The following is a 57,671-nucleotide window of genomic DNA, read 5'->3' as shown; positions in this document are numbered from 1 at the left end:
TGCTCAAGACAGCGGGTCCAGGGTTCGCCTGTGGCAAAGGGAGCGAACGCCAAAATTTGCATCAGGTACAAGCGATTAGTTTCTACGCCGTATAACCGGGTCTCCGCCAGCGCCTGCGTCAGCGTGGCGATAGCCTCATTGCGGATGGGACGCCAGGCGATGGTTTTTGCCAGCATAGGATCAAAAAACGGGGGGACTTCGCATCCCGCTTCGACCCAGCGGTCAATACGTAGCGTTTCACCATCGGCAGGCGGGAAGACGACTTCGGTTAACAGGCCGGGCGAAGGCTGGAACTGTCGGCCAGGATCTTCCGCATAAATTCTTGCCTGAATAGCATGCCCCTGTGGTTTTAGCCCGGCAAATAAGTCATCCAGTGGGGGCAAATCGCCCGCCGCCAGTTCAATCATCCATCGCACCAGATCAACGCCCCAGACCTGCTCCGTTACACCATGCTCCACCTGAAGGCGCGTATTTACTTCAAGAAAATAAAACTGCTGCGCCACGCTGTCATAGACAAACTCAACCGTTCCAGCGCTGCGATAGTTTACGGCTTTGCCCAGTGAAATGGCCGCCGCGCAGAGCGCCTGCGCCATGCCTTCAGGGAGATTGGGTGCCGGCGTCTCTTCAATCACTTTCTGATTACGCCGCTGTACCGAACAGTCACGTACGCCTAAGGCGATAACCTCCCCCTGCCCATCGCCGAAAATCTGAACCTCAAGATGACGGGCGCGCTCGATGTATTTTTCAAGAAACACGCCGGCATCGCTGAAGTTGTTTTGCCCCAGCCGCTGGACCGTTTCAAACGCCTCCGCCAGTTCCTGCACATCCCGGCAGACGCGCATACCAATTCCGCCGCCTCCGGCGGTACTTTTGAGCATCACTGGATAGCCTACCGCCTCTGCTGCGCGGCTGGCGTCGTCGATATCAGCCAGCAGTTCACTCCCTTCCAGCAGCGGTACACCTTCTGCTTTGGCCAGGGCTCGGGCGGTGTGTTTCAGGCCAAAGGTACGCAGCTGCTGTGGCGTTGGCCCGACAAAAATCAGCCCTGCTTTTTCACAGGCTTCGGCGAATGCGGCGTTTTCTGAGAGAAAACCGTAGCCAGGGTGAATCGCGTTGGCCCCGCTTTGCTGCGCCGCGGCGATGATTTTTTCAGCCACCAGATAGGTTTGCATCGCCGGGCCGTCACCGAGGCTTAAAGCTTCATCCGCATCGCGGATATGCAGACTGCTCAGGTCTGCTTCAGAGTACACGGCGACGCCCTTCACCTGCATGGCGCGCAGGGTACGCAAGATGCGGCAGGCGATCGCGCCGCGATTGGCAATCAGTAAGCTATCAAACATAAGCGGAACTCTCAGGGAAGCGGGCCGTCCCGCAACATTCGATGTCCCCCTGGGGCCGTCCCCGGGGCCAACCGGCACGTAAGATGGGTGCGTCGGTGTACGTGTTCAGGTGGTCGGTGCTAACAGCGAAAAGCCGGAAGGCCAGACATCGCTGTTACTGCCGTTGACTCAGTTCCATACCAGCACCTCTGCAGGCGTAGGGTTCCAGCCATTGCAGGGGTTGTTCAACTGCGGACAGTTGGAGATCAGCACCACGGTGTTACACTCGGCAAACAACTCAACGTATTTTCCTGCGGCCGATATACCGTCCTCAAAGGTCAGGCTGCCTTCCGGCGTCACGGGGACATTCATAAAAAAGTTGATATTGGCACCGATATCGCGCTTATGCAGGCGGCCATCGTGTAGGCAGGCGCAGAGAAAATTATCCCGGCAACTGTGCATATAGCGTTTGTCGTGGGCATAGCGCACGGTATTACTCTCCTGCGCGCAGGCACCACCAAGGGTATCGTGGCGTCCACAGGTATCGGCAACGATGGTCAGCAGCGGATTGCCGAGATTTGAATAGAGGACGCTGCCCGCCGTCAGGTAAGCGTTACCTTGACGACGTAGCGTGCGCTGCGGATCGTAGCGTTCGCGTGGGTTATCAGCATTGTAAAACAGCGTATCAATCGCCTGATTGCCTTCGAGGTCGAGCAGGCGCAGCGTTTGCCCTTTCTTTACCTCAAATAGCCAGGGCTCTCCCGCCGGGATCACATGGCGATAAACGGCATCTTCAGGACGACGGTTACTGTTGATAAGAGTCATCACAGCCTCCTTACAGGGAAAAGAGTTGGGTATTGAGGAACGCGCGCTGATTTTCATCGCGTGTGAATAGCGCTTCCGTCACTGCCTGCACATCGTCAGCCTGATACCAGCTCAGTTGGATCGGGCGCGGATCGTATTCAGCGGCAGGGTCCTGAGGATGTGGCAGCGCAGTCAGTACTATCAGCGCATCCATAGGTGAAAACAGCTCGACGTAATCCCCCGCGCGACTATTGTCCCGGTGAAACGTGAAACGGCCGTCTTTATCAACGCTCACTTTGCTGAAGAAGTTGACAACCATCAGCAAATCTTCAAGGCCCAGATCCCATTTGCCCATCTCCACCAGGAGATTATCGACACCGTTGTGGTAGAAGCCGTTACGCAGTTCCTGGTAGCGGCCCGTACCGTACTTATTGCGCGTTTCCTCCGCATTGAGTACCCCGCCGAACGGGTCGTGCCAGCCGCAACTATCCGCGACAATACCGGCCAACACACGGCCCATATCGGAATAGAAGCAATGCCCGGCTGTCAGGCGAGCGGTATGTTGGCCCTTAAGCGTATCCGGCAGATTCAGGCGTTCACTTTTTTCGTGCGGATTAAGCATCATCATGCTGACGTTAGCCCCGCCGTCGATATCGGTCAGGCGCAGAATTTGCCCCTTGCGCAAAATGAACGAGGTATGCGCCCCGCCGGGAAGCCGCTCTTCGCGCAGGCTGGGTGAGGAGTGAAAAAGTGCGGTCATCAAACTATCTCCTTAATGCATAAAGATTATTGTTGCTACCGGTTACCAGTTGCGCCATGCGCGCCTCATTGAGCGGGATGTCGTAAGTCACGCGCGCGCCCCATGCGTTGGGTGCCTGGGGGTCAAGGCGCACTTTGTCGAAAACCAGCAGCCGGGTGCCCAGGTTGAAGCCTTCCGCAAGATCGTGGGTGACCATAAACACCGTCATTCGGGTTTCGCTCCACAGCTGGAGCAGCAGCGCATGCATATCTTTGCGAATGCCGGGGTCCAGCGCGCCGAAAGGCTCATCAAGCAGCAGCACCCGCGGCTGCATGACGAAAGCCTGGGCAATCGCCAACCGCTGCTGCATCCCGCCGGAAAGCTGCGCCGGGTATTTATCGAGCGCGTGCCCTAGCCCTACTTTCTCCAGCATCAGTTGCGCCCGCTGACGGGCATCGCGTTTTCTTGCGCCAAACAAACGACCAAACAGCGGTGAAGCCGCCAGTTCGAGACCAATGGCGACGTTATCCAGTACGTTAAGATGTGGAAATACTGAATAGCGCTGGAATACCACGCCACGGCTGCGATCGGGTTCCGCCGCCAGCGTCTTGCCATCGAGCATGATTTCTCCCCTGGTTGGCTTTTCCTGGCCAAGCAACAGACGTAAAAACGTCGATTTACCGCAGCCGGACGCGCCAACCATTGAGCAGAACTCGCCCTCTTTCACCTGCAAATTGATGCGCTCCAGCACCACGTGGTCACCGTATTCCTGCCAGATATTTTTGATATCGATAAAACTCATCCCTGGCCTCCTTCCGCCCACTTGAAGCAGGTTTTATGCAATTGCCTTAAGGCCAAATCCATCAGCCACGCGATGAGCGTTATCCAGATGACATAAGGAATAATCACGTCCATCGCCATGTAGCGGCGAACCAGGAAAATGCGGTAACCCAGACCGGCAGTAGCGGAAATCGCCTCACCGGAGATCAAAAACAGCCAGGCCGATCCCAGCAGCAGTCGCAACGAGGTAATAAGGCGCGATAAAAGCTGGGGTAGCACTACCCGCAGGACGACCGTCCAGCTATTAGCACCAAGGGTTTGCGCTTTGATAAACAGCTCTGCGGGGATTTCCCGCGCGCGCTGTTCAAGGTCACGCGCCAGCATTGGTGTAATGCCGATAACGATGAGCATGACTTTCGATAGCTCATCTAACCCGAAAACGATAAACAGCACCGGCAGGATAGCCAGCGGTGGGATCATCGAAATCACGGTCATGAGCGGCGAGAGCGCCGCGCGATACAACGGGAAGACGCCAGCGGCGATACCAATACACAAGCCAATCAGCGAAGAGAGCGTCAGGCCAATCAGCAAACGGCTGAGGCTAATCAGCGTGTCAGCCCACAGCAGATAATCACCACTGCGCTTATCGGGGGTCAATGCCATCCGGTCAACGGCTGCGATCATTTGTGACAGACCAGGCAGCAGCTTGTCCTGCGGATTAGCCTCCAGCCGCACCGCCGAACCGATAAACCAGGTGGCGATCAATAACACAAACGGCAATAGCATTAGCGTCAGGCGCATCCCCTGTCGGGGATGGCGATTGATGTGGCGCATGACATGAACTCCCGAGATCAGTTATTACAGCTTGCCCGCAGCAGCCATCTTCAGATAGCTGTCGTCGAAACGCAGTTTGATGTTTGCTGTATCGCCGACGGTGGTGTTGCCGGGAAACATCATGCCGATAAAGTCAGCACTTTGTGCGCCCTCTCCCAGCAATCCTTTATCGAAGGAGAATGTTGCAACCCGCTGCATGGTTTTCGCCAGATCCGGCGAGGAGATAAAGGTCAGCGTGTCGGCAGGCGTCCAGAACAGATGGGTCGTTTTCAGCTGTGCTTTGTAACCGGCGAGGTCAATGCCGGAATCGGCAGCCATAGCACTCAGCGCCTGCGTATCGCCAGCCTGCATTTTGCTCATCATTTCAAACCAGGCACCGGTCAGCGCTTTGCCCAAGGCGGGATTATCTTTTAAGGTTTGGGTATTCACGACCATCATATCAATCAGTTCGCCGGGCACTTCCGAAGAGCTGAACACTTCTGTGGTTTGTGGGGTCTTTTTGATAACCGAAAGCTGTGGATTCCAGGCCACTGCCGCCCGTACGTTGCTGGTGCCGAAAGCCGAGACAATATCCGCATCTGAGGTATTGACGACTTTAACGTCTTTTTCCTGCAGTCCGGCTTTTTCCAGACCACGGACCAGCAAATAGTGCGACACCGAAAGCTCTGGCAGATAAACCGACATCCCTTTCAGATCGCTGAGTTTTTTATTCACCCCTTTTAGCACGACACCGTCATTACCCTCGGAATAGCTGCCGGTAATCAGTGCTGTCGTATCGACGCCGCCTGCTGCTGGGATGGTCAATGCATCCATATTGGTCATGGTGCAGCCGTCAAACTGACCCGCCGTGTACTGATTGATGGATTCGATATAGTCATTGAGTTGCACGATATTGATTTTGATGCCGTATTTACTGGCCCATTTATCGATGATTTTTTCGTTGCTGATGGTGCCCCAGGGCATCCAGCCCGCATAGATAGTCCAGCAGATGTTGAACTCTTTTTTTACTGCGGCGAGAGAGGGAAAGCTGGCCAGCAGCGCCAGCGACAGAAAAAGTGAGCGGAGGAGCGGCGATGTCTTCATTGTTAACCTCTGGTTGGCACAAAAAAAAACGGGAGCAGCGCGACACCCAAAGGTGCTGCTGTCTCCCGGGCTTTTGTCCCGCCGTGTAACCTCGCAGAGGTCGCCTGCTCTCGGACCAGACATTCACCTGTGTGAACCGGAACCCTAGCTGGCTATTCGATAACAAATTGTGTGATGCGCTGCTTTCTTTTAAAACTTTAGCAATTGGCGTGCCAGGAATTAAAGGGTGATAAATCAGTAGAATGCATAATTTAAGGACATCATGAGCACCAGAATGATGAGCGTTGAATGTGCGTTGCACATAATCAGTGCTGAGAGTGGCTTGTTTTGATAAAGGATGTGGGCGCTGCCAGGCGAGATATTGATCTCTTTGCCGTTAACAGAGCCGTTATCCATTAATCTCATTGACGAGTATCGTCAGGACAGATGACTCGGCCCTGGGTTTTAGACACAGTAAGAGCGTATACACATACGAGAATTTACGGCTGGGTTTCATGAAAGGCCGGTCGCTAAACTACGGGACGCAGTTGATTGTGTGAATAAAATTGAGCACTACCTCGTATTTTTCCACGCGGCCTCTACAAGTGAATCCTGGCCATGCAAGCCGATAACTGCACTCTGCATGCCAAAGGCTTAGTGAAACATAAACCCTGGTGATTGTATTTAATGAATACAATAATCCCTGTGTTTTCTCAGAACATTTCGCTATGAGATAAAAATAGCACTACAGGGTTTTAGGCATAGTGCGCTAGGGGACACGATGAAAATTACGGCAATAATAAACCAGCGCATCTTTCCCCGCAAAGGCTTTAGAAGAAAGAACCTGACAAAAGAAGACTGAGTGGGTTCCTGATTCCACAATGTTATCTACACGACAATCTAAACAGCAAACGGAATCAACTACAGCAGGAGAGCCCGTGACCAGAACGTCTGCGTCGAATAACGCTAAGCGCTCCTCAACTGAAGTCTGATGATTAGCACATTGCATTGCAATGTTGCTTTGCTCTCCTGAAAGAATGCTGACACACAAAGAGCCATTATTTCTTATAACAGTGTTGTTATTTGAGGCACGATTTATACATACAAGTAAAGTTGGTGGGTCGTCGGTGACAGAACACACGGATGAAACTGTACATGCTGCAGCACCGCAGGAGCCGTTTGATGTTACAATAGTGACAGCAGTAGGAAGGTGCGACATTGCGTGGCGAAAAGCATTTTTATCCAGCATAATAGAGCTCCAATGAGTGATGAGGTGTTATCGCATGATGTTAAATGGGCAATGACATGTAACTTTAAAAAATTTAAAACTGGTTCTTATATACAACCTTAAATCCGCTAACCATGTCGCTTTTTCAAGATGATAGATTATTTACAGTTTATATTTTATTATTCTCACTTTGAAAAAAGATCATGTTCCTGAATAGCCATAGTAAGACTGTATGGGATGTTATTTTTAATAAGCTGTTCTGCTATATCGCTTGATGGTTTATAAGGTTCAATATACTCTTGAACGGCAGGCATGACCAGATTAGTGGGTAACGTAAACTCAACTTCAGATTGATTAGGTAATGCCATTTTCCATTTTTCAATCACCTGATGCCAGTAGTTATCCATTTTTGCGCCTCCCACAAATGCTGCAGGCTGAAAAAGATTTAACAGGGCAATGTTTGTAAAATTATCAAAGATAAAGGCATCGCGCCATTCACTGGTAAAACTCAATTCTTCGCCATTCAGTCTTCTGCATTGTGCCTGGCTTAAAAATCTTTCTAAAAAATTGAAAGATATAACATCATTTTTTGCCTGATGAATAATAAACGCTATAAATGCGTCAAGTGGGAGATAAAGGGTACGGCCTTTATGTGCAAAACCGCTATTGACCTCTTGAACGGCTGTCATATAGATGAAGCTAAGAGAAATATGTTTAAACTTCATACTTGTATCAAAGTCATCACGCAAACGTCGATCTACAGAGGCAGAGTTTATTTCATTTGGTTTTAGCGAGTAAACGATATTATGTTTCTTTTTTTTATTTCGCGTGAAAAAAGTAAGTTTATCGATTTCCCCGCTGTTATTAAACCACCATGCATAAGGGCGCCAGTTGAGATCGCTAAAGTTGGTATGAGTCAAGAAAAACCTTAAATGGAACGCATTTTTGTTATTGTTTTGTAGGTCGTAGACATAACGTGAGACCCCCGCTCTTGGAAAAAAAACATTCATGCTTGCATGAGGTAAGGTAATATAAATGTCTTCTGATGTTATAAAATCATTGATTGCGCTGGGTGTGAGGCCAAGCGTTTCAAGCACATGTTCTCTTTCCCGCGTATTTAAATGAGAAAACTGATCAAGATAAAAATCAGTAATAAATCCAGAAAAATTACTTTTGAAATTTAACATCACCTAAATCCTCATAGTTAAAACTGCGACTCTGATAAACCCATAATACGTTGAAAAAAATAAGCAGTATCGCAAGTATGAGATAAGTTGTCGTTATGCTGTAAAAGGTCAAAAAAGCACCAGATGAAAGCGAAAAGACGATTTTCACACCAGAAGCGACCGAGTTTCTCATCATTGTGAATTTACCAATATGCTCTATATCAGGCATTTGATTCGTGAGTACCTTAATAGAAATCATATGCCATGAAACAAAAAAAGAAGTGAGGAATAAAAACAAGTATACGGCATAATAATTTCTTGTTGATAAGCACATCAAAATCAGACAGATGCCAGAAATACACAGAGAAAACCGTAATGAAGACTTTAGAGAAAGCATATTGAGGGTTGCTGCTATCCCCGAGATAATAACAGCACATTGTAGAGTCATATTCAGCACTGGATAGACTTGCTCGCTATTACCATATAGAGAAGATAATGAAGGAAGGGATGTATTTAAAAATTGTAAAGCTCCACTTGATGGAACAGTAAAAATCAAGGGTAGTAAAAAGTCCTTACTGCGAAAAAGATATGTAAAGGATTCATTTTTCTTAGTGGCAGAGTGAATCTGCACAATAACCTCAGCGTCTTTATTATCAGGATGCCCTTTCTCAAAAAGAGTTGAAATATAAATATTCAAAAGGTAGATGCAGCAGGTCAGCATAAGCGCTTGCATGTAGTAACCCGTACTGATAGCCCATCCTCCTATGGCCGCGCCAAAAACCTGAGCGGCCTGCATGCCAGAGGAGGCAAGCTGAAGTGCTTTTATTGCATCATTTTTACTGAATGCTGTTCTGATTATGCGATTTTGGGATGTCTTATTAAACATTTTTACAACAGATAATACGGCCTGTGCCAAATAAAAGATACTGAGCGTGATTAGTTCAAAGCCCTCATCTCTCATTAAAATAAAATAGACAATTAGCGATATGGCACTAAGCGAAACATTACTGATAAATAACTGTTTTCCAGGACTGCTCGCATCCGCTTTTTTGAGGAAAAAGAATCCTAATACGGCTGATGGGAAATATGAAGAAACTATAGTCAGACTGACAAGCATCGGACTATGAGTTTCATGATATATAAGCCACAAAAATACAACTGTCTGAATCCCTTCAGCCGCGCATGAAAGAAAATTGTATATCTGGAAGAAAGCGTTTTTTTTGGTTTCATATTTTAACATATCGACTATTACTCTTGTCTGTCAGAAATATCCTGCAAAAACTTCCTTATTTCTTCTAAGGATGATGAAGAAACATAAATCATATGATTAAAAGACGTTGAACTGGGAACTGCGGATTTAGCCGCATCCTCACGCAAATTTACATGTTTATCCACGGATACTTTTGACGTGCTTCTGATATCATCGACCGGGAAAGAAGAACAGATCCCAATAGCCGCACAATATTTATCGGATTTATGATTAAGGGGTAAAGTAAATTCTTTATCAATCTGAGAATAAATAAATGCCTCCCAGAAATCGACGCCTCTATACATAAAATACAGATCGGTCACACCCGCTCCAGGTGGACGGATACCAAATTCACCGAGTATAAATCCGTCCTGAGTGTGATACATTTCAATATGAAAAACGCCATTAGTCATTTCAAAATGACTTTGCAAATCCGTGACAAGCATTAAGGCATCTTCATGAAGAGGTGTGCCATCGGGTAAGTTGATACTGGCTCTGTTTTTACTTTTTGCCTCAAGTATAGGCCTGTCATAAATTGACAGTGTTGAAAAGAGAATATTACCGTCTTTGATTATACAATCAAGATGATACTCATCTCTCATTGAAACTTTTTCTTCAATTAACATCAATTTTTTATTTTCATTCAGATAATGATGTAAATCTTCTTTTGTGACTGTTTCGACATGTTTTGCAGAACTACCTGTAAGAGGTTTTACGATGTAATCTTTCTGGGATGACAGTAAAAGATTCTCTGAATTGATGATCTCGCCTGATAGCCAGAACGTTGGACAGGGTAAAAAATCTGAGCAAAAATTACGCATCAGGAATTTATTGGTTGCAATTGTACTTTTATAATATTTCTCACCATAAAGTGAATAACGATTACGCAATAACCCAGCCAAAGCGACAAAATCCTCAGAACTGGCTATAACATAACCGAATGATTTTTTATGCATAAAATCATCTGAAAGATTAATGATATAATCTATACTTTCGTTATCCAGTGTTCTCCTGTCAATAATAATAAACTCTATCTCATTGAGCCCTTTGATGACTCTTTCCATATTACTTTTTAACCCGAGAACCAATGCTTTTTTCTTCATGACTTTTCACCGTTTAATTTTAAAATAAATACACTATGCATATTTGTCTGGTATTTATGATAAAAGTAAAATCCTTTGCTTTCAAAATAGCGTCGGTTATAGTTTAGCGAATCTCGCAAAACGATCTTCATAAAATCCTTTCTGTTTTCATACGCTATTTTCTTCAGTTTATGAAATAATTCATTCCCTACTCCCATTTTCCTAAATGCCGGTGTGACGCAGAGAAAATGAAAGTCCAGATAAATATCATAAAGTTCATATCTCACTGCCCCCACAATGTCTGACTTGTATTTCGCGATTAGCCACTTCGAGGATTCCTGAGCAATGATATTTTCAGTAAATTGCAAAGCGGTAGGTGAGAAATTCAGCGTGTAAGGTTCGTAAACTTTCTCTAAAACCTTTCTTAACAGCTTCGCATCTTCATGCGAAGCTTGTTCAATACTGATGCCCTGAATCGTCATGCTATGAATCATCACGCTTCTTAGCCATAAATAACTCACTTATATAATCTATGCTAATTTTTCCGCCAACTGAATGTTCGTCAATCAAGATTTCAATCTCCTTCCAGAATCCATTACGATCGTTCTCAATCGCTCTTTGTACCTGGGTTGAGGAAGAAATGAATCCAAAAAAATCTTCTGAAATCATTTCCATAGTCCACCCTGTGACGACTTTCTTAAAGTTCGCAATAGGCAATTTAAAAACATTGGTGATTTCATTTTCATAATCATAGTCGCGATAATGTCTGCTGTAGCCCGGACTAAATTTCTCTAGCAAACCTTCATATTTGTTAAGCAGTTCATTATTTCTGTAATCTCGATTGTTTTGCAAAATTGCAAAAACTCCGCCTTTATTTAAAGATTTCATCGAAACTTCTAATGTTTTTGCTCTATCCATCCATTGGAAGGACTGTGCCGCCATAATGACGTCAATACGGCTTTTATCAGATAGAATATCTTCCGCTTTTCCTTTAACCCAGGTCACACCAGGCAGTTTTTCCCTTCCTTTATTTATCATATCTTCAGAAATATCTATCGCCGTGAAATCATAGTGTTTTCCAGTGACACGTGTCATACCTTCAATAGCAATACCTGTGCCTGCGCCAATATCGTAAATATTTTTGGCAGACGGCTGCATCCAGTCATGGATTTCCTTGAAAAGGATTGCAGGATAACGGGGACGATATTTATCATAGTTATCAGCCAAACCATCAAACTTTTCATTTTTCATTGCTATAACCTCTTAAAATATCACCTTTCTTTTCCATAATTTTATTTATGGTGTAGGGTATTATGCCGCCTGCACTGACAATGGCCGTCATCTGTGCGCTGGGAGGGAAAAAATTTATTTGATTATTTTCTGTATAAATTATCCCTCCAGTCAGATCTATTTTAATTTCACTTAAATCTGCAAGTTCACTCGTATCGACCTCAATCGCATGTAAACCCAGATTCCAAGAGTTCCTAAAAAAAATCCTCCCGAAAGAAGGGGAAAAAACATATTTAACACCACATGCCAACAGAGTTGTTACTGCCTGCTCCCGCGAGCTCCCTATACCGAATATTTGATCGCATACAAGCACATCATTGATACTGAGCGTTTCCCTGAATCCAGGGAAACGGTTCTCAAAAAGATGCGGTGCCAGCTTGGCCGGCTCGGTATACATATGTTTATAGCGCGCAGGTATAATATCGTCGGTCGAGATGTTCCCTTCCACGCGTCTGACGCGATAATTTTCAGCAGTTTTACTCATATGCGGACTCTCCCTCAAAATGTGGAACAGTGCCGTTCAATGCAACCATCGCTGCAGTTCGTGGAGAACATAAAAAGATGTCTGCATCAGCATTCCCCATTCTTCCCTTAAAGTTGCGGTTCATCGTACTTAAAACTTTCTCCCCATCCGCAGGAATGGTTCCTTGGGTACCCACACAAGCTCCGCAACCCGGTGGTGTGACAATAATGCCAGAGCGGATAAGCGTATCGATATATCCCGCCTGAAGAGCTTTTAGATAAACACTTTTCGATCCCGGCGTCAGAAGGCAGTGAATATCGGGATGTATTGTTTTACCAGCAACAATTTCGGCCACCTCTCTGATATCTTCAAGTCTGCTGTTAGTACAGCTTCCAATAAAAATATAATCGAATTTCAGACCCTCAAAGTCATTTGCAGGTTTGGCATACAAAGGACTGTGAGGTGGTGCGATATGGGGCATTAATTCTGATACAGAAAAATTAATGACACTGTCTGCCACTGAGGCATCCGCCTTCAATAACCCCTCTGGTCTGCCTTCCCCATCTGGCATAAATATGCATTTGGCTCCTAACTCAACAGCCATACTTGCAAAACTTGCAGCTTCGTCAAGCGTTAGCTGTTCTGCCCATTCCCCTGAAACTTCGATAGATTTATAAAGAAATGGTATTTGTCCGTATTTATTTAAAAGTGCCAACATGACATCTTTTGCCCGCACATCTTTTCCCGTTTTACCCTTGATGCACAAATGGACTGTTTGAGGGACTTTCAACCACGTTTGTCCTGTTAGCATAGCAACCAGAATATCCGAAGCCCCCATTCCCAGTGCTAAAGACTGTACGGCCCCCCCTGTACAAGTATGGGAATCTGCGCCCAGCACAATATTGCCGGGCTTAAATATTTCACTCTCCAGGGCAATGACGTGACTAATTCCCTCACCTCGTGAATAGATGTTTATTCCAAGTTTTTTTGCAAACTCCATGGCCTCGTTGACACGTTTAGCCATTGTTTTATCAGGTACCAGAACTGAATGGTCGAAGAAGAACCCGATTTTATCGGGTTCCAGTACCTCAGACAGATGATAATCCTGAAACAGTTTTGCCACGGTTGGTGAATTTCCATCCTGAACATAGACGTAGTCAACATCCACCGTGATCAGTTCACCTGCTGAAACCTGACCTCTGCCACTGTGTGACGCAATGATCTGGTTAACAATCGGCTGATTACTTTTCATATCTGTTTACCCCGCGGTATACAGATCAACTAATACATGTGGAGGGATCCCACCGGGGTGGCGCACGGCATGACTTCTGACGCGTTCTAAACAGCGATCAAGAGCCTTATCATCGGCAGCTTTCACGCCTGACTCTTCGAGAAAATGTTTGATAATGGCGCGACCAGAATGTTTACCCACGACCAGGCGTCGTTCTCCTCCCACCGTAGCTGGGTCGAAGGGTTCAAAAGTACTGCTGTCTTTGAGCATACCATTTGCGTGAATGCCCGATTCATGTGCAAAAACGTTATCGCCTACGATCGGCTGCCATGGACTGATTTTTTGATGACTGTACCTGGCGACCGTTTCACTCAACGCGATTAATTTTGTTAAATCGAGCCCTAAATCAACCCCGTGGAAAAAGTGCAATGCCATAGCGACTTGTGCCAGGTCTGGCATTCCAGCCCTTTCACCAATGCCATTGACGCAGACATGAAAGTAGCGTGCTCCTGCTTCAATGCCTGCCAACGTGTTAGCAACTGCAAAACCAAAATCATTGTGGCAATGGCACTGCAAATCGATGTTAACGTTCTTGTTTAACAAAGAGACTTTTTCTTTGTATTGTGCGGGAGAAAGAATACCAATCGTGTCAGAGAGGCGAAGACGATCGGCGCCAGCCTCAGCAACTACCTGTGCATACTCCTGTAAGAATCCAATATCTGTTCGGCCTATATCTTCTGCGCTGATAGAAACAAACATCCCTTTGTCTTTGGCAAACTTAACTAAATCTGAAGCCGTCTTTACAAGCCAGGACTTATCTTTCTTAACGCTTTTCTCTAAATGGATAGCTGAAGTCGGTAGCCCGATATGCACCGCTTTGAACCCAAGTGAGATACTGTACTCAATGTCTTCAAGCACACCTCGGTTCCACGCGATGATGTTAATTTCATTTTTTCTCTCTAACATTTCCGACAGAGCCTTTACTTCATCACCCTTCATCGCAGGTATTCCGGCTTCGATCCATTTAACGCCCATATTTGCAAGTAGATGGAAAATTTCTACTTTTTGTTCTGGTGTAAATGCAACACCTGGCGCCTGCTCACCATCACGTAAAGTGGTATCTTCAAGAATCAGATTTTTATTTAGCATTTTATATTTCCTCGCATCACATTATTGATTAAACAATTTATTAGTAGGTCTTTTAAGTCCCAGTTTTTCTCTTAATGTTCCAGTAGAATATGATTTTTTATACCACCCTTTTTCCTGAATAAGTGGAATAACATGATCGAACAAGTCAATAAGAGATTCAGGCATGAGAGGAGGCATAATGTTGAAACCATCACATGCTTCATTTTCAACCCACTTAATCATTTCATCCGCTAAATCTTGATAGGAACCTGTAAATGTATAATGTCCTCTTGAAATGATTATTTTTTCATAAAGTTGCCTGATACATAAATTTTCTTTTCGAGCTAAATCGATTATGATTTTTTGTCTACTCTGATTACCATTAGATTTTGGTAAATCTGGTAATGGTCCTTCAGGATCATTATTTTTTAAATCAACCCCACCCAGTAAATCTGACAACATACTTAAGCCAAATGGTTGAGGGATCAGCGCGTTGAGATCATTAAGCTTTTTACGGGCTTTAGATTCATCACTTGCAATATAAAAGCTTAACCCAGGAAGAATAAGAAGTTCACTTTTTGATCTTCCGTATTTTTCCATTCGCCCTTTGAGATCATCATAGAATTTTTTTGCATCTTCAATATTGTTTTGTGCAGTAAAAACAATATCTGCTGTTTTTGCAGCTAACTCTTTTCCTTCCTCAGAAGAACCCGCCTGGACGATGACGGGATAGCCCTGAGGAGGGCGAGCTATGTTTAATGGGCCTTTTACATTAAAATATTCGCCCACAAAATTTATTTCTCGGTATTTATCCTTAACGAAGAATTGTCCACTGGTTTTATTCCTGACTAAAGCATTGTCTTCCCAACTGTCCCACAAGCCACTGATAACCTGCCATGCTTCCCAAGCCATATCATAACGCTTTGAATGCTCTGGATGAGCGGCAAGACCAAAGTTTTTAGCCGCATCCGACTTTGAGGATGTCACCAGATTCCACCCTGCCCGTCCTTTGCTAATGTAATCCAGCGAAGCAAATTCCCTCGCAATGTTGTAAGGGTGTTTGTACGTCGTTGAAGCCGTCGCAACCAGCCCAATATTTTGTGTTTGAGATGCTAAATAAGATAATAATGATAATGGCTCCAGTACAGATACCCTGCTGCCATAACCGTCCATATTGTCCTGAAAGACAGAAGGCGTATCTGCAAGAAAAAGTAAATCAGCTAATCCTTTCTCACACACTCTTGCAAGATTGGCATACGCATCAATATCAAGCGCTGCCGCTGCATTTACGCCACTTTCGCGCCATGAAGCAGGATGGTGTCCTGTCCCATACGATATATAGGCACCTATTCTCATCTCTTTTCTTTTCATGGTCATTCTCTTTAAGGAATCAGTGAAATAATTTCCTTTACACTCATGCAAGAGTTTTCTACCTCTGCCGTCCTGCCATATCTCAATATTTCTTTTGAAACATTTTCCATTGCTTTATAAGCAGCCCTGAGCATATGGTTTGCATAAATGATCACATTAAAACCTGCTTCACTGAGTTCTCTGTTGCTGGTTGCAGAATAGGTAGTAGGAACACAAATTAATGGCACTGATGGATATTTTTTCCGAAATTTCGTACTGAATAAGAAAACTTCATCCGGTGTCTTCTTACAACTGTGAATCATAATTCCGTCTGCACCTGCTTCAACGTATGCGTCGGCACGTTCGAGTGCATGATCTACGTCGAACCCTGCAATAAGACTTTCAAGTCTGGCTATGATCATAAAATCATCAATATAAACTGCAGATTTTCCTCTTTTAATCTTCTCTGAAAAATCATTAATATCTGCGAGAGTCTGTTCTACTTCAGTGCCGAACAACGAATTTTTCTTTAATCCTGTTTTATCTTCGATGATGACGCCATTTACACCGTTGTTAATCATTCTTTTTACGTAATAACTAAAATGTTCTGGTTGCCCCCCTGTATCAGCGTCCATGATGATGGGCATGTCTGTGACATTTCGGATATCAGCAATATTTTCTAGCCTGCTGCTTAATGCCAGTGTTTCGTTATCGGGAATACCGCGAGATGCTGAGTCCGTTAACGAGCTTGACCATATACCGTCGAATTTGACAATACGCCCTTCTGAATTAGTTTGTTCTGCTTTAGACGCAATTAATGCGGAGAGAGGATTATGGGCCTCAATAAAAATCAGAGTACCCTTTTCTGCAATAAGTTTTTTGATCATATAAACACCTTTGATGCGTAAAGATGAGAAATTAAGGCGCTCATAGAGAGTGCCTGCCTAAACGCTTTACTTTCCGAGGTGAAAAAATGAACAATAAAAATATATGAAAAAGTCGTTAGTTTATTCAATGCGTCATTTAAAGTCTGGCAGTCTGATTTGGCGCATTTCGGCACTGAAAACGCTTATCTACATTAGCAACGCTGAACACTAACTGTTGTTTATCACTGCCGTCACGCTTATGCCTGTGAAGTATCTTATAGCTACCGGTCAACAATCTTATCAACTAAATTTATATTTCTATTTGTTAATAGAAGTGTAAATTTTTGTCAGTTTCATGAAAATCACATAATTATCAATTAATTAAATTATTTCTTTTTTATTAAGATTAAAATTAGAAGAGACATATCGCCATTAAACATTAGAAAAAAATGATCTTTTACATTTATGATAGTTACCACATAAAATATGTAACAGTTGAAATTTATTCAAGTTTTTTAAGCCTATGTATTTTCTGATATAACTAATTTTTACGAAACAATTTGTTTCTTTTATTAATAAAATTTATTTTAATTTATTTTAATTTATTTATATTTAAGCGATCTTCCAAACTCACATCCTTTAAAATAAATAAGATTTATCTTATATTTAAAATCAATTATCTTTCCGCATATATCCACGATAATGTTTTTTGGAATGTTGCTTAAGACAGTGGATAAATTAATCTCACACGCCTCGCTTTGACTGTTACTGAATCCCCTACTTCCTCTTGGGTGGTAAGACCCGCATCTTGGGACAGATAACGTTGGTGACATGATTCGTTTGTGGCATAACCGTTGAAAGCAACCGAGTGATTACGATCTTTCCATTCGGCGGCGTGACACATTTCCCGTGTTTTTTTTCGCTTAGCAGGAATTCCCTTTCTGACGTTTTTTCTTTACGGCCCACGTGGTGTCAGTAAGCGAAGCTGATAGTGACAGTGCATTGATAGCGATTAAGAATAAGTGAGAATATGGCGGGAATTATGTTTCATAATGCATACTTCAAGTGCCATGCTCCTCGTCATCAACTACAGTTAACTGATTCAATATTCAGTCAAAACAGGATTACCATGTCCTCTTCCCTGACATCACATCTCTTTGCACGCCTGCGCCTGCTGATCTCCATCGCCGCAGGCGTAATCTGTTATTTCTTCTTGCCTGAGCAGTTAGGGGAATTACAGCGTTTGTTGATCGGCTGGAACGTGCTGGCATGGCTTTATCTGTGGTTTATCTGGTTTCGTATGCTGCGCACGGAGGCAGACCAAATCAAGCACATCGCCCAGATGCAGGATCAAAGCGCCACGTTGGTTCTGGGGATGGTGATTGTTGCCTGTATGATCAGCATCGTCGCGATCATGAGCGAGCTACCAACGTTAAAAAGTCTCACGGGTACGCCGCGCGCCCTGCATATGTTACTGACTGCATTGACGCTTATTGCGTCATGGGCCTTGCTGCCCAGTTCATTTGCTATGCACTATGCTCATCAGCACTACCTGCATCGTAGCCATGGCGTTATCCCGCTGATCTTCCCGGAAAAGCCTGCCAATCCCGCCTATTGGGATTTTCTGTACTTCTCATTTACCATCGCGGTGGCATCCCAGACGGCTGATGTGGCAACGGGCACGATGGAAATGCGTAAACTCGCGCTGTTGCAGTCGGTTATCTCGTTTATTTTTAATCTGGCTATTCTGGGGCTATCCGTCAATGTGGCAGCCAGCTTACTGAGCTGAGGTACTGCGGAGAAGGAGGAAAGAGGGCAGCAATGCGTGGAGGAGCTGAACAGGGTGTGACAGGACAGAGAGGCGCGGGCAACCAAACCTGTGTAGCCCGTTCCTGCCGCCTCTCAGAGAGGGGCAGGAATAAACAGGAGGATTAACCGCCCTGCTGTTGCCCCTGCTGTTTACTGTCAGCCTCTTTCTGTTTCTTTTTGGCCATATGGTGGCCAACTGCGCAGCCTGCTGCTGCACCGGCAACGCCGTGATGTTTAACGTGACCCGCCACACCGCCCACGGCCGCGCCCTTCAGACAGCCTTTTGCCTCTGCCTGTGAACTCATCGCCATAAGCAGACCTGCGGTAACAAGAATAAGTGAAAGTTTTTTCATTGAATGACTCCCTGATAAATAGCGAAAACGCGTTACTGTCTTCTGAGCATAGCTAACCAGAACACTTCTGCTGGCCGGGGTGAGTAAATCTTCAAACCGTTTAACCGCCGTTAAGAATTTTATTTATCGTGGCGCAGATCGTTCATTTTTAAAGCGAAACGGTTAACCGGTAAGGAAAGATGTGATGGCAAACCGCGTTAAAAATGGGCAGTAGCGATGCGATGCAGACACCGTTTGAACTGCGCAGGACAATATAAAAAAACCGCCCTTCGGCGGTTGAGATCCAATCGAACCATCAGTGTTCAGATCAGGAAGTGCGGCAGGTCGAATTCAGGACATGTCATCCTGAGTGTCATCGTGCGGGCAGGGTTCACCGGTATCATCACAGGCAGGATTAATACGCAGACCGCTTGACAGCTTTTGATGTGCTGCAAGCTCAATTTTACCCGTATTATCCGTCATGTTTTTCTGGAACAAAGAAGAAACTGGCTGTTGATCATTTATTGAAAATAAGTGGTGCGCGTCGGGAGCCGCTAATGCTGCATTCTGAAAAGTAACAAACGTCGCGATCGAGAATACCGTTGTTTTCAGTGCCATTTTGACGGGAGAATTTTTCATAGCTTACCCTTAAGAGATTGCTCCTGGGATGACAGAACGCTCTGCTGTTCTGCTCTGTGCTGTATCTAACCTCAGCAGTGGCAAAATAGATCCTTTATATTTCCATTGTAAGACGGACCTGATAAATCAGATTATTCCTTGCCAGATCGTGACCTGTTCACCTCATGTTTAAATTAAAATTATTCAATAAAATCATAAAATAAGTCAGATTAATGTCGTTTAACCTGGCTGCGAAGACGCTCAGTAACGCACCGCGAATAACGTACCAAACCCAATTAGAGCAACGGAGAATAAAAGGCTGTTGATCCCGCCTGGCTCCAGTCTTAAACGTGGCTTCAAACCGTAATGCCAACATCCGCGTGCGTGTAAACCCTGTGCCCAAGGCTGTCAGAAATTTCATGCTTTTACGGCGATCTTATTTGCGCATAACTTTCATGAGGAAACGTTAAAGACGCGCTTTGTTTTTCTGCTTTTGTTTATCCTGAAGCATCAATCACTATCAGGCCGCATTCGTGGCGGCTGGCTCGGGAAGCCTAAAATGAAAGTACAAAAACTTGAACAACCTGCTTCACTCAAGACGCTTGAGCCATGGGGAACCGTGGAAGGTCTGCCTGGCTCACCCGAAATCGCACTGGCAGGACTGCAAAAGGTAATTCCGGGCCATGAAAGCATTGATATGGGCATTTTTGAATGTACGCCTGGAAGTTATCGTCGTGGCGTTAAGCAAGCAGAGATGATGCATTTCCTGTCAGGAACAGGGTCGTTTACAGCAGATGGCGAAGCGCCGCAGCATTTTAAACCCGGTGACACCTTGTTCTTCGAAGCCAATACCGAAGGCACCTGGGTGATGGACACAACCATGCGCAAGCTCTACGTTATCTTCGACACGCTTTAAACGCCTGTGCACTGATTCACTCTGTAAGGGTGAATCAGGACAGCATGAAATTCACCGCATCGCTGGCATGGATTTTGGTGGTATCGAACACCGGTAACGCACTTTGCTGTTCTGGAATCAGCAAGCCTATTTCCGTGCAGCCAAAAATAATGCCTTGTGCGCCTTGCGTAGCCAGTTGCTGTATCACGTCAAGATAATAGTGCCGGGAAGCGTCCGTAAATATCCCCATACACAGTTCATCAAAAATGATGCGGTTAATGACCTCACGTTGCTCCGCTTCGGGTACGACAGTGTTTATTGAGAACGACTTAGTCAGGCGACCCAGATAGAAATCCTGTTCCATCGTATATCGTGTGCCAAGCAAGGCAACACGGTTCATTCCTTTGCTCACTATCTCACGGCCCGTCGCGTCGGCAATATGTAAAAACGGCAAATCACAGCGGGACTCAATCGCGTCGGCAACCTTATGCATGGTATTGGTGCACAACACGATGGCATCAGCTCCGGCCATTGCCAGACCTTGTGCTGCCTCGGTCAGTAACTCACCTGCCCGATCCCAGTGACCACTGCGTTGGCAGGCTTCAATCTCATGGAAATCGACGCTGTGCAGAAGCAGTTTTGCAGAATGCAGGCCACCTAACCGGGCCCTGATCCCCTCATTAATTAAACGATAATAAGGGATTGTCGATTCCCAGCTCATGCCGCCAATAAGCCCAATCGTTTTCATCATTATCCTGTGAAGAGTTTTGCTACAAAAGCCATGAAACTGCTGATAACAGCGGCCTTAGCCCAACGGGCTATGGCCGTTTATCAGGCATTCACGTTCTGCTTTTGCCACTAAGATTTATTGCCTTTTTCACTTGCCTGCTGCAAGGCAGTAATTACCGTTCCGGGGGTTAATACCTGAGGCAACACCACCGGTTTTCCGCCATCAGCCGGATAAACCACATAAAGCGGCAACCCACCACGACCAAAGTCACTGAGCGCCTGTTCAACGTCAGGATTGTACTTTGTCGAGTCTGCAATCATATAGATGGTGTTCGTGCGTGCCATGGCTGTTTTTACCGCCTGGGTAGACAGCGAGGTGCGTTCGTTTACCTGGCAGGTAATGCACCAGGAGGCGGTAAAGTTCACCAGGACCGGTTTACCCTGCCCTTTAATGGCATCAACGTTCTGAGGTGACCACGCAACCGCCGCCGCCGCAACAACATCTGACGAATCCGCTGCCGCCGTTGAGCCCTTAAGCGTGACTAAAGGGGGAACCAGCAAAACGATCACGACAGCCGTAGCGATGTGTAAAGCCCAATGCCGCCTTCCCATCATCTGCCGCTTTTGTGCCAGTCCATACAGCCAGGCGGCAAAACTCAGTAGCAGGCAGCAGGTCAGTATCGCCGCCAGCGCGGTTGAGCCTGCCTGGCGCTCCAGCACCCAGATTAACCAGCCAGCCGCACCTAACATCGGAAATGCCAGGGCATGTTTTAAGGTGATCATCCAGGCGCCCGGCGATGGCAGTATCCTGGCGACGATGGGGAAAAAGGAAATCAAGGTGAAAGGCGCGGCAAAGCCCAGCGCCAGCGAAAGGAAAATAATAAAACTGATAAAGGGCGGCTGCGTCAGCGCATAACCTACCGCACTGGCCATGAAGGGCGCACTGCAGGGCGTGGCAACAATGATGGCCAATGCCCCTGTCAACGCGGAACCAATCAGCCCACCCTGGCTGCCCCCGACTTCGCCGACCCGCTGAAGTGATAATCCCACTTCAAACAGGCCGAACAGATTGAGCGCCGAGGCCAGCATCACCAGGACTAACACTGCAATCACCAGAGGTGATTGCAGTTGAAAGCCCCAGCCCACGGATGCCCCACCCAATCGCGCCAGCAATAACAGACTGACCAGTAAAACCATGGTGACAACAACGCCAACCAAAAACGCGAGCCCTTCTGCGCGAGCATGGGCTGGCCGGGCGTGATGCCGTATCAGGCTCAACGCTTTGAGCGAAATAACCGGAAACACGCATGGCATAAGATTAAGTATGATGCCACCCAGAAAAGCGGCGGCGATAGCAGTCAGCATGATTTATCTGTCCAGATCTGAGATTAAGCCGGGTTAGCCTGGCGGTATTTTTTCACAGCATCCAGCGTTTTCTGGATATGGGATTCCGGGTTTTTATCCGTATAACTCAGTAAAATTTTGCCATCTGGCGCAATAACATAGGAGGTACGATCGGAAAGCGTTTTACCTTTCATCTCCATGGTACTTTTATATTCCGCGGCCACTTTTGCACCCGGATCGGCGGCAACGGTGAATTTATCGCGGCATTCAAGCTTTGAGAATTTCTCAATCTGGTCGGTGTTACCTGCGGTCACGCCGATAACTGTCGCACCCTGTTTTTTAAATTCATCGGTGGCTTCAGCAAATGCGTGTGCTTCTAACGTACAACCGGCACTAAACGCCGCTGGGAAAAAATAAAGCACGACCGGGCCTTTTTGCAGCGCCTGCTGCAAGGAGAAGGTTGTTTCTTTACCTGCCAGTGCGGCTTCCAGTTTAAAATCTGGCGCATTTGCACCGACCGGTAATGCAGCAAATGCGGAGGTCATCGGCAGGCTCAGTGCCAGGAGCGTTGCGGTCGTCAATATTTTCAGGTGATTCTTGATACGCATTATTTTTTTCTCCGTCGACAAGCAGGCAAAAGTGCCCTTGTACTTTAATACTAGGTTCGTTAGCTAAAAATGGAAAAATTAACGTCATGTGATAACGCGACTGCGTTGCCAGCGTGGTGATACGAAATAGTCTGGCCTGTACTGTAAGATAGCCACACAACCGGTCATTTAGATATCCGGTTAACCGATAATTTTGTGTCAGACGGTAAATAAGGCACATTTAGGGAAAAGAGAGACGACCAACCTCGTAGTGTTGCGTGTGCAGTGCATTTTGCGCAGGCGCTTTTGTCCACAGGCAAAATGCTATGCGCCGCCAGTGAAAGGTATCCAGAGCAGAGACGCGTGCTACAGCCCCGGATTGATTTGTGCACTGAGTAAGCCCGGAAAGTTCGCTGTAAGCAGGAACGCGACTCACCGCCAGGGATGCAAAGCCAGCATGCGAGATATCTGGCCCTAAGTCAGCCGATAAGACCGGAAAGGTGTGCACCTGTGGCCAGCCGAAATCCTCGGTAAGTTTTTTAAAACCGGCCCCGGACAGAAAACGGTGCAGGCTTTCTGCGTTCTGCCACAGATAAAATGGCGCATAGCTGTTTTCTTCACTGTATGTCGGGCTGTTGGATTTGCAGGCATAAAGCCAGGCTTTAAACAGGAGACCCGGAAAGCCATCCATCTTATGCCCATGGTCATTAATCCGGCGTTTAATGATTGTCATGTCATAATCAGCAGGAAGAACAAACCGATATTGCATAGCAAGCATACTTTTCTCCTTAAGCGTGTGGAATAGCCGTCAGGCTAAACATTTTCCCATGACTGAAAGACCAGTCTTCAGATTGTGTGAAATGAATAATGACCATGACATCGCGGGGGTTTATGCCAATCGCTTGTTCAAGACGCCCGATCAGATCGCGATAAAAAGCCTGCTTTTGTTGAGTGCTGCGCGCTTTACCGGCGGTAACAGTAAACATAAGGAAGTCATCGCTACGGCCCGCTTCCCCGTCACACAGATAGTGCCGATCAAAAATGCGGCTACGTTCGTCATAACAATCAAAAAACTGAAAGCAGTCACCGCGTGGTACGGCAAACGACGCTTCAAGTGACTGCTGTAAAGCATCAGAAACAGCCTCTCGCCACTGCTGAAAACGCGGTGTTGAGATAGCGATACGAGTGACAGGCATACAGGCTCCTTACTCAGGCTGTGCATTTTTGAAGACGGTCAACGCAGAAACGGCATTTGGCCATCCGCAATAAAAGGCAAGATGCGTTATCACTTCCGTTATTTCCTCATCAGAAACCCCATTCTTCCGCGCGAACTGAAGATGCCAGTCCAGTTGCTCATGTCGAGACAGCGCAATAAGTGCACTGACCGTCACTAAGCTTCTGTCCCGCGGGGAAAGCGCTTCCCGCTGCCAGATATCGCCAAACAACACCTCTTCACTGAGCAATGCCAGCTTTGGGGCAAGTTCAGCCATGTTTTCTCGGGTCACCTTTATAGCGTTCATTTATCTTCCTCTGGTGGATGTGGTAAAAAGATAAAACGCCTTGATAATTTATAAAATCAGAAATAATGGGACACTTAATCCCAAAAAACAGGACAGATAATGGCTAAAAGACCCGTTACGTTCGATGCGGAAACCTTACGCACTTTTGTGACCGGCATTGAGCTGGGTAGCTTTGCTTCTGCCGCTGAACGCTTAGGTCGTTCAACATCGGCCGTAAGCGCCCAACTTAAAAAGCTCGAACAACAGGCAGGTGCAGCGCTGGTGCAAAAGTCAGGGCGACATCTGGTTCTTACAGCCCAGGGGGAAATTATGCTTGCTTACGCGCGCAGGCTCATGAGTTTGAACGATGAAGCTTATGCAGCCGTTAAGGCCGTTGGTATCCGTGGCGAGCTACGTCTGGGTTTACAGGAAGACTTTGGAGAGTCACTCCTTCCCACCATTCTTGGACAATTTTCACGTGCGCATCCCGATGTGCAGATATCAGCAACGGTCACCCGTAATAAACCTCTGTTAGAAGCTATTCGCCAAAATGAACTCGATATCGCACTGAGTTGGCAGGGTAAAGAGAGCAGTGCTTATAGCCAGTCGCTTGGCACGTTACCGCTATGCTGGATAGGCGCAAAGGATCTGGATATCGGCACATTTTTCTTGCAGAACCGACCGTTGCCGTTACTGGTTTTTGATGCACCCTGTATGATGCGTAGCGCAGCGACAGCCGCACTGGACAGTATGAATATCCCGTGGCGTATTGCGTTTACCAGCAGAAGCCTGAGCGGTATATGGGCGGCGGCCGCAGCGGGGCTGGGCATTACGCTACGCACTGAAACAGGCATACCGTCATCGTTAGGGATTATTACCGGGCAAAAATTGCCTGATGCAGGAAGCATTGGCGTCACGCTGCATTACGCAGAAAAAAACGTATCCGCAGCAGCAGCCTCACTCTGCCAGATGATAAAAGTACACTTTCCCGGTGCTCAGGCGCACTGACAGATTAAGGCGTTATTTTTACTCTCGGTTATAAATATTCATGCTGTCCTGGTGAGTATGAAAACAAGAGACAATATTTCAGCGCGACAACATATCTCTGTCCCACCAGCCGCTGATAGCACGATGAGCCAGGCGGAAAATACATAGCCAGGGTCTGAATGACACCACATTCATTTAATCGATCGATGAACGGTTAAGCGGGTGGCGTTAGCGCACGCTGGCTTAACAGGGTTCGCCGTCTCAGCTAAGCGCCATCTTTCTCTACATCGCCATTACGCCTTAACTTACCCGCCGCTCCGCGCCTGATTCGGGCACCTTAATGATTTCACTTACAGTATGATGTAACTAAATCATCTTTAAAAAGAGGGGAAAAGAGGTCTGATTAGGAATGGTGGTGATTAAACGCGATTTAATGTCCTTGAGCAGTGGCTTACCTCTCCCTCAAAGCCATGTAACCTGAGTGTGTTATCGTCTATTTCCACCCGCGCAAAGGGCGCATCTGACGGACCATCCAGCATTCCCTTCATAGTGAAAAACTCGGTGTGCCCGATACGTGCATAGCCGCCACGGTGATCGTGCCCGGCAAAACAGGCGCGTACCCGATAGCGAGTAAATAAATCCACCAACTCTCCGGCATTCATCAACATATGTGTATTCTCGGGTGCCAGCGGATAATGCCCCAATACCACGACGCTTTCCCCGCACTGTTGGGCGGCCTGTAACTGCTGCTCAATCCAGTCCAGTTGCTGTTTACCCACTGCGCCATTCCAGGGCTGTGCCTGGGGCTGCTGCTGGCGCTGGAGTCGGGCCAGCAACGCCGCGGCCTGTTCACGGTCTGTGCCGTTGAGTGCATTGCAGTAAACACTGATATCGTTGCCATCGTAGACAATGAAACGCCATCCGTTGAAACGGAAGGCGTAATAGCTCTTAGGTAAGGGAAGCTTTCCCTCAAGCCGTGCGGCTATGGTCTGCGCATCGTGATTACCCAACACCACGGCATGAGGATGCTGTAAGCCTTGATACACAGGCAGCACCGCCGCATAGCTTTGCCAGTCGCGATCGACCAGATCGCCCAGCGTGACAACAAAATCGAGCGGCTGCGCGTTAAGCACCCCGATGGCCCGCTGTAGCTTTTGTAGTCCGTTGCGATAATAGAGATTATTGTCGATATCCGGCTCGATATCCGCATATTGCGGATCGGCAATCAGACCAAAACAAACCCTGTTATCCCCTGTCGCCACAGTTCGCAGCGACGGCGGTTGATACAGCTGAGCGACTTCCGCCAGTAATGCGCGTTGTGGCAGACTAAGCGAGTGAGGCATTAACATGCGGGACACCTTAACGTATGCCAGCACGCATAAACGACTGGATAAACTGGCGCTGGAAAATCAGAAACAGCAGCAGTAACGGCAGCGTTGTCATGATCGTCGCCGCCCCAATAAGCGCCCACTGAACGCCCTGCTCCGGCGAAGAAAATAACTGCAGCCCGACCGTTAATGGCCGCACTTTAACAGAATCGGTAATCACCAGTGGCCAGAGAAAATCATTCCAGTGGAAGCTAACAGATACCAGTGCAAAGGCGATATAAATCGGCCTGGCCAGCGGGATATAAATTTTACGTAAAATATAAAACCGGCTGGCACCTTCCACGACAGCCGCTTCTTCCAGTACCACAGGAATGCTTTTAAACGTCTGGCGCAGCAGGAAGATGGCAAAGGCCGAGGCGAAATAGGGTAAGGCAATGCCAGTCAAGGTATCGCGCAACCCGAGCGCGCCAATCGTTTTGTAATTGTTGAGGATCAACACATCGGGGCTGATCATCAGCTGTAACAGGATAAGCGCAAATAAAACCCCCGAATACTTCAGGCGAAAACGCACCAAAGCGTAAGCCGCCATGGTGGCCAGCACCAGCTGACATACGACGATCATTAACACCAGCAAAATGGTGTTGAGAAAGTAGCGGGCAAAGGGCGCAGCGTGCCAGGCGTCAATAAAATTCTGCAGCGTCAGGGGAGCAAAGAGCGTAAAGCTCCCCTGCTCTGCCGCGGGATGTATCGCCACCCACAGCGCGACCAGGATGGGAAGTAACCATAGCACTGCCATCAGCCAGATAACGGCATTCAGGCACAGGCGACCAACAGCACATTGAGGCTTCATTGATAATGGGCTCGCTTGTCCAGTAACCTAAACTTAACCACAGCAATAGCCGCTAAAATCAGCAGTAACACCACGGTCATTGCCGCCGCTGCCGGTAAATCCCAGTAACTGAATGCGGTGCGGTAGATGTAAAACAGTAACAGGCTGCTACTGTTGTCCGGGCCGCCATTGGTCATGGCAATCACCTGATCGACAATGCGAAATGCGTTCATTGATGCGTTGATTAGCACAAATAACGTGGTCGGCATCAGTAATGGCCACTGGACACGCCGGAAGAAATATCCGTGAGATGCACCTTCAATTTGTGCCGCTTCACTCAGTCGCGGATCAATCTGCTGCAGAGCGGCCAGATAGAAGATCATAAAGAATCCGGCTTCACGCCAGACGGAGACCGCCATCAGACACCACAGCGAGGTGCCTGGCTCCCCGAGCCAGTTAATGGGGGCAAAGGAAAACAGCGCCAGCAGCTTGTTCAGCAGGCCAAGCTGCGGCGTGTAAAAAAACAGCCACAGGTTGGCAATGGCAATCATTGGCAGCAGAGAAGGAATAAAAAACGCCGCACGAACCACCGCATTCCCTGCCAGCCGCCGGTTAACGGCCAGCGCCATCAGTAAAGCCAGCGTGACCGCCAGCGGAATAGTGATCAGGGCATACAGCAGGTTATTCCACAACGAGCGGATAAACACATCGTCATCCAGCAGCGCAGCATAGTTATCCAGCCCAACAAACTGGGCCGGATGACCATTACGTGAGGCGCTGAACAGACTTTCCCACACCGTCGCCAGTGCAGGATAGTGGGTAAAGAGCAGCAAAAAAACCAGTGCCGGTAAAATCAGCAGATAGCCACACAGCTGTAATGACCCGCCACCAGAGCGAGAGGCTGACGCTGCCGGTGTAAGAATGCGCATCGCCATAGCGTTACTGGTAAGCCTTCAGCAAACGATCGGCCTGTTTCTGCGCCGCTTCCAGAGCTTCTGCTGGTGTTTTAGCCTGGGTAATGGCGGCTTCAATGGCGTGGTTCAGCGCCTCCTGAATTTGTACGCTGTTGTAGGTCGACAGTTCTGGCTGGGCATATTTGAGTTGCTCACGAGCCACCAGCGCCTGGGGTACCTGTTTCACATACGCTTCCATTGCCGGTGTTTCCCATGCGGCGGGAGAGGTCGCCACGTAGCCGGTGGCAATACTCCAGCGAGCGGCCTGTTCAGGGGCGGTGACCCAACGGATAAATTCCATTGCCGCTTTCTGCTGCGCTGCCGATGCATTTTTGAAGACGTAAAGATTCCCGCCGCCGGTTGGGCTACCGCGCTGGGTTTTTTCAGGAAGCATTGCGATGCCAAACGGGAATTTGGCATTTTTGCGCACGACACTCAGGTTCCCGGTGGTCGTCACCATCATCGCAGTTTTGCCACTGAGAAAATCCTGCGGCGTCGTGCCCCAGGCGATAGCGCCTTTCGGTGAAACGCCTTCTTTCTGGCCTAAATCGGCCAGCCATTGCAGCGTTTCACTATTTTTAGGTGTATTAAAATAGACGGCGGTGCCCTTGCCGTTATCAAGATGCGCGCCGTTTGTCGCAGCAAACCCCTGAAACACCCAGTAGCCATTGGGCGTAGTCGGGATTTCAATGCCCCACTGGCTGACGTTATCACCGTCTTTCACGACCAGTTTTTTACCAAAGTCCACCACCTGCTGCCAGTTCGCCGGCGGTGTATCCGCATCCAGACCCGCTTTTTCAAACGCCTGCTTATTCCAGTACAGCACCACCGTCGAGCGCTGAAAAGGAACGCCCCACACTTTACCGTTGATATGACGCAAAAAAGCAGGATAGAAGCTGTCGATCCATTTTTTACCGTCATCGTCCTTTGCCAGGTCGCTGGCCGCCACAATGGCACCCGCGTCCATCAGTGAATAGGCTTCGATATCACCAATGACCGCCATTTGCGGTGCATTACCGCCGCGAAACGCAGTCAACGCTTTGGTCACCGTCGTGGCGTAGTCACCGGTATATACCGGCTGAATACTGACTTCAGGATGAATTTTTTCGAAATCAGCGACCAGTGCTTCGACGGTGTGGCTGATTTCTCCGCCCACCGCGATGGGATAGTACATCTGCAACTTAACCGGATCGGCGGCAAAAACCGACGCGCTCGTTGCGATAAGCAATGCAGGAAGCAGATGTGACAGACGAATGGCAGACATGATTTTCCCTTAGGTAAAAAGACCGTTAAACCGCATATTTTTTGGATGACACAGACATCAGCTGCTCAGCGTGCAAACAGCGTTTACCGCTATCAGTTGAAAACAGGTATTGCTTATCGGCAGGCCATTGCAGCCCGGTCAGGCTTCCCTCGATAAACCGTTTCATTCCCGGAACCGTGACGGTTAACGACGCATGGCTGTGAGCAAGCTGGCACTGTAATAAGGTGTCCGCCCCCATATATTCATAACTCACGACGTTGGCCGTCAGCGCCGCGCCATCGGCGTTAATGAGCTGGATATCTTCTGCCCTGATCCCAAGGCTGAGCGCGCCATTGCTAAAACCTTCAACGACGGGCTGCGTAAGCGGGCTCAGGTAGTGATTCGTGTGGTCAAAGGTCAGCGGTAAGATATTCATGGGCGGTGCGCCTATAAACTGTGCCGCAAACACACTGGCTGGATTGTTATAGAGGTTATCTGGCGTGTCATGCTGCTCAATTCGCCCCTCATTCAGCAAGATGATGCTGTCGGCCATGCTCATCGCTTCTGTCTGATCGTGCGTCACGTAGAGCATCGTCAGCCCCAGTTTTTTCTGTAAGGCACGAATTTCACGACGCATGCTTTGGCGCAGTTTGGCATCAAGGTTAGAAAGGGGTTCATCCATCAGGCACAGCGTATTGTTAGCGATAACGGCACGGCCTAACGCCACCCGCTGTTGTTGACCACCGGACAGTTGGGACGGTAAGCGATCCAGCAACGTCTCAAGTTCCATCAGCTTACTGACCTGACGCAGACGATCGGCAAACGTGAGTTTATCCTCACCACGGGCTTTTAAACCGAACAACAAATTCTCTTTGACGCTCAGATGAGGAAATAACGCATACGACTGAAACACCATGGAAAGCTTGCGCTGGGAGGGCGGTAAGTGGGTGATATCCAGATGGTTAAAACTGACCGATCCGTTGTCGGCCGTCTCCAGCCCGGCAATGGTGCGGAGTAAGGTCGATTTACCGCAGCCTGAAGGGCCCAACAGTGCAACAAACGTCCCTTCTGCGGCGTCAAAATTGATATTATCCAGCGCGATTTTCTCGCCCCAGCGTTTGGTGATGTTATGAAGCGCCAAATGGCTCATACATGCGCCGCTTTGCAAATGAGAATTGCAGTAAGCTAGCGGAGAAAAATGAACGATTTATGGCTGAAAAATGACAGAAAAATGATAAGCCTGCTTTTAATCATCCAGGCTTATCCTTCATCAGTTGCCCGTACCCTGTTTATCCCTTCAGACAGGTATCCGCCTTTCCCGTGTGGTGGCGAGGCCTGCCGCACCCTTCCCGCCAGCGTGCCACTCGCCAGAGTGGTAAAAACGCAAACCGGGTGTTATCTCAGGCACATTAGTCATGCTTAACGTCTCCAGGTTGCCTGCCCGTTAAATTTGTTATTAATCGACAGGTTAAGGCCAGTGCGGTTAAAGAGTGGCAGGCATAAATTTGTTATCCTCAGGCAACTGAATTTTAGGTTAACGTTTTGGAGCAACGATGAGCGATATTATTAACCTGTTTACCAGCCATAAAAGTGAACGCAGCTTTACCGACCAACCCGTCGACGATGCCATCCTGGATCGCATCATCAGCACCGCCTATCGCGCGCCGACTTCTGTTAATTCACAGCAGGTTTCACTGGTCGTCACGCGGGATGCCGGGAAACGTCAGGCGATCTCCCAGATTGCCGGTGGACAGCCGTGGATTGCTAAGGCCCCGGTGTTTATTACCCTGGTGCTAGACATGCATAAATCCCGTATGGCAATGGCGGCAGTAGGCAAAGAGCAGGTTGCTCAGGAAAGTATTGAGAGTATTGTTTCTGGCGCTACCGATGTCGGCATTGCGCTGGGAAGTATCATGGCAGCAGCCCGGGCAGAAGGCTTAGGCATCGTGCCCATCGGGGGGATTCGCCGCGATCCTGACGCGATGATCTCACTGCTTAATTTGCCAGAATATACGTTCCCGGTGGCGGGCGTCGTGATTGGGTATGTCGATCAACCCGCATTTCAGAAACCACGCCTGCCGATGCAAACCTTCCGTCATGAAGAAAGCTATCACACCGAAGGTCTGGAGCAGCAAATCGCGGCTTACAATGCTGAAATGGTTCAGCACTGGCAAGCAACCGGGCGTGCGGATGGCGAAAGCTGGAGCGACAGCGTGAGCGGATATTACCAGCACATCTATTTCCCCAACGTCCTGCCAGCGCTGCACAAGCAGGGATTCGGTAGCGACAAATAATCTTTACCCGCCCGGGCAATGCCCGGGCGGTTTCCCTGCCAGATCGGCTCGACGTGAGCTAGATGCTGGCCCCGTTTCGTCCCTGGTGTTTGACACGATAGAGCGCTTCATCCGCGCGTTTAATCAATAATCCTGCGCTTTCCGGTCCTTCCCCGGGCGCCGAAGACGCCACGCCAGCGCTTAACGTTACGCACCCCGTCTCCAGCCCCGTAGAAGTATGCGGTATAGCTAACGCTCTGACCGCCTCAACCACACTCAGCGCCATCCTTAATGCATCCTCGGCACGGGTATCGGCTAGCACGATGGCAAATTCTTCACCGCCATAACGGGCCGCAATATCGGTCCGACGCTGGGCGAACGTTTTCAGCACACGGCCCACCTGTTGTAAACAGGCGTCACCTGCAACGTGACCGTAGGTATCGTTGTAGCGTTTGAAATAATCGATATCGAAAAGTATCAACGATACCGGTCCTCCGCTACTGCGTCCGTGCAACAGGCTTTTTTTCAGAAAGTGGTCAAAATAACGACGGTTGGCCAGTCCGGTTAGCCCATCGGCGTTCGCCAGATTTTCCAGCGAGTGGTTGGCGGCGGTGAGTTCATCCCTGAGATGGGTTAATTCAATTTGGTAGCGTAAACTGCGCCGGGCTTCATGCCGCATTAACATCCACAGCAGGATGATCGCCATCAGTAGCACCAGACTCAGTACCACTCCCTGCACCCTGCTTTCAGCCCAGTGCACAAAAAGCCCTTGTTTATCAAAGCCGGCGGCAACGACGAAAGGATAACGGCTTGAGCTAGCGAAGCCAAAAATGCGCGTTATACCGTCAACTTCAGCCTTCCACTGACCACTACCGCGCTGTGAATTTTCGAGTAACTGATGGAAAAGCGGGCTGGATGAGAGGTTTTTACCAATGTAGCTGTCTGGCAAAGGGCGAGCATAAAGCACAGTGCTGTCTGCCAGCATCAGCGCCAGTAAATCCTTGGGGCCAATGACAAAATAATCATAGTAATGGCGAAAGTAATCGACACTCACCGTGGCAAGAAGTACACCACGGAAATCACCGTAGTTATCGCTGACGCGCAAAGAAACAGGGATCACGTAGCGTTCCGAACTGCGGCTACGTAGAGCGGGCCCGACGTGCACGCTGTTACGGGGATTATTGCGATGGTAGGCAAAATATTCCCGATCGGCGTTATTTGCTGAAGGTGTCTGCGTTAAGGAACTGGCTATCCATTTACCCTGCGCGTCGTAATAAAAGATGCCATCCATCTGAGGCAGACGGCTCTGTAAGGTGCGCATGATGTTATTGATTGCTGAAACATCCACGCCGGTCTCAGTCTGGGACTCAATTTCTCGCTGGACTTCACGCAGTGACAGTTCTGTCTGGAGAAACGTGTCTTCTGCCTGACGAGCCTGTGCCAGAGAAAGATCGATCGCGCGCTCTTCAGCTAATCGAACCGTCCTTTGCCAGTCCAGGTGAAGCGTCCAGACATTAACAACAATCACGCCAATCGTTAATAAACTCCCCGCCAGGGTAATACTTCTGAGCAGCGGCGAAATGCGCATCATTGCAACATCTTTTTTTCGACGTAATTCCATGCCGGTTTACCATTCTCTCGCTACGGGATAATGCAAAATATCAGAAACAGCGTGTTATCAATCACATCCTGACGGAATACTTATATCAGCTGTTTTCAGTTTAGAGTAAAGGAGAGGCTTCAGTATAGCGTTGCGCGCGGTCAGAAATGTGTTCAGAAGGCATGTAGCTGACTGCCGTAATAAGCAGCCGGGTCTTATCCGGGGACTACACCGATGTCACGGCGATTCTCCACGTCCACGGGGACGTGGAGAAAAAGCGACTAGCGTCGGCGACGCCACCACCAAAACAGCAGCAGTACGACCGCCAGCACAGCCACCGCTAAGCCTGCGCGGGCTAGCGGCAAGAGTAGTGATGGCTCGCCGCCCTGACGCAGTGATTTCACCCGGTCCGGGGTAATGCGCACCGCACTGTTACCGATATCCTGCATAACATAATTGGTGACGTCAGCAATTTGCGTATCATCCAGCGTATGGGCAAAGCCAATCATACCCTGCCCCTTCGCTGGCCAGACACCGCCAAGCACAGCCATGGCAACGTTATCCGCCGTAGGTTTCTCTAATACCGGATGTTTAGTCAGGGCGGGGAAACCCGTTAAGCCCTGTCCTTCCAGGTTATGGCACGAGGCACAATTATTGCGGTACACCCGCTCGCCATCCGTCATATCCGATAACATATCTGGCGTATCATCACCGGTTACTGGTGTGAGTCCGCTGGCCGGTTCCTGTACATCTGACTCGGTGTCGCTGTCTTCCTGCTCGGCGACAGGCATCAGATAGGTCGCAATCGCGTTCCGGTCTTCCGGCGTCATCCTGGAAAAGCTTTTATCGATGGCTTCAAGCATCGGACCCGCTGCGGTCGCCCCGTTATCGGCGTGACCGCTCGCCAGATAGGCAGCCAGCGATTCTCGTGACCACTGATCGTCACTCTGTAAGGTATTCGCCGTGATATCCGGCGCAAACCAGGTTCCCAAAGAAGCACCCTGTAGCGATTTGCTCTGTTGCTCCGCCATCAAAAAATTCCGCGGCGTATGGCAGGTGCTGCAGTGGGTTAATCCTTCGACCAGATAAGCGCCACGGTTCCATTCTGCCGACTGGCTGGGATCGGGCCTGAAGGGTTTCGTGTCGAGGAACAGTACATTCCATGCAGCCATACTAAAACGCAGGTTGAACGGAAAAGGCAGCGCGGTTTTTTCCGGCTGTGTGTCAACGGCTTTGACGCCATGCATAAAGTAAGCATAAAGCGCCGAAACATCGCTGTCGCTCACTTTGGCATAAGCGGTGTAAGGCATGGCGGGATAAAGATGGCTGCCATCGGCACGCATGCCCCTGCGTAGCGCATCGGCAAACTGTTTCTCGCTGTAGTCACCTATGCCGGCCGTTTTTGATGGCGTAATATTGGTGCTGAAAATGATCCCTAATGGGCTACCAATGGCATGTCCGCCGCTAAAGGGTGCCTTGCCTTCATCTGTGTGGCAGGCGGCACAATCCCCAGCGACAGCAAGGTATTCACCCCGTTTTATAAGGTCAGTCTGGCTTTCTGCCTGCGCACTGCCGTGGATTGCAGTGAGCATGAGCACCACTAAAGGCAGTAACCGACTTAATCGCTTACCCATGCTGTGTCTCCTGCAAAATCTTGTCAGCGGTGCGCAGCGCAAGCGCCATGGCGGTGAGCGTAACATTACAGGTACCAACCGTTGGCATCACGCCGGTACCGACCATGAACAGGTTTTCATGATCGTGCGCCCGTCCCCAGGCATCAGTTACGCTGGTGGCGGGATCGTTCCCCATCGACAGGGTGCCGGTGATATGTTGGCGATTGGAGAATTTGCCGCTTTTGCTGTGCTGGATATTGGTTGCGCCAAGCTTGGCCGCTATCGCGTCATAGCACTCACGCGTTTTTTCTGTGCCTTTCTGCACATAGTCATCCACATCCCAGAACAACGCAGGTGTGGGTAATCCCAATGCATCTTTATTGCGGCTTAAGGTCACGCGATTGTCAGGATTGGGGAGCTGCTCCAGCGCATTTTTAATGCTAAGACGGCGTGCCGCACGGAAACGGACTTGCTCCTGGAGTTTTTTACCAAAGTATCCCTCTTCCAGCACTTCTTTTGTCACCGCCGCCACCTGCGAGGCATTGGAGATATCCAGACGGAATGGCGCATGTTCGCGGCGGAATTCGCCGTCTCTGAACTGACCAATCGAGCACGGGCTGACAGGGCCGCGTCCCGGCCAGATCTCCTCATCTACGTCGAAGGTGACGCCAATCGCGGGATGATCGCAGAGATGACGCCCGACAGTATCCCGGGCATTGGCAATTCCCTGCGGAAATTTATCGCTGGTGGACATCAGTAACAGCTTCGGCGTTTCAATCGCGTTGGCCGCGAGGACAAATGTCTGCGCCGTGATGCGATGGCTGGTTTTATTCCAGTCATAATAGTTCGCGGCAACAATCCTGCCCTGCGCATCGTGTACAAGCTGATAAACCACCGCTTCGGTAATGACCTGGACGCCGCTGTCTTCTGCCTGTTGGGCGGCCAGCCCACCATGATACTGCGCATCAATCGGGCACAACGGCATACAGTTATTGTTGCCGCAGCAGGCTGGTCGACCATCATAACTACGGCTGTTGCGCCCCGTGCTGTCATCCAGCACGGTGAAGTCTGGCTCGAGCCGTGCCGTTACACGTTGCTGTAGCCATGACGCCGGTACGCGCTCCATCGGGAAAGGCTTGCTACGTGGCGATCCGTTATCCGGCGATCCCCCGACGCCAGCAATAACTTCCGCCTCATAGTAATAGGGTTCCAGATCCTGATAGCCAATCGGCCAGTCTTTTCCCACGCCATAACGTGTGTATTGCTGGAAATCATTGGGCACAAAGCGCCACAGTTGGGCAGCCCAGTGCCAGCTGGTGCCACCAAAGATGCGGATGTACTGTGCATTAAACGCCTGCGGGCCTAATTGCTGCAGATAGTCGTTGGGTTCAGGTGTATATCGCGGCTGCGGCGCCATGGGCGAAAAGGGATAAGGCGACATAAAGTCAGACTTAAAGGCGGAGCTACGGAAGCGCTCGACCAGCTCATCCCGGCCGACTTTCGGCCCGGACTCAAGTAATACAACGGTTTTACCGGCTTTAGCCAATCGGGTAGCCAGCAATGCGCCATTCACGCCCGCGCCAATCACGACGACATCAGCCGACTCATTCTTCTTCATTGATGACATTACTCTTAAAAAGGATCACGGTTGACTCGCCCAACTGCCACAGACGCCATATGAGAAGCTCGGCGGAACCAGTTTGTCATTGACGACCTGATTCGCAAGGGTGTTGATGTAGGTGATGTATCGCGCATTTTTACCTTTCCCCACCACCCCGGTGTACCAACCGCTAAGAATGGCGCCCGCCAGCTTCGCACAGCCCGCATCGCTCTCGGCAAACTGCAAACGTTCCTGTTGCAACAGATCGGTCTGACGCGTCAGCAGGTTACTTAAATGTACCAGTGCAGCCGAGAAATTCTTTTGCGTCTGGCTTAAGGTGTCATACAGCGCACTGCCCACGGTTTCGTTAAGCTCATCCCGCTGTGTGAGTTGCTGAGAAACCTGCATGAAAACGTCCAGCTCATCAGCCTGGGCGTCCGGTTGGGCGGCATTAAGGCGAGCCAGGGGGAGCAGATGTCCGGCGGCGCTGGTCACAGCCACCAGTCCGACCATCTTCAGCACGCGTCGGCGTGAATAGTGATTCATGATATCTTCCAGTAAAAGCCGCCTGTCGCTGGCAGCAAATCAGTCTGCGGAATACGGGTGATGATGAGGGTAGTGTCCATGATGTCAGACATGTCGCCGCCGGGGTTAAGAGCGAAAGCCTGACGCGTTCGCGCCTGAACCTGCGCGTAAGAGAAAATCAACTGAGGTTGCAGAATCACGTCATCCGATTCTCTCCATGCCTGCGAATCATGGACGTCTCTTTTTTAATAATCCACTGGTAATTAACCAAATCATAACAATCTGCAGAGGATAAACCTGATAGTTGTTTGGGTTATAAATATATTAAATCGATATTAAACAAATTTGATACAAAGCGGAACTCACCCGCAGAACCGGCCATGCTGCACGGCATCACGATCTCCGCTTAGCCCGTCAGCCTGTCCTGAGGCAATTGCCTCTGGGGCTGGCTGAAGTAAACTGCTCTTCTGTCCTACTGTAGCGGCAGAATTTCTCAAGGAAACGGAGTCGATAATGCCCCCTTTGCGTTTACTGTTATCAGAATCGAACGATCCCTGGTTCAACCTGGCGGTGGAGGAGTGTATTTTTCGCCAGATGCCGGCGAGCCAGCGGGTACTGTTTTTGTGGCGAAATGCAGAAACCGTGGTGATTGGTCGGGCGCAAAACCCGTGGAAAGAGTGTAATACGCGTCGAATGGCAGAGGATGGCATCAAACTGGCGCGGCGCAGCAGCGGGGGCGGAGCGGTATTCCATGACCTGGGAAACTGCTGCTTTACATTTATGGCGGGCAAACCCGAGTATGACAAAAGTGTCTCAACCGCCATCATCCTGCAGGCACTGGCAAAGCTGGGCGTGAATGCCCAGGCGTCCGGACGCAACGACCTGGTGATCGATACGGATGAAGGCGTGCGCAAAATTTCCGGTTCGGCTTATCGTGAAACCCCCGATCGTGGCTTCCATCATGGCACAATCCTGATGAATGCCGATCTGTCACGCCTGGCAAATTATCTCAATCCGGATAGCAAAAAATTACAGGCTAAAGGGATCGCCTCGGTACGTGCACGCGTAACCAATCTGCAAACCCTGGTTCCCGATATTCGCTACGAACATATCTGCCACGCTATCACTGAAGCCTGTTTTGAACATTTTGCCACGCGCTGTGAACCCGAGCACATCTCACCCGACCGGCTGCCCGACCTGCCCGGCTTTGAACAACAGTTTGCCCGGCAAAGCAGTTGGGAATGGAATTTTGGTCAGGCGCCGGACTTTTCACACGTACTGGATAATCGTTTCGTCTGGGGCGGTGTGGAAATCCATTTTGACGTTGAGCGCGGCACGATTAGCCGCTGCCAGATTTTCAGTGACAGCCTGAATCCTGCGCCTCTGGAAATGCTGGCCTCGCGCTTACAGGGGGCAGCCTATCAACCTGATGTGATGGCGCAGCACATTGAAGCGTTAAAAGCGGAATACCCACTGCAGCAACATGAACTGGACGAACTGACGCCATGGCTGGTGGCAAGCGTCAGTTAACAAGTGATGCGCGGCTGCCTTTGCCAATGCCCGCCAGCATGTGGGCAACGACAGGTGACGTTACTGCCGTGCCGTTGCCCCTTTCGCGCTTAGCTTCCTGTATTCACGCGCTGACCTATATCCTTGAGTTGCGAGTATTTTTCAAGCAGGCGCGGCCCGTCATCCAGGCTCATTGCGAACATCCACAGATAGGTCATCACGGAATAGATATGTCCTGCATCACCAATCCCTTTTCGGGTCATGGCGAGGATCGTAAAAGCAAACAGCAGCGCCGCAGCCGTACCGATGGTCAAAAAACCCAGTGCCTCACGATCGGAGAGTCCAATACGTAATCGCGCCAGTACAGCGTAGTGCTTCGCCAGTGTGGGTGCCTGTGCCATCGTCACCAGACTCACCTCTTTTTCAAGCCGGTTATTCAGACGACCAAACAACGCCTCATTCTTGCGTGAGAAGCCGGGTAAAAAACAGGCAAGAACCAACAAAATGATCACACAGCCCACGCCGGTCCAGAATTCAATCACCAGCAACATGATCGCTGCGCCGCTGATCGATGCCAGAGAAGTGATCAGCATGGGCAGATGAAGTTCGAAAAAATCCACAAACTCACGTGACAACGTCACACGAGCGGCAACCGTTGACGCATTATGCTTTTCGTGACGCTGCGCCACGATAACCGGCACCGCCAGTTCGGCATAAATACGGGCGAAGGTGCGGGTATCGACGCTGCGTCTTGCGGCTCCGATGACCCACATCGTAAATACCATGACTGCATAGAGCGCCTGCCCGGTGACAATGGCGTTTATGGCAAACCCGGCTAATAGCGGATAAAGCAGGTAGGTGACGTTTTCTGCCACGACTAAAAGCAGAGTGAGCGCGAGCTTTTTATTATGACGTCGACCTAACCTCTTTAAGGTCGCAATAGCGTTTGGTGGTGCGAGATCCGGTGGTGTCGTTCGGGAAGAACACATGATTTTCTTTTCTTAAACGGTTAGAATTGAGCGAATGCTCAAGTACCAGCGCATCGTATTTGAGCGTTTGCTCAAAGTCAATTCGGGAGTGATGATGAAAGCACCAATGGCAACATCCGGGGAAACCTTGAAAGAAAAAATCCTTACAGGCGCCGTCGCGCTTTTTATCGAAAAAGGCATTGAGAAAGCCACGACGCGGGAATTAACGGAATCGCTGGGTATATCGCGTAGCCATATTTATCACTATTTCCCTGACTGGCACACGCTTACCTTAACCGCGCTGGAACACTTCATGCAGCGCGAGTTAGAGGAATTTACCGCTGAACTGGCCGGCCTGGAACCTGAGCAGCAACTACACTGTATGATTGAAGGCCATATACCTGATACTTCAGATTCGGTCTGGCGGCTCTATGCTTCTTTCTGGCAGATGGCAGCGCATAACGCCGATTACGCAGACTTAGCCGACAAGATTACGGCAGGCTGGGATGCGCTGCTCTGTGACATTATTCGTGCTGGCGTTGCAGAGGGTTGTTTTCATACGGATGATGTCGCGCGCAGCGCGCGCCAACTCAACGCCATGCTTAATGGCTATGCTGACATGTTGAGCATTAAATCTTCGCCAGAAAAAATTGAGCAGGTCATGGCCGACATTAATCACTTTATACAATTTATGTGTTAACGGAGCGGGAAGGACGCAAAGCGTCTTTTTTTCGCGTATTGGCTTTAATGGAATGTTAAATAGAAGTTATACGAATATTCATTCTTAGCTTTTTAGTGTGTCATTCAGATGGCGTGCGTTTTACATTTTGTTGGTTGATTAATCTCAAATTTTATCGCTTATCTGTCCTGAAATGCTTGCTAACACACTTTATTTTTCGCTGGCAGATTCTCACGGGAATGCGGTAAGCAGGTGTTTTTAGGCGCTTTATTGTTTACTCATTTTAACATAAGCGGTTTACCTCGCTTCCCTTTTCGGGCTAAGTCGCTGGTTTATAAAGTAAATACATCCACAAATCCTTATAAAATTAATCATTGAGTCCTGTGTTAAAAAACCCTATATTGGCCGCGTTTTTAACACCAGCTCTAAATTTTATTCACTTATCCAACTGCAGCGTGATGCCACGCCCGGTTGTAGGAGAGATATGATGACGGATAAAGTCCGTATTGATAGTTTGAATGCGAATACATTAAACGGTAACAATGAGACTTATCTGGCCCGCCAGGCCGAGTTTGAATCAAATGTTCGAAGTTATCCGCGTAAATTACCGTTAGCGATTGCGAAAGCTAATGGTGTCTGGATCACAGACGTCGAGAACAAACAGTATCTTGACTGTCTTGCCGGTGCCGGAACGCTTGCGTTAGGTCATAATCACCCTGACGTACTGCAAAGCATCCAAAATGTCATTACCAGCGGCTTGCCGTTACATACTCTGGATCTGACCACGCCATTAAAAGATGCGTTCTCAGAATATCTGCTCTCCCTGTTACCGGGTCAGGGCAAAGAATATTGCCTGCAATTCACCGGGCCTTCCGGCGCGGATGCGGTCGAAGCGGCGCTCAAGCTGGCGAAGAAACACACCGGCCGTTCAGGTGTGATCAGCTTCTCCGGCGGTTATCACGGCATGACGCACGGTGCACTGGCTGTTACCGGCAACCTGTCACCTAAAGAAGCCGTCAATGGCATGATGCCAGAAGTCCAGTTTATGCCTTACCCGCATCTGTACCGCTGCCCGCTGGGCATTGGTGGTGACGCCGGTGTGAAAGCCCTGACCTACTACTTCGAAAACCTGATCAACGATGTTGAAAGTGGTGTCCGTAAACCTGCTGCTGTGATTCTCGAAGCGGTTCAGGGTGAAGGCGGCGTGAATCCGGCACCGGCTGAATGGCTGCAACGCATCCGTAAAGTGACGCAGGAGCACGGTATCCTGCTGATTCTGGATGAAGTTCAGGCAGGATTTGCCCGTACCGGTAAATTCTTCGCGTTTGAGCATGCCGGCATTGAGCCCGATATTATCGTGATGTCAAAAGCGGTAGGCGGCGGTTTACCGTTAGCCGTGCTGGGGATCAAAAAGCAGTTTGATGCCTGGTCACCGGGCCATCATACCGGCACGTTCCGTGGCAACCAGCTGGCGATGGCGACGGGCCTGACAACGCTGAAGCTGCTGAAAGAAAACAATATCGCTGACAGCGTCGCGAAAAAAGGTGAGTGGCTGAAAGGCAAACTTGGCGAACTGCAGCAACGCTATCCGGCCATCGGTAACGTGCGTGGTCTTGGCCTGATGCTCGGTATTGAAATGGTCAAGCCAAACGACGCGCAGGATCATATGGGCTGCTACCCGGCTGACGGTGATTTATCCGCTCTCGTTCAGAAAAAATGCTTCGAAAATGGCCTGATCCTTGAGCGCGGTGGACGCCACGGCAGCGTATTACGTCTGCTGCCTTCCCTGCTGATCAATCATGATGAAATGCAGGTCTTCCTGGATAAATTTGAAAGCGCCCTGCTTGCCGCTGGCGTCGAAGCAGTTTGAGTGGAGTAAAGTCGATGTCACGGTCAAATCCAATTCTGGCGTCCTCAGTGCAAAGCACTGAGGCTTACCAGCAGGCTATCGCACAAAGCAGTGCGGCAGTCGTTAAGTGGCTGGAACAGCCTGAGATGTATCAGGGTAAAACGGTTGCAGAACTGCGCGAACGCATCAAGCTGGACTTTAATCCAGAGGGCCTGGGCAACCAGGTCGCCATCGAACGCGCGATTGAGTATTTCCTGAAAGACAGCCTGTCGGTGCATCATCCGCAGTGTGTTGCGCATTTGCATTGCCCTAGTCTGGTGATTAGCCAGGCGGCTGAAGTGCTGATTAACGCCACGAACCAGAGTATGGATTCGTGGGATCAGGCACCCTCTGCCACCCTCATTGAAATGAAGCTGATCGAATGGCTGCGTTCCCAGGTTGGCTATCAGGCGGGCGATGCCGGCGTGTTCACCAGCGGCGGAACCCAAAGCAATCTGATGGGTTTGATGCTGGCGCGTGACGCGTTCTTTGCCCGTCAGGGTCATTCTGTACAGCAGGACGGTCTGACTGGCGATCTCAGAAAGATCAAAGTCTTTTGTTCAGAGAATGCCCACTTCTCAGTGCAAAAGAACATGGCGCTGCTCGGCTTAGGCTACCAGTCCGTGACGTTGGTGAAATGCGATGCGTTTGCACGCATGGACATGACCGATCTGTCGGAGAAACTGGCACAGGCCAGGGCCAACAACGAACAGGTGCTGGCCATTGTCGCGACGGCAGGCACCACCGATGCCGGTGCCATCGATCCGCTGCGTGATATCGTCAAACTGGCCGCAGAACAACAAATCTGGGTGCACGTTGACGCGGCCTGGGGCGGCGCGCTGCTGCTGTCAGAGAAATATCGTCATTACCTGGATGGCCTGGACCTGGTGGATTCCGTGACGCTGGACTTCCACAAACAGTTTTTCCAGACCATCAGCTGCGGGGCTTTCCTGTTAAAAGAAGCCCGTCACTACGAGTTGATGCGCTATCAGGCTGCGTACCTGAACTCTGAGTTTGATGAAGCGCAGGGCGTGCCAAATCTGGTCTCAAAATCGTTGCAGACCACCCGCCGTTTCGATGCGTTGAAACTGTGGATGGGGCTGGAAGCCCTCGGCCAGAAACAGTATGCCGAGATCATCGATCATGGCGTAACCCTGGCACAGCAGGTCGCTCAGTTTATTGAGCAGCAAGATGCGCTGGAGTTGGTAATGAAACCACAGCTGGCGAGCGTGCTGTTCCGTTATCGTCCACAGCCGCTAACGGGCTGGAGCGATGCAGACGTTGCCCTGTTCAATCAGCGTATTGGTGATGCGTTGCTGGAATCGGGTCGCGCCAACGTTGGCGTAACCGAGCACAACGGTGTGACCTGTTTGAAAATGACATTGTTGAATCCAACGGTCACGCTGGAGGATATTACTGTCCTGCTGGCGCTGCTGGAGAAGACCGCCGAATCATTGCGCTAAGTGCGATAACCGTCCGGTGACACTGTCACCGGACGGTTGTTTTCTGCCAGATCTGCCTACTGCAATCATCGCCTTACCAACTGTCGCCGATATTAAAGCGGCATTTCCCCTGGTACCTGTTCCATTTTACTGGCTGACAACCGTGGCGTCGTCAGCTGTGTGCTCTGGAGACAACACGTTCATCCTTCATTGCAGCCCTTGTTGACGTCCTGCAGGGTAAACCGTCTTCCCCTCGGTCTTTTTTAAAGCGAAGAGCCGGCAAGATGCCGATGTTGCGTATTCCTTTCCAGGCCCTGCCACCGGGAAAAACGCGCCAGATCAATGCTGCCCATCGCTGACGTTAATCATCTCTGAAACGCACCTGAAACAGTTCTGTTAACGCAGGAAGCATGTTATAGCACTGCGAAAAACGCCATCCGCCAACGGCTTCACGCAGCGATCTCAGTGGCCGAAAACAGCGAGTACTTCCGACCAACAGAGGATACTGTCCGTCTGTTAATGAACGGAGGATGAAATGAAATACCGAATCTCAGGCCTGAAAGCCGATCCCTTTATCCATCTTTATGGACAGGATGAAGGCTATTTAAAACAACATGGGGTGATAAGAAAAAAGGTCGATAGTCATCCTGGCTATCCCGACAGAATTTCCCTACGCGATATCCCGGCAGGCGAAACCGCGCTGCTGATTAATCATCTCTATCAGCCGGCACAAACGCCCTATTTTGGTTCTCATGCGATCTATCTTTGGGAAAACTGGACCCAGCAGGGAATTTACACAGATGAAATACCTGCGGTCATGACGCACCGGCTGCTTTCGTTACGGGGTTTTGATGGGCATGATTATCTGACGCAAGCAGACGTCTGTGAAGGAAGCGCCGCAGACGAGATGATAATGCGTTTTTTTGCCAACCCGGCGGTCTGTTATATCCAGGTGCACAATGCAAAACAGGGATGTTATTCCTGTCTGGTTGAACGCATTACGTAACCTCTTTACCGCATCCGTGCAGCAGATCTTCAGGGCAAGCAGGGTTTATGTTCAGTAAACACTTGCGCCATGCAACGCCATCCCGCAGGATCAAGGTTTGACAGCATTAAGCGGAAAGACGATGAACGTTCACGCCTCTAAAGATCCCCTGCATGGCATTACGCTTGAAATGCAGGTCAACAGCCTGGTCGAACAGTATGGCTGGCCTGAACTGAGCAAGCGTATCAATATTAACTGTTTTAAAAGCGATCCCAGCGTAAAGTCCAGCCTGAAGTTTTTGCGCCGAACGCCCTGGGCGCGTGCCGAAGTGGAAGCGCTCTATCTGGCTTCATTGAGTGAATCTGAGCCGGATTCTGCGCCCCCAGCCGCTGATGATCCCTGGGCTAACTGGCGCGGCGATAAAACCTGATAATTTTTACCGCATTGTTTAGACGTAAAAAAAGCCCGCGTCATCAATGACGCGGGCTTCGTTTTTTCTCAATTACAGCATTACAGCGCCATATCGTGCTTAGCCGAGGCTGGAGCAGGTGCTTTTTCGCTTTTGGCGGCAGGTGCTTCAGTTGGCTGATTTCCCATCTGAATAACCGGTGGCTTGGTCAGCTGCAGCGTTGCTGCTGTTTCATCCCAAACCTGCTGCGTGAGCGCAGGATTGTCGTTAAGTTTCTGACCATAGGCAGGAACGATTTTACGGATTTTTTCCTGCCATTCTGCTGACTTGAATTGTTCAGGGAACAGTTTCTGCATCACATTGATCGCGATGGGCGCGGCGGTCGACGCGCCAGGCGATGCGCCCAACAAGGCGGCAACGGTTTTCTGCTGATCGGTCACGATTTCCGTACCCAGTTTCAGCACGCCGCCTTTCTCCGCATCTTTCTTGATGATCTGTACGCGCTGACCGGCCTGAATCAGTTTCCAGTCTTCTTTCTTCGCGTCAGGATAGTACTCTTTCAGCGCGGCGAAACGGTCATCATCGCTCAGCATAACCTGACCGATCAGGTATTTCACCAGGTCGAAGTTATCCATGCCCACGTGCGTCATCGGCATAACGTTGCTGGTGGTCGTAGTGCTCAGTAAATCAAACAGCGAACCATTTTTCAGGAACTTGGTTGAGAACGTTGCAAAAGGTCCAAACAACACTACACGTTTACCATCAAGATAGCGGGTATCCAGATGCGGAACCGACATCGGTGGTGCGCCTACCGACGCCTGACCATAGACTTTCGCTAAATGGCGATCGGCAATGGCAGTGTTCTCTGTGACCAGGAAAGAGCCCCCGACCGGGAAACCTGCATAGTTGTCGGCTTCCGGAATACCGGTTTTTTGCAGCAGTTTAAGCGCACCACCACCTGCACCAATAAACACATATTTCGCGTCGACAGTACGTTCGCCGCCGTTTTTGGCGTCTTTGATGGTAACGTGCCAGGAATTATCACCGTTACGTTTGAAATCGGTCACTTCTGAAGAGGTTTCCAGACGGAAATTATCGTTCTTCTTCAGGCTGCCAATTAACTGACGGGTAATTTCACCGTAGTTAACATCGGTTCCCACTGGCGTCCAGGTTGCTGCCACTTTTTGTTGTGGATCGCGCCCTTCCATGACCAGCGGTGCCCACTGTTCAATCTGCTTGTGATCGGTTGAGAATTTCATTCCCTGGAACAGCACGGTTTTCTGCAGCGCAGCATAGCGTTTGGTCAGGTAATCAACATTATCACCCCAGACGAAGCTCATATGCGGCGTTGAGTTAATGAACGAGCGCGGGTTATTTAACACGCCATCTTTAACCTGAGAACTCCAGAACTGGCGAGAAATCATGAATGCTTCATTGATTTCCAGTGCTTTGGTCACGTCGATAGAACCGTCTGCACGCTCGGGCGTGTAGTTCAGCTCCATATTGGCAGAGTGGCCGGTGCCGGCATTATTCCAGCCATTAGAGGATTCCAGCGCAACACCATCAAGCTTCTCAACCATGATCTGTTTCCAGCCAGGCTGCAGCTCTTCCAGCAGGGTGCCCAGAGAGGCGCTCATGATACCGCCGCCGATCAGCAGGACATCTGTTTTTTCTGGTGAATTTTCAGCGTGGGTAACTGAAGAAACGAGTAACGCTGCAAGCGACAATGCAGGTACAAATTTAGTTGATTTAATCATTCGGGATCTACGATTTTTGTGGAGAACTGGTTAAAAAAAGTCCCGAAATTTTAAAATATTGTTATTGCGTAGTTAATATGAAAATAGTTAAAAAATTAAAAGGCAGGATGGTGCAGTTAATTTAGTTACAAAAGGTTAACTTTGTTATCGATATATTTTAACCACACAATAAACGGGCGTTTCGCAATATTCAATGCCTTAACACAAATATTCTGTGTGAGGCTAAAAAACAATGATAAGAGCAGATCCGGCCTTACTCTGCGTCACTATTAGCCTGGTGGGCAAGCGTAGCGGAGCCTGAAGGGCTTTTACAACTGTTCGCGAATAAACGCCGAATGGCTATTTACATTGTCTGGCAATAGCCTGCCGCTACGGGCACCGCTTAGTGACGGATCAGCGCGAGGTCGTCTTCGTTCAGCCCGGTCATTTTCATTACCGTCTCACGATCAAGGCCGCTTTGCAGCATTGTGCGGGCAATTTTCAGTGTCGCTTCGCGTTCCCCTTCACAGCGGCCTTCTTCGCGACCCAGCTGGATGCCTTTTTCCATGCCTTTTTCAATCCCTTTTTGTTCAAGCTGTTGTGCAATGGTCATCAGTGCATCTCCGTGTTGCGGCACGCGATGTGCCAGTTCTCTTACCAACGCTTCAGCATCGGCGGTTTCGCCCGCCTGCACAATGTAGTGTATCAGCGATATGACCTGTGATGAAGAAAGATAGCCCGCCAGCAATACTGGGACCAGCTTATCCACCAACTCGGCTAAATCACGCTGGTGAATATGCTTCTGCAGCAGGGTTAGTGCCGCCATACTGCGGTGCTCAGCAATCTCCTCGTCAGGAATAATGGTGACATCCACCAGCGGGAAAGCCTCGCCGTATAGCCTGCTGGCCAGCGCAGGATCGGTAAACTCATCCAGCCAGCGCGTGGAATAAGGATACGGGCTACGTTTACCGGTATAGAACAAGACCGGAATCACCAGCGGTAATGTTTTATGGCCGGCTTCAAGGTGGCGCTGCATCGCGGCCACAGCGTAACGCAGCAATCTGAATGCCATGTGCTTATCAGGTGAGGACTGATGTTCGATCAACACATGAACGTAGCCATCGTCGCCATGGGTGGTTTTCAGACTGTACAACACGTCACTGAAATATTGGCGTAGGTCATCTTCAACGAATGATCCTGATTCGAGTTTTAACGTGCTAAGGTCGCAAACCGCCCGTAATTCCGCAGGCAGGTGCAATTCCATAAAATCCCGCGCAATCTCTGGCTGTGTAAGAAACTGTCGGAAGGTCGCATCGTGAGGCGTGGGCGTCGTGTTTTTTTTCTTCATCTTTCCTGACTCTGAAATCGCATCCTGGTGTAAAGGGAACGCGCGAAAAACCGAATTTGTCGATTCATACAGACATTTTGCACAGCACACGCTGATTTACCTGCCATGCTGTCAGTAGGAGCCACAAGCGTTGCTCGTTATCATGCCAGACATACGCGGTCGAAAGCACGCTAACCGGCTTAATTTGCCGGATGTCAGGCTCAAACTGTACTGGTGCCACGACTTCGCGTATGTTGCACCGCGACCCTTAACACTTCTGATGCTCACTATGAATGTATCCCGGCCACACCGTTCGTCAAAAAAGCGCCCGATGAAGCTCAGCACCTTATCGTCACTGATGATGGCAGCCGTGCTGATGACCGTATTACTCAGCGTCCATCTGCTTTACTACATTCAAATCGATAATTTCACACGCTCGCATGTGAAAGATAAAGCGTTGGCGGTGGCACGGACCCTGGCTGACAGCCCTGAGATTCAGCAGGCGCTGACCCGGCCTGACGGCAGCGCTATCATCCAGCCCATTGCGCAGGCAACGCGTAAACGTAACGATTTGCTGTTCGTCGTGGTAACCGATATGCGCGGCATTCGTTTTTCTCACCCGAACCCTGAAGTGGTTAATCAGCACTTCGTCGGGGACGATATCAATCCGGCGCTGCGTGGCAGGGAAAATGTCGCGGTCAATCATGGCGTACTGGTTGAAGCACTCAGAGTCTTCACGCCTGTTTTTAATCAGGCGCATCAGCAAATTGGTGTGGTGGCGATAGGGATTTCTGTTAACGATGTCGCGGCGCAGATCGCCAAAAGCCGCTGGAATATCCTCTGGACGGTACTGTTTGGTGGCCTGGTTGGCATGCTCGGCATTTTAATCTTAGTGAAACGCCTGAAGCGCATCTTACTGGGATTAGAACCTTATGAGATCTCCAGCTTGTTTGAACAGCGTCAGGCTATTCTCGATTCCATCAAAGAGGGCGTGATTGCCGTTGATGATCAATCCCGCGTCAGCCTTATCAACCAGGCCGCTCAGCAGCTGTTAAAAGAAACCACCCGCGAAGCCTTTCTGAGCGGCGACCGCGTGCCGGAAAACGCACAAATGCTGACCCACCTGCGCGAAGCATTACATGATGGCAAGGCCTCGTATGACGAAGAACTGAACGTACGGGGCAAAATACTGATCAGTAACACCGTGCCGGTGCGGAGCCGCGACAGCATTATCGGCGCGGTAAGTACCTTCAGGGATAAAACAGAAATCAGTCAGCTGATGCAGCGTCTTGATGGCATGGTAAACTATGTCGATGCACTGCGGGAACGCTCCCATGAGTTCATGAACAAACTCCATGTGATCCTTGGGCTGCTGCATATGAAAAACTATGCGCAGATGGAAGAGTACATTCTTAAAACGGCCAATAACTATCAGACAGAGATTGGCTCGCTGCTGCAGAAGATTAAGTCGCCTGTCATTGCGGGCTTCCTGCTGAGCAAAATTAACCGCGTGACCGATGAAGGCCATCAGTTGATCCTGAGCGAAGCCAGCTATCTGCCCGACAACGGCAGTGAGCAGCAAGTCGCCGCATTAATCACGGTGCTGGGGAATCTGATTGAAAACGCGCTTGAAGCGCTTGATCCGGAAGTGGAAGGGGAAATCCATGTCATGCTGCATTATCAAAACGGCTGGCTGTCATGTGAGGTCAGCGACGACGGCCCTGGGATTCCTGCCGATCAGATAGCCGCTATTTTCGAACGCGGCGTCTCTACCAAAGGTGAAGATCGTGGCGTTGGACTGTTTTTACTCAAGCAACAAACGGAAAGCCTGGGCGGTAACGTCAGCGTTGAATCCGAGCCGGGCGTGTACACCCAGTTCCTGGTTCAGCTTCCGTGGGAAAGAGGAAATATTAACGAATGATCAATGTGTTAGTTGTAGACGATGATGCCATGGTGGCCGAGCTGAACCGATGCTATATCGGGCAGATTGACGGTTTTACCTGCTGTGGCACTGCGTCCACCTTACTGCAAGCCAAAGAGCGACTGTTAAAGACAGATCCGGCCGTTGATCTTATTTTGCTGGATATTTATATGCAGCAGGAAAACGGACTGGACCTGTTACCCGAGCTGCGTAGTGCAGGTCGCCCGATTGACGTCATTATCATCTCTTCTGCTGCCGATGCGGCGACGATCAAAACGTCTCTGAATTATGGTGTCGTCGATTATCTGATTAAACCGTTTCAGTTTTCGCGCTTCGAAGAAGCCCTGACCGGCTGGCGCCAGAAAAAACGATTGATGGATAATCATCAGTTTTATCAGCAAGCCGATGTCGATCAGCTGTTGCACGGTAATCAGGCCAATGCCAACGAGACAAAACGTCTGCCAAAAGGGCTGACGCCGCAGACACTGCGCACCCTCTGTTTATGGATTGATGCGCATCCCGGTACAGAGTTCTCGACCGATGAGCTGGCAACCGAGGTGAATATATCGCGCGTATCCTGTCGTAAGTATTTGATTTGGCTGGCTCAGAGCAATATTTTATTTACCAGCATCCATTATGGTGTAACGGGTCGACCGGTTTATCGCTATCGTCTGCAACCTGAGTACCACGCGCTTTTACGCCAGTACTGTCAGTGATGAAGCTGATAGCTATTATCCAGTAAGGTGAAGCTGAAGTGGTGTTGTGACGAACAAATGACCTGCTTGTCGCGCGTCACGAAGATGGCTTCAATGTCAGGAAAGGTTTTCAGATAGTCGATGCCCTTTTCAACGCCCATGCCATAAATCAGCGTGGTGAAAATATCACCATCGATTGACTGGTCCGAAATAATGGTCACGCTAAGCAGTTCATTATCCAGCGGATAGCCGGTATGCCGGTCAAGAATATGGTGGTAACAGACGCCGTCCCGTTCGAAGTACCGCTCATAGATGCCGGACGTCACTACTGATTTGTTGACCACATGAATGACGCCAATCAGCGCATCCTGCGCTGCAAATGGAGTTTTCAGACCGATAGCCCATCCTTGCTGCGGCGCATCGCGTGGTGCGCCCAACGTCTGCACGTTGCCGCCAAGGTTAATCAGGGCACTGTCCACGCCATGCTGCTGCAAAAATGCCTGCACACGATCGGCGATGTAGCCTTTGGCGATCGCGCCTAAATCAATCTCCATCCCCGCCTTTTTCAGAAAGACTGCACGACTGTCAGCATCAAGCTCAACGTTCTCCGGATCGGTTAAGGGCAACGTCGCCAGCAAGGTCTTCCGGGCAGGAACGCTGTCGCCCTGAAAGCCAATCTTCCAACATTTTACCAGCGGACCGATCGCCAGATTAAAACTGCTACCTGGCAACAGGCTGACCGTTAACGCGCGCTGAATCAAATCAAAGACGGGTTGACTGACGCTCACAGGATGCAGACCTGCAGCATGGTTAACAGCCATCACTTCGGAGTGCGCCCGGTTAACCGTCAGCAGATTCTCATACTGTTTGATTAACCTGAAAGCCTGAGCGGCAAGCTTTTCGTCATGATCAAACAGCTTAAGCAGAATGGGCGATCCCATCAGGACGGCAGAATAAGCATAAACTTGCGAATCGGTTTGCATAAGCGACACGGCCCTGAATGAAATAAAACCGGCATCTGCGTGCTGGCAGATGCCGGATGTCACGGCTTAACGTTTGGCAAAAGCCGCTGCGTTTGCGCCGGCCAGAATACCGAAGATGATGATATCCGCAACGGCGTTACCGCCGATACGGTTTGCACCGTGAATACCGCCGACGACTTCACCGCACGCCCAGGCACCGTTGATGGCCTGTTTTTCACTGTCAAGCACCGCCGTGGTGGTATCGATGGTGACACCGCCCATCGTATGGTGAACGCCAGGGGCGATACGAATGGCATGGAAAGGCCCTTCATTCAACGGATGGCGCAGCGCCGTCTGTCGGTCAAAATCGACGTCTTTCTGTTGCACAACAAACCCGTTGTAGCGTTGCAATGTGTCTTTCAGCGTCTGATGATCCATATTCAGTTTCACTGCCAGTTCACCGACGGTGGGAGCACTGATGACAAAACCTTTGGCAATATACTCATCAGCCGCTTTGTTATTCATACGGACCTGCTCGTCAAACACAATCCAGGCGCTTTTCTCTGGCAGCGCAATAATCTGTGCCGAGACTTTATCGCGGGTTTCCATTTCATTACAGAAACGCTGTCCCGCCTGGCTGACCAGAATGGCCCCACCGCCACGAATGGACTCGGAAACCAGATAGGACGTTGTCTGTTCAACCGTTGGGTGAATCTGAATTTCACCCATGTCCACGGTATCTGCGCCGATTTTTTGCAACATTGCGATGCCCGCGCCGGTGGCACCTTTATGGTTAGTGGTAACAAAGCCATCCAGCTCAGGACGGTATTTGACCACCATTTCCCGGTTAGCGCTGAAACCGCCCGTTGCTACGATGACACTTTTCGCATTGAGGATGCGGCTGTCGTTGTATTCGTCCACCACTTTCACACCGCTGACCGCCCCATTTTCAAACAGGATTTCCTCTACGGCAGTTTCCAGCAACACATCGATGTTGCGGTTATTGATATTTTTCACCAGCCCACTGATCAGGAAGCCCCCTACCGCTGAGCGGTCGGCAGGACGGTGTGTACGGTCAATACTCATGCCACCGGTGATGGTAATGTCATTCAGTTCAATACCGTGATCAGCCAGCCAGTCAATTGCCTCGGGCGCCAAATCCACAAATTCGCGCAACAGGGTTGGGTTATTTTTAAATTTGCCCCCCTTGAGGGTTTCTTCATAAAACAGTTCTTTACTGTCTTCAATCCCTTTTAGTTTCTGAAAGCGCGTTTCAGCCGCATTCATTCCGACAGACGCTTTAATGGTGTTGCCGCCGATAGTGGGCATTTTTTCAATGACAACCACTTTGGCGCCTTCATCATGAGCCTGAATAGCCGCAGCCAGCCCGGCACCACCACTTCCCACGACCACGACATCATACTGCTGCGGCGCGTTCGGATTGCCGCCCTCCTCAATCACATGGGCTTTGTTGGATGTGGTCATCGCACGTGAAACCGCTTTTTTCAGCGCCTCACTCTGCGTTGTGGCACCGGTGATAGCATCCACGTGCGGGCTGTTAGCCACCAAAATACGATTACGCAGGCTTTCAAACGTGGTGGTGAAGTCGACGTCGAGCGTATCGTCCGGCACCAGAGAAATATCCGTAATACGGTCAGTATCCAGCGTGACGTTGATTTTCAGCTTCAGCGCCTCGGCCTCCACTTTCTCCTGATAAACCCCGGCTTTGTATTTACGTCCGGTTTCGCTCATGTCACGAATCATCGCGTCAACCAGCGAGAAGCGCCACAGCGGCTCAGGGATCAGTAACGCTTCACGTTTGTTACTGTCGATATAGAGTTCGAGGTGCTCATTATTGATGATGCGGTCTGTCCAGTCTGGATAAGCGATACAGGCTTTCCCGATCGCAACCAGGTCGTAGCCTTTTTCCAGCGCTTTCTCTGCATCTTCTTTGTTTATCACGCCGCCAACACCAATCACCGGCACTTTTGCCAGGGTTGCGGAGCGCATGGCGACGAACTTTTCAATAAGCGGCGTCGGATCGCGGGTATCTACGATTGACGGGCGCATGAGCTGTCCAACGGAAAAGTGAACATAATCCAGCCCGCGTGCCGCCAGCTTTTCCAGTAAGTACAGGGTATCCTCAAAGCGGATACCCGGAACTTCAATTTCTTCAGGGGAAAAGCGATAGCCGATAATAAATCCGTTATGCGCAAATCGCGCGGCCATTTTATGGGTGATTTCCAGGACTTCTAAGGGAAACCGGGCACGGTTATCGCGGCTGCCGCCCCACTTATCCTCGCGTTGGTTTGAATTGGGGGAGTAAAACTGCTGAATCAGATAGGTATTTGCACCATGGATTTCCACACCATCAAAACCGGCTTTGATGGCGCGGTTAACGGCATCACCAAACTTGGTGATCATGGTTTCGACTTCCTCAGCCGTTAATGCACGTGGTGTCGTTGCGCCTTCCCGCGGTGCGGCAATCGCGCTTGGAGCAACAGGCGTTTTACCGCCTATTAGCTCAGGCTCAACCATGCGACCACCATGATAGATCTGTAAAATCGCTGTCGATCCTTCTTGCTTGATGGCGTCAGCGATTCTCTTTAAACCCGGTATTTTGTTATCACTGTCGATGGCAATGGCACCTGGAAACGCGGGGCCGTGCGGATCGATAAAGCAGCATTCAACAATGACCGTTCCGATACTGCCAGCACGGGCACGATAATATTCAACCAGTTCACTGGTGACGGTTCCGTCATAAAATCCCGTACAGGTTGTCATCGGTGCCATTATCAGGCGATTTTTTAAAACCGCGCCCCGCGGCAAAGTAATGGGATTGAGAATGGGGGTGAGTGTATTCATTGCGATTAACTCCAAAATTTCAAAAGCTGGGAATTTTTTGCGGACGCTATTTTATTAATAATTAAGTGGTCCGATGTCATGACACTAATATACCAATTATTTTAGTTTCATAAGCTATAATTTTAATTATTTAACTTTTAAATATTTCTGACTGGCTATTTGCGAAAAACGAAATCGTAATGTATATTTATTGTTAACCAATAGTTAACTAAAATCAATTGAAAGCATAAAATTAAAAAATAACCAATAAAAACAACAGATTAAAAAGGTATTTTTGTTGACCATCATTCAAAAAACCGCCAAAAAACTTTATTAATTAATATATTTAATCTATTTATACGTTATAAAAAATATGATTGTTAAAAAATTAAAAATATAATTTAACTTACTTGATCTGGATCAATATTTTATTTGGAATAAATCGCATCATATCGACATGACCTCTTAAAGTTTCTGCATCGCACTCGTGGAAACGCTTAAAAAATATAAAGCATCACGGTTTATTCGCATAAACAAGAATAAAAAGGCAAGTATTGATGAATAGCCGGGACGCAGATCGAATTATCCTTAACACGTAGAAAAATACTATGAAAACACTCTCAAACGTCAAAGAGCCCCCAAAAGCAGCCCCTGCAGCTGCGGGCAAAAATAAAGCGCTGATGTTAATTCTACCGATTGTGGTAGCCGTGCTTTTATTACTTGTTCCCGTGCCATCAGGTCTTGAGCCTTATGCATGGCACTTCTTTGCTATCTTCGTTGGCGTTATCGTCGGGCTGATTTTTGAACCGTTACCCGGCGCAGTAATTGGCCTGACCGGGGTGGTCGTCATTGCCCTGTTCAGTCAGTTTCTGCTTTTTAGCCCGGCAGAGCTGGCCAATCCCAAATTTAAGCTGGCCACCGAGTCATTCAAATGGGCGGTGAGTGGCTTTGGTAACTCAACGGTGTGGCTGATTTTCGGCGCATTTATGTTTGCCGCCGGCTATGACAAAACCCAGTTTGGTCGGCGTCTGGCACTGATTCTGGTGAAATACCTGGGCCGCCGGAGTTTAACCCTGGGCTATGCCATTACCTTCGCTGACTTACTGTTGGCCCCTTTCACCCCGTCTAATACGGCGCGCAGTGGCGGCACCATTTATCCCATCATAGCTAACCTGCCACCGCTGTATGGTTCAAAACCCAATGATCCCAGTGCGCGTAAAATTGGATCTTATCTGATGTGGGTTGCCATCACTGCCGCCTGTATCACCAGCTCTATGTTTCTGTCTGCTCTGGCTCCCAACCTGCTCGCCCTTGCGTTAGTCAAAAGCGTTATTGGTTTTGATATTTCATGGGGAATGTGGTTCCTTGCCTTTCTGCCACTGGGTCTGCTGCTGATTCTGACGATGCCGCTGCTGGCGTACTGGTTCTACCCGCCTGAAGTGAAAGTGAATGATGAAGTGCCTCGCTGGGCCATCGCTGAGCTGGAAAAACTGGGTAAGCTGACCCGCAATGAAATTCTGTTACTGGTGTTTGTGGTCTGTGCGCTGCTGATGTGGATTTTTGCCACCGCCTGGATCGAACCAGCGATGGCAGCCCTGCTGGTCATTATCCTGATGCTGTGGACCGGCGTTCTCAACTGGAATGACATCACCAGCAATAAAGCCGCCTGGAACACCTTTGCCTGGTTTGCCACGCTGGTTGCCCTGGCTGATGGTTTAGCCCGTGTAGGCTTTATCGCCTGGCTGGGCAAAGAAGGGGGAATGTTGCTGCAAGGGTACGACCCACAAATATCCGCTGTGGTACTGCTGATTGCCTTCTTCCTCTTGCACTATCTGTTTGCCAGTACCACCGCGCACACTACCGCGTTGCTGCCTGCCATGTTGACCATTGCGGCCTCAATTCCAGGTATCAATATGCCGGTGTTCTGCCTGATGCTGTGTACTTCGCTGGGTGTCATGGGCATCATCACACCTTACGGTACTGGCCCAAGCCCCATTTATTACGGCAGCGGCTACTTACCGACAAAAGATTACTGGCGGTTGGGTACCATCTTTGGCGCTATCTTCCTGATTGCTATGATGCTAATCGCCTATCCCTGGATGGTGTGGATGTTCTGATGGTGCCAAATGCAATTCGACGCGTCATAAGATAACATGCCAACACTTGCCAGCCTGTGTTAAAGGCTGGCAAGCATAATAAACAACTCATTCGCCTTTGATGTTGCTCCTGTCAGCCTGCCTTAATGGAGCCAGCACGTCATTAAGTGAGATACTATGTCGAACAAACCTTTTTTTTATCAGAACCCCTTTCCTCTTACCCACGAGGACACCGAATACTATCTGCTCAGCCCTGATTATGTTTCCGTTGCTGAGTTTGACGGCCAGTCCATCTTAAAAGTCGACCCACAGGCGTTGACTCTGTTGGCACAACAGGCGTTTCATGATGCCTCTTTTATGTTGCGCCCCGCCCACCAGCAGCAGGTTGCGTCAATTCTGGCCGATCCTGAAGCCAGCGATAACGATAAGTACGTTGCGCTGCAGTTTTTACGCAATTCAGAGATTGCGGCTAAAGGTGTATTGCCCACCTGTCAGGACACGGGCACGGCCATCATTATGGGGAAAAAAGGCCAGCGAGTCTGGACTGGCGGGGGTGATGAGGCGGCGCTGTCACAAGGTATCTACAATACCTATATCGAAGATAACCTGCGTTACTCGCAAAACGCCGCGCTGGATATGTACAAAGAAGTGAATACCGGCACCAACCTTCCGGCGCAGATTGACCTGTACAGCGTGGACGGTGATGAATACAAATTCCTTTGTATTGCCAAAGGCGGCGGTTCCGCGAACAAAACGTATTTGTATCAGGAAACCAAAGCGCTGCTCAGCCCGGGCAAGTTGAAAAATTACCTGGTTGATAAAATGCGCACGCTGGGTACGGCGGCTTGTCCTCCT

Annotated in this window: 54 protein-coding genes and 1 riboswitch (2 of these 55 only partly in view); of the genes, 14 read left to right on the top strand and 40 right to left on the bottom strand. The window is 49.3% G+C overall.

Annotated features, from left to right (window positions below; translation table 11 throughout):
* The 17 genes from uca to aepX all read right to left on the bottom strand — a co-directional run.
* Nucleotides 1-1,340: the 5' end (the start) of an urea carboxylase gene (gene uca, locus NR177_RS10820; protein WP_256852887.1), read on the bottom strand. It extends 2,266 nt beyond the left edge of the window; only the first 1,340 of its 3,606 coding nucleotides appear in the window; it begins with the start codon at nucleotides 1,338-1,340; its stop codon lies off the left edge, out of view.
* A 168-nt stretch (nucleotides 1,341-1,508) separates the two neighbouring features.
* Nucleotides 1,509-2,144 (bottom strand): urea amidolyase associated protein UAAP2, encoded by a 636-nt coding sequence (locus NR177_RS10815; RefSeq protein ID WP_256852886.1) that lies wholly within the window; start codon nucleotides 2,142-2,144, stop codon nucleotides 1,509-1,511.
* Nucleotides 2,145-2,154: 10 nt separating this feature from the next.
* Nucleotides 2,155-2,883: an urea amidolyase associated protein UAAP1 gene (locus NR177_RS10810; protein ID WP_109717769.1), complete on the bottom strand. Its 729-nt coding sequence runs from the start codon at nucleotides 2,881-2,883 to the stop codon at nucleotides 2,155-2,157.
* 4 nt (nucleotides 2,884-2,887) lie between these two features.
* A complete protein-coding gene (locus NR177_RS10805) occupies nucleotides 2,888-3,664 on the bottom strand; it encodes an ABC transporter ATP-binding protein (RefSeq protein ID WP_096011565.1) in 777 nt (258 codons plus the stop codon).
* Complete coding sequence (locus tag NR177_RS10800; RefSeq protein WP_256852885.1) at nucleotides 3,661-4,476, bottom strand: ABC transporter permease; 816 nt, start codon at nucleotides 4,474-4,476, stop codon at nucleotides 3,661-3,663. The genes NR177_RS10805 and NR177_RS10800 overlap by 4 nt, the downstream gene beginning before the upstream one ends.
* 24 nt (nucleotides 4,477-4,500) lie before the next feature.
* Complete coding sequence (locus tag NR177_RS10795) at nucleotides 4,501-5,559, bottom strand: putative urea ABC transporter substrate-binding protein (protein WP_256852884.1); 1,059 nt, start codon at nucleotides 5,557-5,559, stop codon at nucleotides 4,501-4,503.
* A gap of 60 nt (nucleotides 5,560-5,619) precedes the next feature.
* Nucleotides 5,620-5,718, bottom strand: a riboswitch (guanidine-I (ykkC/yxkD leader).
* 589 nt (nucleotides 5,719-6,307) lie between these two features.
* Nucleotides 6,308-6,787, bottom strand: a complete 480-nt coding sequence (locus tag NR177_RS10790) for a flavin reductase (RefSeq protein ID WP_256852883.1) — start codon at nucleotides 6,785-6,787, stop codon at nucleotides 6,308-6,310.
* Nucleotides 6,788-6,951: 164 nt separating this feature from the next.
* The gene (locus NR177_RS10785) at nucleotides 6,952-7,953 is read right to left on the bottom strand and encodes a hypothetical protein (RefSeq protein WP_256852882.1); all 1,002 of its coding nucleotides are present in this window, start codon (nucleotides 7,951-7,953) and stop codon (nucleotides 6,952-6,954) included.
* Nucleotides 7,934-9,172 (bottom strand): MFS transporter, encoded by a 1,239-nt coding sequence (locus tag NR177_RS10780; protein ID WP_241568086.1) that lies wholly within the window; start codon nucleotides 9,170-9,172, stop codon nucleotides 7,934-7,936. Before NR177_RS10780 ends, NR177_RS10785 begins: the two co-directional genes overlap by 20 nt.
* An 8-nt stretch (nucleotides 9,173-9,180) precedes the next feature.
* Complete coding sequence (locus NR177_RS10775; RefSeq protein ID WP_256852881.1) at nucleotides 9,181-10,284, bottom strand: acetyl-CoA carboxylase biotin carboxylase subunit family protein; 1,104 nt, start codon at nucleotides 10,282-10,284, stop codon at nucleotides 9,181-9,183.
* Entirely contained in the window at nucleotides 10,281-10,757 is a 477-nt protein-coding gene (locus NR177_RS10770; protein WP_256852880.1) for a GNAT family N-acetyltransferase, read from the bottom strand. Before NR177_RS10770 ends, NR177_RS10775 begins: the two co-directional genes overlap by 4 nt.
* On the bottom strand, nucleotides 10,747-11,514 hold the full coding sequence (locus NR177_RS10765) for a trans-aconitate 2-methyltransferase (RefSeq protein WP_256852879.1): 768 nt from the start codon (nucleotides 11,512-11,514) through the stop codon (nucleotides 10,747-10,749). Before NR177_RS10765 ends, NR177_RS10770 begins: the two co-directional genes overlap by 11 nt.
* The gene (locus NR177_RS10760) at nucleotides 11,504-12,037 is read right to left on the bottom strand and encodes a hypothetical protein (RefSeq protein ID WP_256852878.1); all 534 of its coding nucleotides are present in this window, start codon (nucleotides 12,035-12,037) and stop codon (nucleotides 11,504-11,506) included. Before NR177_RS10760 ends, NR177_RS10765 begins: the two co-directional genes overlap by 11 nt.
* Nucleotides 12,030-13,268: an aconitase/3-isopropylmalate dehydratase large subunit family protein gene (locus tag NR177_RS10755; protein ID WP_256852877.1), complete on the bottom strand. Its 1,239-nt coding sequence runs from the start codon at nucleotides 13,266-13,268 to the stop codon at nucleotides 12,030-12,032. The genes NR177_RS10760 and NR177_RS10755 overlap by 8 nt, the downstream gene beginning before the upstream one ends.
* A gap of 6 nt (nucleotides 13,269-13,274) precedes the next feature.
* Nucleotides 13,275-14,396 (bottom strand): hypothetical protein, encoded by a 1,122-nt coding sequence (locus NR177_RS10750; RefSeq protein WP_241568080.1) that lies wholly within the window; start codon nucleotides 14,394-14,396, stop codon nucleotides 13,275-13,277.
* A gap of 21 nt (nucleotides 14,397-14,417) precedes the next feature.
* A complete protein-coding gene (locus tag NR177_RS10745) occupies nucleotides 14,418-15,746 on the bottom strand; it encodes an LLM class flavin-dependent oxidoreductase (protein ID WP_256852876.1) in 1,329 nt (442 codons plus the stop codon).
* A gap of 11 nt (nucleotides 15,747-15,757) precedes the next feature.
* The gene (gene aepX / locus NR177_RS10740) at nucleotides 15,758-16,612 is read right to left on the bottom strand and encodes a phosphoenolpyruvate mutase (protein WP_241568078.1); all 855 of its coding nucleotides are present in this window, start codon (nucleotides 16,610-16,612) and stop codon (nucleotides 15,758-15,760) included.
* 1,108 nt (nucleotides 16,613-17,720) lie between these two features.
* On the opposite strand from aepX, the gene NR177_RS10735 reads away from it, so the two are divergent.
* Nucleotides 17,721-18,380: a DUF1345 domain-containing protein gene (locus tag NR177_RS10735; RefSeq protein WP_218995555.1), complete on the top strand. Its 660-nt coding sequence runs from the start codon at nucleotides 17,721-17,723 to the stop codon at nucleotides 18,378-18,380.
* Nucleotides 18,381-18,522: 142 nt separating this feature from the next.
* Here NR177_RS10735 and NR177_RS10730 read toward each other — a convergent pair whose 3' ends face one another.
* Nucleotides 18,523-18,753, bottom strand: a complete 231-nt coding sequence (locus NR177_RS10730) for a hypothetical protein (RefSeq protein ID WP_096011561.1) — start codon at nucleotides 18,751-18,753, stop codon at nucleotides 18,523-18,525.
* 330 nt (nucleotides 18,754-19,083) lie between these two features.
* Entirely contained in the window at nucleotides 19,084-19,371 is a 288-nt protein-coding gene (locus NR177_RS10725; RefSeq protein ID WP_241568077.1) for a hypothetical protein, read from the bottom strand.
* Nucleotides 19,372-19,909: 538 nt separating this feature from the next.
* On the opposite strand from NR177_RS10725, the gene NR177_RS10720 reads away from it, so the two are divergent.
* Nucleotides 19,910-20,266 carry a cupin domain-containing protein gene (locus NR177_RS10720; RefSeq protein ID WP_063877101.1) on the top strand — a complete coding sequence of 119 codons (357 nt, stop codon included), beginning with the start codon at nucleotides 19,910-19,912 and terminating at the stop codon, nucleotides 20,264-20,266.
* A gap of 34 nt (nucleotides 20,267-20,300) precedes the next feature.
* On the opposite strand, the gene NR177_RS10715 is transcribed toward NR177_RS10720, so the two are convergent.
* From NR177_RS10715 to NR177_RS10690, 6 genes are all read right to left on the bottom strand, one after another.
* Nucleotides 20,301-20,993 (bottom strand): aspartate/glutamate racemase, encoded by a 693-nt coding sequence (locus tag NR177_RS10715; RefSeq protein WP_109717765.1) that lies wholly within the window; start codon nucleotides 20,991-20,993, stop codon nucleotides 20,301-20,303.
* A gap of 110 nt (nucleotides 20,994-21,103) precedes the next feature.
* The gene (locus NR177_RS10710) at nucleotides 21,104-22,339 is read right to left on the bottom strand and encodes a protein-disulfide reductase DsbD (RefSeq protein WP_109717764.1); all 1,236 of its coding nucleotides are present in this window, start codon (nucleotides 22,337-22,339) and stop codon (nucleotides 21,104-21,106) included.
* A 23-nt stretch (nucleotides 22,340-22,362) separates the two neighbouring features.
* Nucleotides 22,363-22,926 (bottom strand): peroxiredoxin, encoded by a 564-nt coding sequence (locus tag NR177_RS10705; RefSeq protein ID WP_063877072.1) that lies wholly within the window; start codon nucleotides 22,924-22,926, stop codon nucleotides 22,363-22,365.
* Nucleotides 22,927-23,146: 220 nt separating this feature from the next.
* On the bottom strand, nucleotides 23,147-23,683 hold the full coding sequence (locus NR177_RS10700; protein ID WP_145394336.1) for a DUF4865 family protein: 537 nt from the start codon (nucleotides 23,681-23,683) through the stop codon (nucleotides 23,147-23,149).
* A 10-nt stretch (nucleotides 23,684-23,693) separates the two neighbouring features.
* Nucleotides 23,694-24,101, bottom strand: coding sequence for a tautomerase family protein (locus NR177_RS10695; RefSeq protein ID WP_109717762.1), 408 nt, complete (start codon nucleotides 24,099-24,101; stop codon nucleotides 23,694-23,696).
* A 9-nt stretch (nucleotides 24,102-24,110) separates the two neighbouring features.
* Nucleotides 24,111-24,425 carry a carboxymuconolactone decarboxylase family protein gene (locus NR177_RS10690; RefSeq protein ID WP_063877069.1) on the bottom strand — a complete coding sequence of 105 codons (315 nt, stop codon included), beginning with the start codon at nucleotides 24,423-24,425 and terminating at the stop codon, nucleotides 24,111-24,113.
* Between the two features lie 99 nt (nucleotides 24,426-24,524).
* Here NR177_RS10690 and NR177_RS10685 point away from each other — a divergent pair, with 99 nt between their 5' ends.
* On the top strand, nucleotides 24,525-25,412 hold the full coding sequence (locus NR177_RS10685; RefSeq protein WP_256852875.1) for a LysR substrate-binding domain-containing protein: 888 nt from the start codon (nucleotides 24,525-24,527) through the stop codon (nucleotides 25,410-25,412).
* 398 nt (nucleotides 25,413-25,810) lie between these two features.
* On the opposite strand, the gene NR177_RS10680 is transcribed toward NR177_RS10685, so the two are convergent.
* Genes NR177_RS10680 through NR177_RS10660 form a run of 5 tightly spaced genes read right to left on the bottom strand, consistent with a single transcriptional unit; the run spans nucleotide 25,811 to nucleotide 30,894 of the window.
* On the bottom strand, nucleotides 25,811-26,740 hold the full coding sequence (locus tag NR177_RS10680; protein ID WP_256852874.1) for a metallophosphoesterase: 930 nt from the start codon (nucleotides 26,738-26,740) through the stop codon (nucleotides 25,811-25,813).
* 10 nt (nucleotides 26,741-26,750) lie between these two features.
* The gene (locus NR177_RS10675; protein ID WP_256852873.1) at nucleotides 26,751-27,569 is read right to left on the bottom strand and encodes a carbohydrate ABC transporter permease; all 819 of its coding nucleotides are present in this window, start codon (nucleotides 27,567-27,569) and stop codon (nucleotides 26,751-26,753) included.
* Nucleotides 27,566-28,477, bottom strand: a complete 912-nt coding sequence (locus tag NR177_RS10670) for a carbohydrate ABC transporter permease (RefSeq protein ID WP_145394434.1) — start codon at nucleotides 28,475-28,477, stop codon at nucleotides 27,566-27,568. The genes NR177_RS10675 and NR177_RS10670 overlap by 4 nt, the downstream gene beginning before the upstream one ends.
* Nucleotides 28,478-28,487: 10 nt before the next feature.
* A complete protein-coding gene (locus tag NR177_RS10665; RefSeq protein WP_145394333.1) occupies nucleotides 28,488-29,765 on the bottom strand; it encodes an ABC transporter substrate-binding protein in 1,278 nt (425 codons plus the stop codon).
* 25 nt (nucleotides 29,766-29,790) lie between these two features.
* Nucleotides 29,791-30,894 carry an ABC transporter ATP-binding protein gene (locus tag NR177_RS10660; protein WP_145394332.1) on the bottom strand — a complete coding sequence of 368 codons (1,104 nt, stop codon included), beginning with the start codon at nucleotides 30,892-30,894 and terminating at the stop codon, nucleotides 29,791-29,793.
* A 403-nt stretch (nucleotides 30,895-31,297) separates the two neighbouring features.
* On the opposite strand from NR177_RS10660, the gene NR177_RS10655 reads away from it, so the two are divergent.
* Nucleotides 31,298-32,038, top strand: coding sequence for a nitroreductase family protein (locus NR177_RS10655; protein WP_063877062.1), 741 nt, complete (start codon nucleotides 31,298-31,300; stop codon nucleotides 32,036-32,038).
* A gap of 58 nt (nucleotides 32,039-32,096) precedes the next feature.
* Here the strand turns inward: NR177_RS10655 and NR177_RS10650 are convergent, their stop codons facing one another.
* From NR177_RS10650 to NR177_RS10630, 5 genes are all read right to left on the bottom strand, one after another.
* Entirely contained in the window at nucleotides 32,097-33,638 is a 1,542-nt protein-coding gene (locus NR177_RS10650; RefSeq protein WP_145394331.1) for a sensor domain-containing diguanylate cyclase, read from the bottom strand.
* A 260-nt stretch (nucleotides 33,639-33,898) separates the two neighbouring features.
* Nucleotides 33,899-35,251, bottom strand: coding sequence for a cytochrome c (locus tag NR177_RS10645; protein WP_256852872.1), 1,353 nt, complete (start codon nucleotides 35,249-35,251; stop codon nucleotides 33,899-33,901).
* A complete protein-coding gene (locus tag NR177_RS10640) occupies nucleotides 35,244-36,848 on the bottom strand; it encodes a GMC family oxidoreductase (RefSeq protein ID WP_256852871.1) in 1,605 nt (534 codons plus the stop codon). The genes NR177_RS10645 and NR177_RS10640 overlap by 8 nt, the downstream gene beginning before the upstream one ends.
* Before the next feature lie 24 nt (nucleotides 36,849-36,872).
* Nucleotides 36,873-37,376: a sugar dehydrogenase complex small subunit gene (locus NR177_RS10635; RefSeq protein WP_063877058.1), complete on the bottom strand. Its 504-nt coding sequence runs from the start codon at nucleotides 37,374-37,376 to the stop codon at nucleotides 36,873-36,875.
* Nucleotides 37,373-37,555 carry a hypothetical protein gene (locus NR177_RS10630; protein ID WP_109717752.1) on the bottom strand — a complete coding sequence of 61 codons (183 nt, stop codon included), beginning with the start codon at nucleotides 37,553-37,555 and terminating at the stop codon, nucleotides 37,373-37,375. The genes NR177_RS10635 and NR177_RS10630 overlap by 4 nt, the downstream gene beginning before the upstream one ends.
* A 313-nt stretch (nucleotides 37,556-37,868) precedes the next feature.
* Between NR177_RS10630 and NR177_RS10625 the strand changes: the two genes are divergently transcribed.
* Nucleotides 37,869-38,885, top strand: coding sequence for a lipoate--protein ligase A (locus tag NR177_RS10625; RefSeq protein ID WP_256852870.1), 1,017 nt, complete (start codon nucleotides 37,869-37,871; stop codon nucleotides 38,883-38,885).
* Nucleotides 38,886-38,974: 89 nt separating this feature from the next.
* Here the strand turns inward: NR177_RS10625 and NR177_RS10620 are convergent, their stop codons facing one another.
* Nucleotides 38,975-39,853 (bottom strand): ABC transporter six-transmembrane domain-containing protein, encoded by an 879-nt coding sequence (locus NR177_RS10620; protein WP_256852869.1) that lies wholly within the window; start codon nucleotides 39,851-39,853, stop codon nucleotides 38,975-38,977.
* A 94-nt stretch (nucleotides 39,854-39,947) separates the two neighbouring features.
* Here NR177_RS10620 and NR177_RS10615 point away from each other — a divergent pair, with 94 nt between their 5' ends.
* The 5 genes from NR177_RS10615 (at nucleotide 39,948) to NR177_RS10595 (ending at nucleotide 45,256) form a co-directional block, all read left to right on the top strand.
* Nucleotides 39,948-40,532, top strand: coding sequence for a TetR/AcrR family transcriptional regulator (locus NR177_RS10615; RefSeq protein ID WP_256852897.1), 585 nt, complete (start codon nucleotides 39,948-39,950; stop codon nucleotides 40,530-40,532).
* Between the two features lie 466 nt (nucleotides 40,533-40,998).
* A complete protein-coding gene (locus NR177_RS10610) occupies nucleotides 40,999-42,381 on the top strand; it encodes a diaminobutyrate--2-oxoglutarate transaminase (protein WP_172896980.1) in 1,383 nt (460 codons plus the stop codon).
* A gap of 14 nt (nucleotides 42,382-42,395) precedes the next feature.
* Entirely contained in the window at nucleotides 42,396-43,862 is a 1,467-nt protein-coding gene (locus tag NR177_RS10605) for an aspartate aminotransferase family protein (protein WP_241568066.1), read from the top strand.
* A 514-nt stretch (nucleotides 43,863-44,376) separates the two neighbouring features.
* Entirely contained in the window at nucleotides 44,377-44,847 is a 471-nt protein-coding gene (locus NR177_RS10600) for a DUF1203 domain-containing protein (protein ID WP_109717748.1), read from the top strand.
* A gap of 121 nt (nucleotides 44,848-44,968) precedes the next feature.
* Nucleotides 44,969-45,256: a VF530 family DNA-binding protein gene (locus NR177_RS10595; RefSeq protein WP_109717747.1), complete on the top strand. Its 288-nt coding sequence runs from the start codon at nucleotides 44,969-44,971 to the stop codon at nucleotides 45,254-45,256.
* An 80-nt stretch (nucleotides 45,257-45,336) separates the two neighbouring features.
* Here the strand turns inward: NR177_RS10595 and mqo are convergent, their stop codons facing one another.
* The gene (gene mqo / locus NR177_RS10590) at nucleotides 45,337-46,992 is read right to left on the bottom strand and encodes a malate dehydrogenase (quinone) (RefSeq protein ID WP_096011544.1); all 1,656 of its coding nucleotides are present in this window, start codon (nucleotides 46,990-46,992) and stop codon (nucleotides 45,337-45,339) included.
* A 382-nt stretch (nucleotides 46,993-47,374) separates the two neighbouring features.
* Complete coding sequence (locus NR177_RS10585) at nucleotides 47,375-48,319, bottom strand: Rpn family recombination-promoting nuclease/putative transposase (protein WP_218995543.1); 945 nt, start codon at nucleotides 48,317-48,319, stop codon at nucleotides 47,375-47,377.
* Between the two features lie 259 nt (nucleotides 48,320-48,578).
* On the opposite strand from NR177_RS10585, the gene NR177_RS10580 reads away from it, so the two are divergent.
* Together NR177_RS10580 and dcuR are read left to right on the top strand one after the other, a co-directional pair.
* Nucleotides 48,579-50,219 carry a sensor histidine kinase gene (locus NR177_RS10580; protein WP_109717745.1) on the top strand — a complete coding sequence of 547 codons (1,641 nt, stop codon included), beginning with the start codon at nucleotides 48,579-48,581 and terminating at the stop codon, nucleotides 50,217-50,219.
* Nucleotides 50,216-50,935: a two-component system response regulator DcuR gene (gene dcuR, locus NR177_RS10575; protein ID WP_063877047.1), complete on the top strand. Its 720-nt coding sequence runs from the start codon at nucleotides 50,216-50,218 to the stop codon at nucleotides 50,933-50,935. Before NR177_RS10580 ends, dcuR begins: the two co-directional genes overlap by 4 nt.
* Here dcuR and NR177_RS10570 read toward each other — a convergent pair.
* Both NR177_RS10570 and NR177_RS10565 read right to left on the bottom strand, forming a co-directional pair.
* Entirely contained in the window at nucleotides 50,929-51,897 is a 969-nt protein-coding gene (locus NR177_RS10570) for an FAD:protein FMN transferase (RefSeq protein ID WP_256852868.1), read from the bottom strand. The two genes, dcuR and NR177_RS10570, sit on opposite strands and share 7 nt — an antisense overlap.
* A 66-nt stretch (nucleotides 51,898-51,963) precedes the next feature.
* Nucleotides 51,964-54,741: a flavocytochrome c gene (locus tag NR177_RS10565; RefSeq protein WP_256852867.1), complete on the bottom strand. Its 2,778-nt coding sequence runs from the start codon at nucleotides 54,739-54,741 to the stop codon at nucleotides 51,964-51,966.
* A gap of 587 nt (nucleotides 54,742-55,328) precedes the next feature.
* Here NR177_RS10565 and NR177_RS10560 point away from each other — a divergent pair.
* Nucleotides 55,329-56,837: a DASS family sodium-coupled anion symporter gene (locus tag NR177_RS10560; protein ID WP_063877044.1), complete on the top strand. Its 1,509-nt coding sequence runs from the start codon at nucleotides 55,329-55,331 to the stop codon at nucleotides 56,835-56,837.
* 156 nt (nucleotides 56,838-56,993) lie between these two features.
* On the top strand, nucleotides 56,994-57,671 hold the 5' end (the start) of the coding sequence (fumA, locus tag NR177_RS10555; protein ID WP_256852866.1) for a class I fumarate hydratase FumA. It continues 969 nt past the right edge of the window; the window shows 678 of its 1,647 coding nt (coding positions 1-678); it begins with the start codon at nucleotides 56,994-56,996; its stop codon lies beyond the right edge, outside the window.

The organism is Pantoea sp. Fr+CA_20 (assembly GCF_024520835.1).
GTDB lineage: Bacteria > Pseudomonadota > Gammaproteobacteria > Enterobacterales > Enterobacteriaceae > Pantoea > Pantoea allii.
This window is presented reverse-complemented; position numbering and strand designations above follow the sequence as displayed.

Coding starts and splice junctions, on each gene's coding strand:
- NR177_RS10730 (WP_096011561.1), bottom strand. CDS start 18,753: ATGAAAAAACTTTCACTTATTCTTGTTACCGCAGGTCTGCTTATGGCG.
- NR177_RS10780 (WP_241568086.1), bottom strand. CDS start 9,172: ATGTTAAAATATGAAACCAAAAAAAACGCTTTCTTCCAGATATACAAT.
- NR177_RS10760 (WP_256852878.1), bottom strand. CDS start 12,037: ATGAGTAAAACTGCTGAAAATTATCGCGTCAGACGCGTGGAAGGGAAC.
- NR177_RS10815 (WP_256852886.1), bottom strand. CDS start 2,144: ATGACTCTTATCAACAGTAACCGTCGTCCTGAAGATGCCGTTTATCGC.
- dcuR (WP_063877047.1), top strand. CDS start 50,216: ATGATCAATGTGTTAGTTGTAGACGATGATGCCATGGTGGCCGAGCTG.
- NR177_RS10580 (WP_109717745.1), top strand. CDS start 48,579: ATGCTCACTATGAATGTATCCCGGCCACACCGTTCGTCAAAAAAGCGC.
- NR177_RS10745 (WP_256852876.1), bottom strand. CDS start 15,746: ATGAAAAGAAAAGAGATGAGAATAGGTGCCTATATATCGTATGGGACA.
- NR177_RS10785 (WP_256852882.1), bottom strand. CDS start 7,953: ATGTTAAATTTCAAAAGTAATTTTTCTGGATTTATTACTGATTTTTAT.
- NR177_RS10675 (WP_256852873.1), bottom strand. CDS start 27,569: ATGAAGCCTCAATGTGCTGTTGGTCGCCTGTGCCTGAATGCCGTTATC.
- mqo (WP_096011544.1), bottom strand. CDS start 46,992: ATGATTAAATCAACTAAATTTGTACCTGCATTGTCGCTTGCAGCGTTA.
- NR177_RS10790 (WP_256852883.1), bottom strand. CDS start 6,787: ATGCTGGATAAAAATGCTTTTCGCCACGCAATGTCGCACCTTCCTACT.
- NR177_RS10750 (WP_241568080.1), bottom strand. CDS start 14,396: ATGCTAAATAAAAATCTGATTCTTGAAGATACCACTTTACGTGATGGT.
- NR177_RS10810 (WP_109717769.1), bottom strand. CDS start 2,883: ATGACCGCACTTTTTCACTCCTCACCCAGCCTGCGCGAAGAGCGGCTT.
- NR177_RS10765 (WP_256852879.1), bottom strand. CDS start 11,514: ATGAAAAATGAAAAGTTTGATGGTTTGGCTGATAACTATGATAAATAT.
- NR177_RS10670 (WP_145394434.1), bottom strand. CDS start 28,477: ATGCGCATTCTTACACCGGCAGCGTCAGCCTCTCGCTCTGGTGGCGGG.
- NR177_RS10715 (WP_109717765.1), bottom strand. CDS start 20,993: ATGAAAACGATTGGGCTTATTGGCGGCATGAGCTGGGAATCGACAATC.
- NR177_RS10665 (WP_145394333.1), bottom strand. CDS start 29,765: ATGTCTGCCATTCGTCTGTCACATCTGCTTCCTGCATTGCTTATCGCA.
- NR177_RS10620 (WP_256852869.1), bottom strand. CDS start 39,853: ATGTGTTCTTCCCGAACGACACCACCGGATCTCGCACCACCAAACGCT.
- NR177_RS10655 (WP_063877062.1), top strand. CDS start 31,298: ATGAGCGATATTATTAACCTGTTTACCAGCCATAAAAGTGAACGCAGC.
- aepX (WP_241568078.1), bottom strand. CDS start 16,612: ATGATCAAAAAACTTATTGCAGAAAAGGGTACTCTGATTTTTATTGAG.
- NR177_RS10735 (WP_218995555.1), top strand. CDS start 17,721: ATGTCCTCTTCCCTGACATCACATCTCTTTGCACGCCTGCGCCTGCTG.
- NR177_RS10565 (WP_256852867.1), bottom strand. CDS start 54,741: ATGAATACACTCACCCCCATTCTCAATCCCATTACTTTGCCGCGGGGC.
- NR177_RS10595 (WP_109717747.1), top strand. CDS start 44,969: ATGAACGTTCACGCCTCTAAAGATCCCCTGCATGGCATTACGCTTGAA.
- NR177_RS10560 (WP_063877044.1), top strand. CDS start 55,329: ATGAAAACACTCTCAAACGTCAAAGAGCCCCCAAAAGCAGCCCCTGCA.
- NR177_RS10720 (WP_063877101.1), top strand. CDS start 19,910: ATGAAAGTACAAAAACTTGAACAACCTGCTTCACTCAAGACGCTTGAG.
- NR177_RS10680 (WP_256852874.1), bottom strand. CDS start 26,740: ATGTTAATGCCTCACTCGCTTAGTCTGCCACAACGCGCATTACTGGCG.
- NR177_RS10640 (WP_256852871.1), bottom strand. CDS start 36,848: ATGAAGAAGAATGAGTCGGCTGATGTCGTCGTGATTGGCGCGGGCGTG.
- NR177_RS10625 (WP_256852870.1), top strand. CDS start 37,869: ATGCCCCCTTTGCGTTTACTGTTATCAGAATCGAACGATCCCTGGTTC.
- NR177_RS10615 (WP_256852897.1), top strand. CDS start 39,948: ATGAAAGCACCAATGGCAACATCCGGGGAAACCTTGAAAGAAAAAATC.
- NR177_RS10645 (WP_256852872.1), bottom strand. CDS start 35,251: ATGGGTAAGCGATTAAGTCGGTTACTGCCTTTAGTGGTGCTCATGCTC.
- NR177_RS10795 (WP_256852884.1), bottom strand. CDS start 5,559: ATGAAGACATCGCCGCTCCTCCGCTCACTTTTTCTGTCGCTGGCGCTG.
- NR177_RS10775 (WP_256852881.1), bottom strand. CDS start 10,284: ATGAAGAAAAAAGCATTGGTTCTCGGGTTAAAAAGTAATATGGAAAGA.
- NR177_RS10685 (WP_256852875.1), top strand. CDS start 24,525: ATGGCTAAAAGACCCGTTACGTTCGATGCGGAAACCTTACGCACTTTT.
- NR177_RS10690 (WP_063877069.1), bottom strand. CDS start 24,425: ATGAACGCTATAAAGGTGACCCGAGAAAACATGGCTGAACTTGCCCCA.
- NR177_RS10610 (WP_172896980.1), top strand. CDS start 40,999: ATGACGGATAAAGTCCGTATTGATAGTTTGAATGCGAATACATTAAAC.
- NR177_RS10570 (WP_256852868.1), bottom strand. CDS start 51,897: ATGCAAACCGATTCGCAAGTTTATGCTTATTCTGCCGTCCTGATGGGA.
- NR177_RS10805 (WP_096011565.1), bottom strand. CDS start 3,664: ATGAGTTTTATCGATATCAAAAATATCTGGCAGGAATACGGTGACCAC.
- NR177_RS10650 (WP_145394331.1), bottom strand. CDS start 33,638: ATGGAATTACGTCGAAAAAAAGATGTTGCAATGATGCGCATTTCGCCG.
- NR177_RS10700 (WP_145394336.1), bottom strand. CDS start 23,683: ATGCTTGCTATGCAATATCGGTTTGTTCTTCCTGCTGATTATGACATG.
- NR177_RS10705 (WP_063877072.1), bottom strand. CDS start 22,926: ATGCGTATCAAGAATCACCTGAAAATATTGACGACCGCAACGCTCCTG.
- NR177_RS10635 (WP_063877058.1), bottom strand. CDS start 37,376: ATGAATCACTATTCACGCCGACGCGTGCTGAAGATGGTCGGACTGGTG.
- NR177_RS10600 (WP_109717748.1), top strand. CDS start 44,377: ATGAAATACCGAATCTCAGGCCTGAAAGCCGATCCCTTTATCCATCTT.
- NR177_RS10770 (WP_256852880.1), bottom strand. CDS start 10,757: ATGATTCATAGCATGACGATTCAGGGCATCAGTATTGAACAAGCTTCG.
- NR177_RS10605 (WP_241568066.1), top strand. CDS start 42,396: ATGTCACGGTCAAATCCAATTCTGGCGTCCTCAGTGCAAAGCACTGAG.
- NR177_RS10755 (WP_256852877.1), bottom strand. CDS start 13,268: ATGAAAAGTAATCAGCCGATTGTTAACCAGATCATTGCGTCACACAGT.
- NR177_RS10660 (WP_145394332.1), bottom strand. CDS start 30,894: ATGAGCCATTTGGCGCTTCATAACATCACCAAACGCTGGGGCGAGAAA.
- NR177_RS10800 (WP_256852885.1), bottom strand. CDS start 4,476: ATGCGCCACATCAATCGCCATCCCCGACAGGGGATGCGCCTGACGCTA.
- NR177_RS10695 (WP_109717762.1), bottom strand. CDS start 24,101: ATGCCTGTCACTCGTATCGCTATCTCAACACCGCGTTTTCAGCAGTGG.
- NR177_RS10585 (WP_218995543.1), bottom strand. CDS start 48,319: ATGAAGAAAAAAAACACGACGCCCACGCCTCACGATGCGACCTTCCGA.
- NR177_RS10725 (WP_241568077.1), bottom strand. CDS start 19,371: ATGAAAAATTCTCCCGTCAAAATGGCACTGAAAACAACGGTATTCTCG.
- NR177_RS10710 (WP_109717764.1), bottom strand. CDS start 22,339: ATGCTGACTGCTATCGCCGCCGCTTTTCTGGGTGGCATCATACTTAAT.